The sequence below is a fragment of the Sphingobacterium tenebrionis genome, assembly GCF_037126265.1.
Taxonomy (GTDB): domain Bacteria; phylum Bacteroidota; class Bacteroidia; order Sphingobacteriales; family Sphingobacteriaceae; genus Sphingobacterium; species Sphingobacterium tenebrionis.
Genome location: NZ_JAYLLN010000018.1, coordinates 1 through 57,671 on the forward strand (window position 1 = coordinate 1; position 57,671 = coordinate 57,671).

The 57,671-nt window shown below is 39.2% G+C and carries 49 protein-coding genes (1 of these 49 running past the window's edge); 21 read left to right on the forward strand and 28 right to left on the reverse strand.

Going from position 1 to position 57,671, the window contains the following annotated elements:
* On the reverse strand, positions 1 to 898 hold an 898-nt coding region (locus VJ786_RS08645; protein ID WP_336557628.1), incomplete at its 3' end, for a transposase.
* A gap of 375 nt (positions 899 to 1,273) precedes the next feature.
* Here VJ786_RS08645 and VJ786_RS08650 point away from each other — a divergent pair.
* Entirely contained in the window at positions 1,274 to 1,726 is a 453-nt protein-coding gene (locus VJ786_RS08650; RefSeq protein WP_134776704.1) for a WapI family immunity protein, read from the forward strand.
* A gap of 235 nt (positions 1,727 to 1,961) precedes the next feature.
* Here VJ786_RS08650 and VJ786_RS08655 read toward each other — a convergent pair whose 3' ends face one another.
* The gene (locus tag VJ786_RS08655; RefSeq protein ID WP_134776705.1) at positions 1,962 to 2,501 is read right to left on the reverse strand and encodes a DUF3885 domain-containing protein; all 540 of its coding nucleotides are present in this window, start codon (positions 2,499 to 2,501) and stop codon (positions 1,962 to 1,964) included.
* Between the two features lie 76 nt (positions 2,502 to 2,577).
* Positions 2,578 to 3,708 carry a DUF4932 domain-containing protein gene (locus VJ786_RS08660; protein WP_134776706.1) on the reverse strand — a complete coding sequence of 377 codons (1,131 nt, stop codon included), beginning with the start codon at positions 3,706 to 3,708 and terminating at the stop codon, positions 2,578 to 2,580.
* Between the two features lie 253 nt (positions 3,709 to 3,961).
* Here VJ786_RS08660 and VJ786_RS08665 point away from each other — a divergent pair, with 253 nt between their 5' ends.
* Positions 3,962 to 4,972: a hypothetical protein gene (locus VJ786_RS08665; RefSeq protein WP_134776707.1), complete on the forward strand. Its 1,011-nt coding sequence runs from the start codon at positions 3,962 to 3,964 to the stop codon at positions 4,970 to 4,972.
* A gap of 52 nt (positions 4,973 to 5,024) precedes the next feature.
* Here VJ786_RS08665 and VJ786_RS08670 read toward each other — a convergent pair whose 3' ends face one another.
* From VJ786_RS08670 to VJ786_RS08685, 4 genes are all read right to left on the reverse strand, one after another.
* A complete protein-coding gene (locus VJ786_RS08670; protein ID WP_336557631.1) occupies positions 5,025 to 7,544 on the reverse strand; it encodes a tetratricopeptide repeat protein in 2,520 nt (839 codons plus the stop codon).
* Between the two features lie 97 nt (positions 7,545 to 7,641).
* Positions 7,642 to 8,487 (reverse strand): mechanosensitive ion channel family protein, encoded by an 846-nt coding sequence (locus VJ786_RS08675; protein WP_134776709.1) that lies wholly within the window; start codon positions 8,485 to 8,487, stop codon positions 7,642 to 7,644.
* A gap of 13 nt (positions 8,488 to 8,500) precedes the next feature.
* Positions 8,501 to 10,759, reverse strand: coding sequence for a glucosylglycerol-phosphate synthase (gene ggpS / locus VJ786_RS08680; protein WP_245153290.1), 2,259 nt, complete (start codon positions 10,757 to 10,759; stop codon positions 8,501 to 8,503).
* A 239-nt stretch (positions 10,760 to 10,998) separates the two neighbouring features.
* Positions 10,999 to 12,120 (reverse strand): TlpA disulfide reductase family protein, encoded by a 1,122-nt coding sequence (locus VJ786_RS08685; protein WP_134776710.1) that lies wholly within the window; start codon positions 12,118 to 12,120, stop codon positions 10,999 to 11,001.
* 589 nt (positions 12,121 to 12,709) lie between these two features.
* On the opposite strand from VJ786_RS08685, the gene VJ786_RS08690 reads away from it, so the two are divergent.
* From VJ786_RS08690 to VJ786_RS08710, 5 genes are all read left to right on the forward strand, one after another.
* Positions 12,710 to 13,216, forward strand: coding sequence for a hypothetical protein (locus VJ786_RS08690; protein ID WP_134776711.1), 507 nt, complete (start codon positions 12,710 to 12,712; stop codon positions 13,214 to 13,216).
* A gap of 71 nt (positions 13,217 to 13,287) precedes the next feature.
* Positions 13,288 to 14,259 carry a hypothetical protein gene (locus VJ786_RS08695; protein WP_134776712.1) on the forward strand — a complete coding sequence of 324 codons (972 nt, stop codon included), beginning with the start codon at positions 13,288 to 13,290 and terminating at the stop codon, positions 14,257 to 14,259.
* Between the two features lie 142 nt (positions 14,260 to 14,401).
* Entirely contained in the window at positions 14,402 to 15,964 is a 1,563-nt protein-coding gene (locus VJ786_RS08700) for a calcineurin-like phosphoesterase C-terminal domain-containing protein (protein WP_336557632.1), read from the forward strand.
* Positions 15,965 to 16,078: 114 nt separating this feature from the next.
* Positions 16,079 to 18,253, forward strand: coding sequence for a S9 family peptidase (locus VJ786_RS08705; RefSeq protein ID WP_134776714.1), 2,175 nt, complete (start codon positions 16,079 to 16,081; stop codon positions 18,251 to 18,253).
* 175 nt (positions 18,254 to 18,428) lie between these two features.
* Entirely contained in the window at positions 18,429 to 18,773 is a 345-nt protein-coding gene (locus VJ786_RS08710) for a four-helix bundle copper-binding protein (protein WP_099366365.1), read from the forward strand.
* Between the two features lie 15 nt (positions 18,774 to 18,788).
* Here the strand turns inward: VJ786_RS08710 and VJ786_RS08715 are convergent, their stop codons facing one another.
* The 3 genes from VJ786_RS08715 to VJ786_RS08725 all read right to left on the reverse strand — a co-directional run bounded on the left by VJ786_RS08715 (position 18,789) and on the right by VJ786_RS08725 (position 22,943).
* Complete coding sequence (locus VJ786_RS08715; protein ID WP_134776715.1) at positions 18,789 to 20,135, reverse strand: MutS-related protein; 1,347 nt, start codon at positions 20,133 to 20,135, stop codon at positions 18,789 to 18,791.
* A gap of 285 nt (positions 20,136 to 20,420) precedes the next feature.
* Positions 20,421 to 21,923, reverse strand: coding sequence for an acyl-CoA dehydrogenase family protein (locus tag VJ786_RS08720; protein WP_134776716.1), 1,503 nt, complete (start codon positions 21,921 to 21,923; stop codon positions 20,421 to 20,423).
* A gap of 150 nt (positions 21,924 to 22,073) precedes the next feature.
* Positions 22,074 to 22,943: a helix-turn-helix domain-containing protein gene (locus tag VJ786_RS08725; protein WP_134776717.1), complete on the reverse strand. Its 870-nt coding sequence runs from the start codon at positions 22,941 to 22,943 to the stop codon at positions 22,074 to 22,076.
* A 318-nt stretch (positions 22,944 to 23,261) separates the two neighbouring features.
* On the opposite strand from VJ786_RS08725, the gene VJ786_RS08730 reads away from it, so the two are divergent.
* Entirely contained in the window at positions 23,262 to 23,456 is a 195-nt protein-coding gene (locus tag VJ786_RS08730) for a cold-shock protein (protein ID WP_099366361.1), read from the forward strand.
* A 74-nt stretch (positions 23,457 to 23,530) separates the two neighbouring features.
* Here VJ786_RS08730 and VJ786_RS08735 read toward each other — a convergent pair whose 3' ends face one another.
* Positions 23,531 to 23,959 carry a cold-shock protein gene (locus tag VJ786_RS08735; RefSeq protein ID WP_134776718.1) on the reverse strand — a complete coding sequence of 143 codons (429 nt, stop codon included), beginning with the start codon at positions 23,957 to 23,959 and terminating at the stop codon, positions 23,531 to 23,533.
* A 234-nt stretch (positions 23,960 to 24,193) separates the two neighbouring features.
* Here VJ786_RS08735 and VJ786_RS08740 point away from each other — a divergent pair, with 234 nt between their 5' ends.
* On the forward strand, positions 24,194 to 26,638 hold the full coding sequence (locus VJ786_RS08740) for a TonB-dependent receptor (protein WP_134776719.1): 2,445 nt from the start codon (positions 24,194 to 24,196) through the stop codon (positions 26,636 to 26,638).
* On the opposite strand, the gene VJ786_RS08745 is transcribed toward VJ786_RS08740, so the two are convergent.
* Together VJ786_RS08745 and VJ786_RS08750 are read right to left on the reverse strand one after the other, a co-directional pair.
* Positions 26,635 to 27,444: an AraC family transcriptional regulator gene (locus VJ786_RS08745; protein ID WP_134776720.1), complete on the reverse strand. Its 810-nt coding sequence runs from the start codon at positions 27,442 to 27,444 to the stop codon at positions 26,635 to 26,637. The genes VJ786_RS08740 and VJ786_RS08745 overlap by 4 nt on opposite strands.
* A gap of 114 nt (positions 27,445 to 27,558) precedes the next feature.
* Positions 27,559 to 28,191: a hypothetical protein gene (locus VJ786_RS08750; protein ID WP_134776721.1), complete on the reverse strand. Its 633-nt coding sequence runs from the start codon at positions 28,189 to 28,191 to the stop codon at positions 27,559 to 27,561.
* Positions 28,192 to 28,306: 115 nt separating this feature from the next.
* Here VJ786_RS08750 and VJ786_RS08755 point away from each other — a divergent pair, with 115 nt between their 5' ends.
* From VJ786_RS08755 to VJ786_RS08790, 8 genes are all read left to right on the forward strand, one after another.
* Positions 28,307 to 29,248: a hypothetical protein gene (locus VJ786_RS08755; RefSeq protein ID WP_134776722.1), complete on the forward strand. Its 942-nt coding sequence runs from the start codon at positions 28,307 to 28,309 to the stop codon at positions 29,246 to 29,248.
* A 117-nt stretch (positions 29,249 to 29,365) separates the two neighbouring features.
* On the forward strand, positions 29,366 to 29,986 hold the full coding sequence (locus VJ786_RS08760; RefSeq protein WP_134776723.1) for a hypothetical protein: 621 nt from the start codon (positions 29,366 to 29,368) through the stop codon (positions 29,984 to 29,986).
* A gap of 227 nt (positions 29,987 to 30,213) precedes the next feature.
* Entirely contained in the window at positions 30,214 to 31,245 is a 1,032-nt protein-coding gene (locus VJ786_RS08765) for a pirin family protein (RefSeq protein ID WP_134776724.1), read from the forward strand.
* A 547-nt stretch (positions 31,246 to 31,792) separates the two neighbouring features.
* A complete protein-coding gene (locus VJ786_RS08770) occupies positions 31,793 to 32,530 on the forward strand; it encodes a class I SAM-dependent methyltransferase (RefSeq protein ID WP_099366354.1) in 738 nt (245 codons plus the stop codon).
* Between the two features lie 52 nt (positions 32,531 to 32,582).
* On the forward strand, positions 32,583 to 33,254 hold the full coding sequence (locus VJ786_RS08775) for a response regulator transcription factor (protein WP_099366353.1): 672 nt from the start codon (positions 32,583 to 32,585) through the stop codon (positions 33,252 to 33,254).
* Positions 33,254 to 34,534 carry a sensor histidine kinase gene (locus tag VJ786_RS08780; RefSeq protein ID WP_134776725.1) on the forward strand — a complete coding sequence of 427 codons (1,281 nt, stop codon included), beginning with the start codon at positions 33,254 to 33,256 and terminating at the stop codon, positions 34,532 to 34,534. Before VJ786_RS08775 ends, VJ786_RS08780 begins: the two co-directional genes overlap by 1 nt.
* 82 nt (positions 34,535 to 34,616) lie before the next feature.
* Entirely contained in the window at positions 34,617 to 35,060 is a 444-nt protein-coding gene (locus VJ786_RS08785; protein WP_134776726.1) for a PepSY-like domain-containing protein, read from the forward strand.
* 50 nt (positions 35,061 to 35,110) lie between these two features.
* Complete coding sequence (locus tag VJ786_RS08790) at positions 35,111 to 35,557, forward strand: PepSY-like domain-containing protein (protein ID WP_099366350.1); 447 nt, start codon at positions 35,111 to 35,113, stop codon at positions 35,555 to 35,557.
* A 297-nt stretch (positions 35,558 to 35,854) separates the two neighbouring features.
* On the opposite strand, the gene VJ786_RS08795 is transcribed toward VJ786_RS08790, so the two are convergent.
* Complete coding sequence (locus VJ786_RS08795) at positions 35,855 to 36,751, reverse strand: OmpA/MotB family protein (RefSeq protein WP_099366349.1); 897 nt, start codon at positions 36,749 to 36,751, stop codon at positions 35,855 to 35,857.
* Between the two features lie 282 nt (positions 36,752 to 37,033).
* On the opposite strand from VJ786_RS08795, the gene VJ786_RS08800 reads away from it, so the two are divergent.
* Positions 37,034 to 38,344: a DEAD/DEAH box helicase gene (locus VJ786_RS08800; RefSeq protein WP_099366348.1), complete on the forward strand. Its 1,311-nt coding sequence runs from the start codon at positions 37,034 to 37,036 to the stop codon at positions 38,342 to 38,344.
* 169 nt (positions 38,345 to 38,513) lie between these two features.
* Here the strand turns inward: VJ786_RS08800 and coaD are convergent, their stop codons facing one another.
* Genes coaD through VJ786_RS08815 form a run of 3 tightly spaced genes read right to left on the reverse strand, consistent with a single transcriptional unit; the run spans position 38,514 to position 40,327 of the window.
* Positions 38,514 to 38,987, reverse strand: a complete 474-nt coding sequence (gene coaD / locus VJ786_RS08805; RefSeq protein WP_134776727.1) for a pantetheine-phosphate adenylyltransferase — start codon at positions 38,985 to 38,987, stop codon at positions 38,514 to 38,516.
* Between the two features lie 27 nt (positions 38,988 to 39,014).
* On the reverse strand, positions 39,015 to 39,551 hold the full coding sequence (rsmD, locus tag VJ786_RS08810) for a 16S rRNA (guanine(966)-N(2))-methyltransferase RsmD (RefSeq protein ID WP_134776728.1): 537 nt from the start codon (positions 39,549 to 39,551) through the stop codon (positions 39,015 to 39,017).
* On the reverse strand, positions 39,539 to 40,327 hold the full coding sequence (locus VJ786_RS08815) for a DUF3822 family protein (protein ID WP_134776729.1): 789 nt from the start codon (positions 40,325 to 40,327) through the stop codon (positions 39,539 to 39,541). The genes rsmD and VJ786_RS08815 overlap by 13 nt, the downstream gene beginning before the upstream one ends.
* Positions 40,328 to 40,400: 73 nt before the next feature.
* On the opposite strand from VJ786_RS08815, the gene VJ786_RS08820 reads away from it, so the two are divergent.
* The 3 genes from VJ786_RS08820 to VJ786_RS08830 all read left to right on the forward strand — a co-directional run bounded on the left by VJ786_RS08820 (position 40,401) and on the right by VJ786_RS08830 (position 44,952).
* Entirely contained in the window at positions 40,401 to 41,825 is a 1,425-nt protein-coding gene (locus VJ786_RS08820) for an ATP-dependent DNA helicase (protein WP_134776730.1), read from the forward strand.
* Positions 41,826 to 41,907: 82 nt separating this feature from the next.
* Positions 41,908 to 44,397 carry a S9 family peptidase gene (locus VJ786_RS08825; RefSeq protein WP_134776731.1) on the forward strand — a complete coding sequence of 830 codons (2,490 nt, stop codon included), beginning with the start codon at positions 41,908 to 41,910 and terminating at the stop codon, positions 44,395 to 44,397.
* Positions 44,398 to 44,400: 3 nt separating this feature from the next.
* Entirely contained in the window at positions 44,401 to 44,952 is a 552-nt protein-coding gene (locus VJ786_RS08830; protein ID WP_134776732.1) for a hypothetical protein, read from the forward strand.
* A gap of 15 nt (positions 44,953 to 44,967) precedes the next feature.
* Here VJ786_RS08830 and ruvB read toward each other — a convergent pair whose 3' ends face one another.
* The 11 genes from ruvB to aroB all read right to left on the reverse strand — a co-directional run.
* The gene (ruvB, locus tag VJ786_RS08835; protein ID WP_134776733.1) at positions 44,968 to 45,990 is read right to left on the reverse strand and encodes a Holliday junction branch migration DNA helicase RuvB; all 1,023 of its coding nucleotides are present in this window, start codon (positions 45,988 to 45,990) and stop codon (positions 44,968 to 44,970) included.
* Position 45,991: 1 nt separating this feature from the next.
* Positions 45,992 to 46,726: a polyprenol monophosphomannose synthase gene (locus VJ786_RS08840; protein WP_099367272.1), complete on the reverse strand. Its 735-nt coding sequence runs from the start codon at positions 46,724 to 46,726 to the stop codon at positions 45,992 to 45,994.
* Positions 46,727 to 46,762: 36 nt separating this feature from the next.
* Positions 46,763 to 48,295, reverse strand: a complete 1,533-nt coding sequence (locus VJ786_RS08845) for a peptide MFS transporter (protein WP_134776734.1) — start codon at positions 48,293 to 48,295, stop codon at positions 46,763 to 46,765.
* A 46-nt stretch (positions 48,296 to 48,341) separates the two neighbouring features.
* Entirely contained in the window at positions 48,342 to 50,135 is a 1,794-nt protein-coding gene (locus VJ786_RS08850; RefSeq protein WP_134776735.1) for a peptide MFS transporter, read from the reverse strand.
* Positions 50,136 to 50,233: 98 nt separating this feature from the next.
* A complete protein-coding gene (locus VJ786_RS08855) occupies positions 50,234 to 51,811 on the reverse strand; it encodes a peptide MFS transporter (protein ID WP_134776736.1) in 1,578 nt (525 codons plus the stop codon).
* A gap of 650 nt (positions 51,812 to 52,461) precedes the next feature.
* Entirely contained in the window at positions 52,462 to 53,340 is an 879-nt protein-coding gene (locus VJ786_RS08860) for a sugar phosphate isomerase/epimerase family protein (protein WP_134776737.1), read from the reverse strand.
* 24 nt (positions 53,341 to 53,364) lie between these two features.
* Entirely contained in the window at positions 53,365 to 54,096 is a 732-nt protein-coding gene (locus VJ786_RS08865; RefSeq protein ID WP_099367277.1) for a (Fe-S)-binding protein, read from the reverse strand.
* Positions 54,097 to 55,413, reverse strand: a complete 1,317-nt coding sequence (locus VJ786_RS08870) for an MFS transporter (RefSeq protein WP_134776739.1) — start codon at positions 55,411 to 55,413, stop codon at positions 54,097 to 54,099.
* Between the two features lie 40 nt (positions 55,414 to 55,453).
* Positions 55,454 to 56,749: a D-alanyl-D-alanine carboxypeptidase gene (locus VJ786_RS08875; RefSeq protein ID WP_134776740.1), complete on the reverse strand. Its 1,296-nt coding sequence runs from the start codon at positions 56,747 to 56,749 to the stop codon at positions 55,454 to 55,456.
* Between the two features lie 20 nt (positions 56,750 to 56,769).
* The gene (locus VJ786_RS08880) at positions 56,770 to 57,495 is read right to left on the reverse strand and encodes a ThuA domain-containing protein (protein ID WP_134776741.1); all 726 of its coding nucleotides are present in this window, start codon (positions 57,493 to 57,495) and stop codon (positions 56,770 to 56,772) included.
* A gap of 9 nt (positions 57,496 to 57,504) precedes the next feature.
* Positions 57,505 to 57,671, reverse strand: the end of a protein-coding gene (gene aroB / locus VJ786_RS08885) for a 3-dehydroquinate synthase (protein ID WP_099367285.1). 898 nt of this gene lie beyond the right edge of the window; only the last 167 of its 1,065 coding nucleotides appear in the window; its start codon lies off the right edge, out of view; it ends in the stop codon at positions 57,505 to 57,507.

Consider the following 57,671-nt stretch of genomic DNA (forward strand, 5'->3'; position numbering starts at 1 on the left):
CCATTCCATTCTGCCTACTGATCTCCAATAACCGGGGCAGTTCCGGACCATCACCTTTTTCGCCCGTAGTAACGACCGCTGCTGTGATGATGCGTTCCTCGGTCATCGCCAGATGTGTTTTATAACCAAAGAAACTACTGTCTACAGATTTATATCCAAGCCTGGCTTCATCATCTTTAGAGAGCAGATAGTATTCTTTTATGTCCTCGATGGTTTCCTTCAACAGGTTCAGCTTTTCCTTTACAGCCGGTATTTCACTGATGGATTGATCCTGATCCAGCACTCTCCGTAATTCCCTGCAATAGGTAAGTTCCTGGTCCAGGTCGTTGGACTCGTTCTTTTGTGGCAGACGCCCTTTGTAGTCCTCATCTATCTGATATATCGCTTTCCTTAACAGCTTGGAACGCTCCTTGAGGACTTCTAATGCTGAATAGGGGTTAGATCTGGAATGGGTATGGGTCGCGTCTACGATGATGGACCTTGATTTTATAATACCCTTTTCGAGAGCGATCGTTACGGTCTTGTTGATTAACAGGTTCAATAGATCCATGTCCTTTAATCGTAGTTTACGGAATTTAGTGAGCGAACTTGGATTGATCACATCCTCCTCAGGAGCCATTTCAAGAAAATATTTAAAGGACATATCATATCTGGAACGCTCAACGACATCGACATCTGAAACGGTATAGATAGTCTTTAACAGAAGGTATTTGAACATCTTGATTGGACTTTCAGCGTTGCGTCCATTGGTCCGGCAATACTTCTCCAGAAGCTCGTCATGTATAAAACTGAAATCGATAAGATCGTTGATTTTGCGAAGTAGATTGTCTTTTGGAACAATGATATCGTACAATCCCGAATAGGAACTGAACTGTATTTTTTGTTGGGTAGAAAGCATCCTGATGTCCGTTAAAGCCTACTTTAAGATACGAAAAAAGGAGCAGAAAACTGTTGTTTTCCACTCCTTTTTTTAGCCCAATCTAAAAGAGGACTTTTTCAGTGCCCTACAGAAATGTGGGGATTTTTTGTTTGTAAACCTCTCCTATTCAGATATTTAACCCTAATTAACAAGAAGTGAACCTGTAAACACTCTGTTAATTAATCAAAGCTAATTTTACAAAAAAATAATAAAAAACCCTTTGTTTTGGTTCAATCTTGGTTCACTTTTAGATAAAACATAGAAATATTTGGACTTTATACTTTACATCTATACCCCCTGTAAATTTTCGTGTCCAAATTGTTTATATTTGATTAAGAGCTTTAGTAGTAAATTATGCAATTAGACGAAGACCTAAAATTTGAAATTAATGATGATGGACAGTTCATCAGAATCACTCCAATAGGCAAAATGAATGATGGTTCAGATTGGGATAAAAATTGGATAAAAACTCAAATTGAACTAAAATCAGGAGGTTTTATTGGCTCTTATGAAGCAGATTTAACAACTTTTGACTTTAAAATTCTAAAAGAAGGCTTAAGTCGGTTATATAATAACTTAAATGACAAAATGACTTTTAATGACTTAGAAGGTTATTTGGAACTTATAATTCAGGGTGATAATACAGGAAACTTTACAATTCAAATTACTTGTAATGACAAACCAGGAATATATTCAACACAACTTCAATTTGAAATGCATTTTGACCAGACTTATATAATGCCCCTAGTTAAAAGATTAGAAAATATTACAAATCGATTCCAAATAATTGGGGATTTTAACACTTAAGTTAAATAAGTTCACTCGCCGTCCTGCGAGTTGAGCGAAGGTCGTTGAAGAGAAATGCGCAAGCATGATTCAACATTAACTATGAAATAGATGAAGACTGTTGGCGGTATTTTTGTATCAAAAAAAGTGACAACATTATAGCCTGACCGAGCCGCAGATTAGCCAAACTCTAAAAGCGGTTGGATTTTGATCAGGTATGGTAGTACTTTGTCTAGCTTCAAAAACAACTATTAATTTATTTAAATAGAATATCGGGATTAATCTTCCTAAATAACGATCTACTCGGGGAGTATATATCGCATCCTCTATCATCATAAATATTTACAATTATAGGCTCTACAAAATCAATAAAATAACAGGTTATATTAGCTGATGGAGAATAAGCAAGGTCAAAGTTTATAATTGACAAACATATAGGTAATATCTTTTGAAAAGAGTACTGTTTATAATTAAGGCCTAAAAAATTATTATCATCCTCTTTCCATTCAAGTTTATTATCTGCATAATCAGGATTGATACCTGCAGTTTTTAATGCTATCAAGGCATCATTATCCCACAAAATAATCTGCAACCATATTTCCTTACCTTTAAAACAGAAATCCAAAACCGCTTTGCTCCTTTTTAAAGCTTGGTTTACCCTAGATTTTCCATCCAGATCTTCACCCAGATTAATTCTAATTCTATTTTTCTTGATATTACTCAAAGTTATTTTGCTAATATCCCCGAACCTATCTAGAAACATAGTGTCAAAATCCGATTTATCCTTTATTTCCATTATCCTACCTGCTACAAACTAAAAACCTTTAATACAACTTATTTCACCTATTCTTAGACCTTAAAAGCTATCCTGTCTATTGCTTCGAGGACCACTTAAGCAAATCCGTATAAATGTTCCTTATCTTTGGAAAATCATTCTGATTATAAAGACGAACAAGTTCTTCATTAAATTCTTTTGATTTAGGGAAGCCTTTTAACTTCATCCTGTCATCAATATTTTCTCTGACTTTCGATAGAAGAATTTGATTTTTGGGTTCGGTATCCATGATGTACAAAATGAACAATCCCCAGGTTAAATACTCATCAAAAACTTTAATAGGATTGGGATAATGATTGGTTGATTTGTTCGTTGAATCCACCCAAATTGATCTCCTATCAAAAATAGTATCGATATGGTTCTTAAACGTTGAACTTAGTGGACCTACATAATTATGATCAATTTCTGTAAAAATCACCCTACTGTTCAAAGCCCTATTAAAATCTTGATCTATATCTGCTTGATGTTTGATTACCGGTAAATACAAGAGCATTTCCTTAAAATTATTATCTTCAAAAGTATGTGTTGCATTTATGCCACCTATAAGTCCCGAGGTCAAAACCCGATAACTATTGATTTTATAATCAAATTTACTTTCTAGCCATTTCTTTTGTTTATCTATTGCCGCATATTTGATATAATCATCTATAATAGTTTGATAATAAGGCTTATGAGATTGATAAAATTTCCTAAATCCTGATTTCTTGGCGAAATCCTCAATTTCTTTCCGATATAATACTATTGGATCTTCATGAATCTCCACTGTTCCTACCCCCTTTCCAGGAAATGTATACACATTTGTCCTAATCAAACTGTCGCCATCAAATTGGAATCCATAGGAATTGGAAGATATCAAAATGTAATAAATAAGGCTTTTCTGCAATAATGAATCACATATCTTAATTGCCTTATGGTCTTTGAATTTACTGAAATGACTTAGGACCTCTTGATGGTAACTGTTTTTGTGATTGACCATATTGGAGTCCTTAAGTCCATGATCTGTAATCGCCATCATGATTAAAGTCAACTCCTGTACCTCCGGTATCTCAATATTTACCTTATTATCGTTGAGTTTAATGTAAGCTTCGTTAAACCTGACAGCATTATCTTGTCCATACAAACAAACAAAACTAAAAGTGGATAGGACGATTATTAAAAATATTCTCATGTGTAGACAGAATTATAAAATTAGCTAGTGTTTTTTCTTAAATGAGATATTTCATAGGATATCAAATAATGAAATACCATATTCAAATATACCATGCTCATAAAAATAAACAAGCCAACCTAGGTAATTATATTATTAAATAGAGGTTTTCAATAATTTAAACTAGATACCGCATCATTGTAGCAGAAATAATCCTTTACTCGTTAGCTAAATATTAACGAATTAAAAACCATTTTATTTACAAAGCCCAATTATGTATAATATCCTGTTTAAAAACAAATTCAATCCATTTTTTAAGTTCAGCATTCTGCTTTTACTCGCCATTACCACTTCCCTTTTCCCTAGCTGTAAAAATTCCTTATTCGATACAGATGGAAATGATGCTGAACTGAATTACCATTTACAATTCGGAAGTTCCATTCAAGTAATAAATGGGAACATCCTAATCAGTGGCGTAAAAGCAAAAAACAGAGAAATAAGTTCCAAATTTTGGGTGAATGGAAAATCTACAGAAAAATCAGCTTTCATGAACCAGATTAAAAATCAAAGCGGTTTCCGGGAGGCAATTAATAACCAAAGCAGAATTGTTTATAATTACAAAGATAACCAAGGAAACATACAAGAATTTCAATTTTTCCAATCCGCTTTCAGAGAGAAAGAACTTATGCCCTATTTCCTCAATGGCAAGGAGATAAAACTATCGTCTGATAGTACGGGAACCATTTCAGCAGTAAGCTTTTACCATAATAAACCGATTTTTGCTGGAACCTATGGTAAATTTGTCGGAACAGAAATTGGATCTGCCTTTGCTCCCAAATCGGCTTTCTTTTGGGAAGAAAACAGTGGCTTTACCGAATTGATCATTCCAAAAGAATCCCAAGTATTCAATGGTATCACATCAATATATAGGCATTCTCCAGAAGAGACCTATGTGGCAGGATTGTGTGGAATCCCCATGTACTGGAAAAATACCGAGGCAATTGTATTGAATAAAAACCTACATGGCGAAGTCCATCAAATCATCAAAAACGGCAATGACCTTTATGCTGTGGGGCTGATCAATAAAAGGAATTCAAACAGTACCGGCCATACAGCCTGCTACTGGAAGAACGGAGAAATCCATGAGCTGGAAGATAATGCACAGGCCTATGGAATATTCGTCGATGGTACAGATGTCTATATAACAGGTGCAACTGGCGTTGTTCCAACAGCCTACAAACCCTGCTATTGGAAGAATGGAAAACGAATAGACCTGGAAATGTAATCCCAGGTCTATCCAAATCATCTCAAGAAAGTCTTGATGATTATTTATAAAATTATTTCTTCTTTAATTTCTGTAAACGGTCGGTTGCTGTAGGAATAATATCATCATCACCTTCATAATTTTCGATCACACTTTCCAAGGTACTTCTTGCCTGAACATTATCCCCTTTGCGGGAATAAGTATCTGCAAGGAGGATAAAGCTCTTCGCCACCCAGTAATCATGCGAATCCATATTCTCGATCACATCAAAAGCTGATTTTTGGGCTTTGTCGTATTCCTTGTTATCATATTGCATCAATCCCACACGATACCTCGCCTCAGCACTCACAGCCCCTTGGCTCTTCAATGCCGCCAGATTAAACTCTTTTAAAGCATTTTCTTTGTTTTCCTGCTTTAAACTGGCCTTAGCCGCATACAGATGCGCCGTAGCAATTTCCTCTTCCGTAGCCTTTTCATAGCCCTGAACCAACTTCGCATACTTATTCATCTGTTCGTAATCGCCTAATTCAAAATAACAGATCATCAGATTCGTGACCGCATAACCATAATTTTCCTTATAGTCATTATTCAGCTCCAACTTTTTAAGATGCACAATCGCCTCGTTGTATTCCTTTAGACTCAGGTAAAGTGCCGCAGCAGTCATTAAGGTTTTCTCGGTATAAGGGCTGGTCCAATCGTTCAGAATGATATTCAGATCATGCAGGGCTTCCTGGGGCTTATTGGTATGGTATAAGCTCACTCCACGGATATAACGCGCATGTTTCTCTTGTCTAGGTTTTGGAAACTTATCAAAATAAGCATTGATCGCCTCAACAGCTGGTCCATACTGTCCTCTCGCAAACAAGGTTCTTCCTGCTTGGAATGCCATGTTATCCTGCTCTGCCTCACTCAGGTTACTGATATTGTTATTGATGGCATATTCAATATAACTCGGCGCATCGCCTTGATCCAGATAAATACTTTCAATGGAAGCCATGGCCTGTGCGGCCTCTGAAGTTGTACTGAAATCCTTCACCACTTTTTGGAAGGTAGCCATAGCTGCTTCCGTTTCATCCTTATTGTATTGAACCAAACCAATGGTTACTAAGGCTCTAGGCACATAACTACTTCGAGGATATTGCTTGACCATCTTCTGAAGCCCTTCTATTGCAGCATCATACTCACCCATCGTAAAATACATGTATGGGATCTCAAAGGCCACATCATCTGCATAGTTGGATCCTGGATATTTTTCTACAACAGATAGCAAGGTTTGTAATTTTCCTTCATTATTTCCCTGCAAGCCTTGTATAATTCCCTGTTGAAACAAGGCATAATCTTGGTTCGGTGCCTTCTCGCTGATCAATTGATCATAAAAACCTTTAGCTTTTTCATAATTACGCATGGTGAGGTAGGAATCTCCCAATCGAGCCATCACATCGTATTTCACCTTCTTATCTAAAGAGCTTCCCTCCGATGCTAAAAACCGCTCGAAATAATCGGCAGCCACGCTGTACCTATTGATGCGGAATGCCGCATAGGCCAAAGCGTAATTTGCATAATTATATACAGAGGTATTTTTCGCTGCTGGTAGACGAAGGAATCTGCTGAAGTTGTCGACTGCTTCGCTGAATTTGCGGACTTCGTACATGGCTTCTGCTTTCCAATAGGTTGCCAATGCTGCCATTTCGGGATTTAAGGTAGATTTTTCGGCCCGCATGAACATGGAAATACTGTTTTCGAACGCACGTTCGTTATAGAACTCCAAACCTCGATAATAGGTAATCTTCTGGTAGACCTCTTCTGCTTTCTGATCTCGATTACTGAAGGATTCCAACAGATAAACGGCAGTCTCAAAATTGCTACTTCCGGAGAGGATCTCCGCCATTCGCGATTCCGTGGTTTCCTTTTGGTTGGCGCTTAAATCTACGCCCTCAAATCGCAGGGCAAGATAATCCTTTAAAGGTTGTAAGGATACCTGCACCGAATCCAATTCATTTAGCATCTTCGCATAGTTGTATAAGGCATCGGCTTTCAATTCCTTATCGAAACTCAGTTGGGATGCTTTGTAGAATGCATTCCTGGCATTTACTTTATCGCCATTTTCCTGTGCAATCTTTCCTAGGGCGATGATGGAACTCTGATAAAAAGCATCTCCCGGCTCCACCTTCTTCAGGATGGAACTGGCACGTTCATATTCTTTACCCCGATAGGCCATGATACCTATCCGGTTATTATCAATATTATTTCGGGAAGCATTGGGGTATCTTTCCGGCAAAGGACTATGGAAGGGTTCGCGGAAATCGTAGCGGGAATAGAACATGCCGGCAGCGATCTGCCGCAATTCTACTTCCAATGCTTTCCGATCGATGTCCATATCCGGAGTACGCCTGATTTTGACCACATCCGCTAGCATCGGACGGTAATCCCTTACTATTTCTATGGAATCCAAAGTAGCAGGTTCCTGCTTTTCTTTCTCTTGCGCCTGTCCAGCTAATAATAATATAGAAAAGAAACCAGTAAGGATATGTTTCTGGTATCCGGTAAATATATTTTTCTGATAATTCGTATTGAAACCTAGTTTAAGTGTCATCTCTTCTTTTGCTGAGCTTTTCCAATAATAAATTACCTCCCTACAATTTATAAGCCAAGACGTCAATATCCCTCTTAAAAATGACAATAGAGATGTATTATTTTCGCTTTATATGGATATCTGTTTGTGGAAATGGTATCTCTATGCTTGCTGAATCCAAGGCTTCCTTGCAGCTGATGATGAGTTGTTCCTGCATAGCCCAGAAATGTTCATTGCTGGTCGTTACACGTACGGAAAGATTGATTGCGCTGTCTCCCAAACTGGTAACCACCACATCTGGTGCAGGATCGTTAAAGGCATATTCATTTTTGCGGATACACTCCAATAGAATGGATTTTGCCAAACGTAGGTCTGCATCATAGGATACCCCTATATCAAACCAAGTCCTGCGGGTACCCAATTCCGTAAAGTTGGTGATATTACTGTTTGATAATTCCCCGTTTGGAATAATAACCAATTGATTCTGCGGGGTTACCAATCGGGTGTTGAAGATATCGATCACCCTAACAGTGCCGTCCACACCACTAGAGGAAGAAATATAATCTCCCACACGGAATGGTTTAAAGAGTAGGATAAGTACTCCACCGGCAAAATTTGATAGGGAGCCTTGCAGGGAAAGACCAATAGCCAACCCGGCTGCACCGATTACAGCAATAAATGTAGAGGTCTGTACGCCCAACTGACTTACAACCACAATAAACAACATTACCTTTAATATCCAATTGATCAGGTTGCCAAGAAAGGTACGGATGCTTGGATCGACCTCCCGTTTGATGAAGATCTTATCTACAAGCCTTCTAACCATTCGGATCAACCAAAGTCCCAGAAATAAGACTAATGCAGCCGATAAAATGGAACTGATCAAGATCGGCGCATAGGCTATCGCACTATCTATAAATTTTTCTATTTTCCCTTCAACGTTTTCTAACTGTTCTACTTGCATTTTTATATTTTGTTTATACGCTTAATTCATCTGAACTTTCCAATTCCCTCACAAAATCCTTTCCCCAGTAATGGATATCGTAATGTCTGATTTGCTGGAGCGACCTTCTGATCCTGATCCGGGCTTCCTCCTCTTCCATGGTCAATGCTTGGTGTAAAGACTCGATCATGCTCAACTGATCGTAAGGATTTGTTGGAACGCAATAAGGAAGTTCCACTGATGCGCCGGCAAATTCGGATAAAACCAGAACCCCCGCCTGTTTTAGTACTCCTTGCGTAGCAACAAATTCTTTGGAAACCAGGTTCAATCCATCCCTTAATGGGGTGATCCAAGCAACATCCGACAAAGCATACTGGATAAGAACTTCCTCAAACGGTAATGCCTGGTAGAAATACTGTATAGGGGTCCAATCTAAAGTGGCGTATTTACCATTGATCTCCCCAACGGCCTGGTTTACTTGGTCACGAATCTTATCGTATATCCGCATCCCTTTGGAGGGTGGGGTGCATACATTGATCAATTCCACTTTACCCTGAAATTCAGGATGTTGTTTCAAGAATTCTCCAAAAGCCTGTACCTTTTCCAAAGGCCCTTTGACATAGTCCATCCGTTCGATGGAAACGATACGTTTTATACCCGTTTTTGCTGCTTCTGCTTTATACCCTTCAATTCGCTTCTGTATGGATTCCTGGGATAGGATCCTTTCGATCAACTCGAAATTTACTCCAACTGGCTGCGCCCCTAAGCGAATGGTACGACCTTCTACCGAAATGATTTTGGTCATATGCTCCACCCCTAACGCCATGCTATAGGTCAGAAACTGATTGGAAACATTTACTGTTTTTTCTATTTCGAACGGCGTATGGCTCCTTAAAACATCAATAAAATTCTCTACATACCTCGGTATGTGGAAACTGATGAAATCACACATCAAAAGGCTTCCGATGATTTCCCGTCGCCATGGAATGGTATTGAAGATATCGGCGGCTGGGAATGCTGTATGGTGGAAAAATCCAATCTTCAGGTCGGGGCGCAACATTTTTAGGAAAGAGGGTACCATCCACAGGTTATACTCATGAATCCAGACCAGGGCTTCTCGGTCTGCTTCTCTTGCGATCCTTTCTGCAAACAACCTGTTGATCTTCAAATAATGGTCCCAATCTTTGTGATTGAATTTCGCTTTATCGACGAAGGAAAATATCGTTGGCCAAAAGGCTTCCTTTGAAAATACCCGATAGAACTGATCGATATCTTTTTGGGAAAGTGTTATAGCGGATACATCTAAATGGGGATATTTTTCTACATCTACTTTTTGCTTTTCTGTGCTCTGGTTCTCACCGAGATCGACCTCCTCACCTATCCAGACGCCAGGTCTTCCCTGTTCGAAAAGTCCCAATAACGATGGGATAATGCCATTTGGACTTTGAGGAGCCACCTGTTTGAGTTCACCATCTACCATTTTGCGTTCATAGGGTAATCGATGGTATACCATGATCAGCTGTTTGTTTTCTGAAGAATCCAGGAGCATGGGTTCAGATGGTATATTGGAAACGTAGGCCCGAAATCTTTCATGCCTTTCCATACTTTCCAGGATACCTGCAGCCCCAGCATCTTCCGCTTGGTAGACATTGGAAAGTCCCTTGGTAGCTTCTAATAGGGCCTCTTCGGAATCCCCAACCGCAACACCTTCGAACCCGGTTTGAAATAAAGAAAGGTCATTCAGGGTATCGCCAGCTACGAGCACCTGCTCGTATGGGATTTCCAATAGGTCAACAAGTTTTTTTAGTGTATTACCCTTATTGACTCCTTTGGGCATAATATCTAAATATTTATTCACCGATGTGATCACATCACAACCCATTTCATCCGCAATTTCTTGAACCGTTTCAAGATCGGTTTCCGAATCGTAATAATAGGAACAACGTCGCTGTTGGGGTACATTTTGGTACACCAATCCGGGAATATCGGCATAGGCCTCCTGCAGTTCATAAACAGAAGGCCAATTTATTTCTATTTCATGTTGTATCGGGTCGATTGCCGCCAAGGAGTTACCATCAAAAATTGTAGATCCCACATCTGCAATGACATAATCTGGTGTTGGAATGGTGGGGTCGTTCAATAAGGGAATGACCGATTCCATACCCCTGCCTGTAACAAAGACCAGTTGTATATTCTTATTTTCTTTTATGATCTGATAGAGACGTAATCGTTCTTCCATCTGTCCTCCTAGGAAGGTCCCATCTAAATCAGTTGCTAATAACATGTTTTTCATTTCTCTAATTGTTTTTACTTAGGTTTTAAAGCAATAAATAGCCGATGTATTGGTTGACCAATAACATGTATTTCAATCAAACTTTACGGCTTTAATGCAGAATAAAGGTTTAGATTCTGCTGTTCAATTCAATAATTAATGATTACAAATATAGAGAAAATTAAACTAATAAGCAAATTTTAGTGGGTTTTCTTGCTGTACTTTCAGGAGGAAGGAGATCTACGGGAAAGAATTAGGAATTATAATTTTAAATCAATGTGTATCATTTTGCGCTTTTCATCAATGATGATGCTTCTAGGTATGGATTCAATGTTATAGAGGTTCTGAACGATCGGCCCTTTCCATCCCTGAAGTTCAGAAATATGAATGGCCCAATCGAATTTATGATTTTTTATAGCTTTTAACCAATTATTCCGATCATGGTCCAAAGAAATGGCCAATACGGTAAAATTCTCTCTTTCAGCATATTCTTTTAGTTTAGGAAGATTTTCGATACAGGGAACACACCAACTTGCCCAAAAATCCAAGAGTACTTTTTTACCCCTAAAATCACTTAATTTTATGGTCTTTCCATGCATATCTTTCATGGAAAAATCTGGAGCCATCATGCCTACATTTATATGCTTTTTGGCGTTGATAATCTTTTGAAGTCGTTTGCCTTCTTCGCTTTGCCTCAAGCTTTCATCCAACCCATTGAAGAGTTGTTCCAATTTTCCAACATCTTTGTTCAATAGGTTTGGCCGATAATAACTTAATAGATATAGGGAAGTATAATTTGAAGGGTTCTCTTCTATCAATGTGATTAGGTAAGGGTTTTTTTTGTCCAGATAATGAAAGGAAGAATCCATCAATTGATCCTGAATTGTCTCTTCCTTGCTGGAATTGGAAAGCTCCCTAAATTTATCGATCTCCTCCACATACAGATCATATAACTTATCGGTGATCTCCATTAATCGGAACCTTTCGTCTCCTGGGATAGTGAATGAACTGCTTATTCCTAAGGGCTTCCCGCTTTTTGGATTGAAATTTGGCTTGGATAAAACGGCATGGCTGGTACCAGAACTTAACATAAACCATTTCTCAGAGCCATCCTTTTTACTGATCAAACGGGTGTATACCGCTGGCGTATTCATTGTTCCTTGGAAAACAAATTGATGATTCATAACCTGTACCGAGTCATGGACCATAGGATTTATATCACCATTGTTGATATGCTTTAAATAAAAAATTTCATTTTCAAGGTGAAGGGAACTATCGACCTTACAGATTAAAGTATATGCTGATTGAGCATATAACTTTGAAATGCTGAATAAAAAAACAATAAGGAGGAATTGTTTAAACATTTGAATAAATATAAGCATTTATTTAATTATGGTTTAAAAATTTCTATCAACTATACTGTTTTTTGATTGTTCTTAAGGAATGAAACGCCCTAAATTTTTTGATTCTTGGACCGATAGGCAGTATGCTGCTTTTAAATGGTTCTTTTTATATCCAATGGGAATCATCTTACTGGGAAGATTGATTATTTATTTGGTGCTTATTTTGGATAAAAATCAATAGGTTTTTACTTAATTTATAAAGACCGTTTTTAACCAATTTAATGAAAAAATATTTTCACCTTTTCCTATAAATCTTACTGATTGTCTTAATCTTATATTAGAAACATAGCTACAGAAGTTGGAGTTAATAAAGCTATAGCACAGAGATAAAAAAATCTTTTTGATTTGGTCAGGATTGGTTGGGTAGCACCAGCCGATGGTCGGAAACTTTTACCCTTTTATGGAAGTATAGCTTTCACGCATAAATTTTAAGAATTCTACCATTGAAAAACATAATTTTTAATTTCCCTTGTATAACAACAAGGGAAATTTTATATTTCCACTGATTTTCAAACACATACCACATATTTCTATAAAATAAACTACACATACCACATTTTCCCAAACCATGAAAAAAACGGAGCTCTTTATTTTTGCGATCAAAATCATTGGAATCATCCTCTTCTTATGGAGTATCAATTCCCTCAAGGAATTAAGCATGTTCTTTTTTACCATACAAATGGCAAGAGAAACAGTAGTCATTTTGCCTTCATTAATAATTTTCCTGCTTATTCAATGGATCCTGGCTTATTTTCTACTTTTCAGAACAGAAATAATCATTAATCTATTAAAATTAAAGGATGAAAATCAACAAGAAATCCTTCAAAACAGCCAATTCAATTATGAAAAGATATTTCAGATCGCTTTGCTTATTCTTGGACTTGCCATCATCATCCTAAATATTCCAGATTTTATTTTGTCTGTAATAAAAAACATGCTTCTCCTTCGGAAGGATGAACCTTATCAAAAATTCCTATGGAATAATTTCGATATACATGGGCTTAAAATAATCCTGGGTGTCCTTTTAATCTTTAATAGTAAAAAAATTAGTAATTATTCAAAGCTTAATACATAGTTTAAATAAAAGAGCAGGTAAATTTAAAAGATTATATTATTTTTAAATCAATATCAAATTTACCTGATCAAATGAAAAAACTTAAAATTAGCGCTATTCTACTTTTTACCATCCTTTTAAATACCCAAATGGCTTCTGCCCAATTCGGGGATTTATTGAATAAAGCAGGAAAAGCTGTTACCTCCAAAGGTGCACAGGCATTAGGGCTTGATAAAATTTTAAAGGAACCCGAAGCCATTAGCACCAGCTTTGACGATGTGGATCAAGAAGGCAAAGAAATGCCAGAGTTTGAAAGTAGTGCCAAATACTTGCCATTTTCAACATTGGCAAAAAATGGCGATGATGGCTATGTCCTGCAATCTGGACATTTTGAAATGATCAACAAAAGCTATTGCCTAAAAGCAGGAACCTACGCTCCGTCTGCTGGGGATGGATATATGTATGCGCCTATACTTGGTAAGAAAAAGGATATTGTAACCGCTATCCTCAAAAGTGCAGAGAAACATCCTGAAGTGCAACAAACGGATATTCAAATGCTTCTTTGGACCATTATTGCCAAAACAAAGTTCATTGATTACAGTGGACCGGTAAAAGAAACTGCATTACGTCTATTGACTGCAAAACAGATCCTGCAATTGGAAGGCGGTGCCTTGGGCATCCTCCCAATTGACGTCATGGCGAAAGCCAAATCGAGCATGCCACCTGCTATCCAAAAGATTTTCGAAGCTGAAAACAACATCCGCCAATTGGTTTCCTCCGGAAATTACACCTATGCCGAGTTCGAAAAATATGCGATCATGGCAGGAATGGCGCCAGTAAGAGCAGATATTCCGAGTGGAATCTGGACCTTACATCCCGATGGATATTATATCCGATATTACCCTTCAGGATATTCGCAAACCAAAGTGCAAATCTATGTTCCGGAAACATTAATTAAAGATAGAGGATCAAAAAAATTGATCTATGATGCAACGGATGATATTGCTTGCCCTGCAAATACAGGCTCCCAAAGACTAGCCCAAACCAATGAACCGATTAAATAATCGGTTCATTAGTTCCATTTCCATACCGAAGAACTTAAAAATAAGATAATTAAACCCATAAACACTTCCTTAATCATTTGTTAATCTTATTTTAAAGCTGTTTCTTTACTTTTGAAAGAAATAAAAATATAATATAAGATAAATGAAAAATTTATATTGGTCATTAATCGCCTGTATGATGACCGGATCGGTCTTCGCACAAGACCTAGCCAAAGGAACCGTATTTAACGACTTAAATGGAAATGGAAAACAAGACCGTAGAGAAAATGGGATTGAAGGTGTTGCCATCAGTAATGGAAAAGATGTTGTACTAACCAACAACAAAGGGAAATATGAAATCCCTTTCCAAAACGACAACATCATTTTTGTCATCAAACCTACCGGTTATGAATTGCCTGTTGATCAGGACAACCACCCAAAATTCTATTACATCCACAAGCCTAATGGATCACCACAATTGAAATATCAAGGTGTTGCTCCAACTGGTCCATTACCCAAATCGATCGACTTCGCCTTAAAAGCTAAACCGGAATCCAATCAATTTTCGGCATTCGTATTCGGAGACCCTCAAGCGTATACTGAAGAAGAAATCCAATACTTCAGCAAAGGCTTGATCGATGAGGCAAAAGAAAGAAAAGGTCCTTTGTTTGGTATCAGTTTAGGGGATTTAGTAGGTGATAATCTAACCTTACACTCTTCTTATAAAACAGCAGTTGGCAAAATGGGACTTCCATGGTTCAATGTGATGGGAAACCATGACATGAATTATGATGTGACTCAAGATTCCTTAGCTGATGAAGGTTTCGAACGTACTTTCGGTCCTAATAATTATTCATTCAATGTTGGAAATGCACACTTCATCATTTTGGATAATATCATTTATCCACATCCGGAGACAGGAAAGAGCTACCAAGGTGGTTTGAGAGCCGATCAGTTGGAATTCATTGCAAACGATTTGAAATTTGTTCCGAAGGATAAGTTGATCGTACTTGCTTTCCATATCCCATTGAACCCTGAAAACAACAAATCCTTCCGTAAAAAAGACAGAAAAAGATTGTTTGAGCTATTGAAAGATTACCCAAACACCCTTTCTCTTTCGGCACATACCCATTATCAGCAGCAGAACTTCTACACCCAGGAACACGATTGGTTGGGTGCAAAACCTCATCATGAATATAATGTGGGAACAACTTCTGGCGACTGGTACTCTGGTCAGATGAATGAAAAAGGTGTCCCTGCGTCTACGATGCGTGATGGTACGCCTAAAGGTTATGCCATCTTGAATATCGATGGAAACCAATATAACTTCGATTATAAAGTAGCTGGAAAAGCAGATGATTATACCATTGGTCTATTTGGCCCTTCGGTAGTCAAAGAGAAATATGCTGGCCGTTATCATGTCTATGCCAACTTCTTCCTAGGGTCGGCAACAGATAAGGTTACTTACCGTATCGATCAAGGAGAATGGAAAAACATGGAAAAAACAGAAGGTTTCGATCCTGCCTACATGAAGGAATTATTAGCCTATGATGGTGCAAATTCATTGATCCAAGGCCGCAGACCTAGCGATCCTTCCAATTCAGCACACGTGTGGCGATTGAAACTTCCAAAATTAAAAGCCGGTAAACATTCTATTGAAATCCAAGCCGTAGATATGTTCGGAAGAACGCATAATGCAACAAAAGAAATTGATGTAATCAACTAAACAACCGAACCTCAAGGTAAAGCCCGACAACTCTTTGTCGGGCTTTACCTTTTTTAATATATGGGTATTTCATTATAAAAACTTAATTTCGTCTGCATAAAATTTTCAAAAAGAATGAAAAAACTCTTGTTATTGCTCCTTTTGAGTTCAAGCTACGCTTATGGACAAAGGAATTTAACTATTGACGAAACAGTATTTGGCCCTGGAAAATTCGCTGCAAAAAGCCTTCCTGCCGCAAAATGGATCAAAAATACGGATGCCTTTTCCAGCTTGGACAGCACCTACCAGAACTTGGTTTCTTTCGATGTAAAGAACAATTGGAAACCGCAGCAGATCGCTAGCCTATCCGATCTACAATCGGCCATTAAAACCGTACTCCCTAATGAAAAAATAAACCTTCGTAATTTCCCAACCAGCTACCAATGGGAAGACAACAAAAGGATCTCCTTCCAAGTTGCTGGGGAAAACAACACCTATGGTTTGGTTTACGATCTAGCTACCAAAACCGCGCAGGTCAAAAACACCTTGCCTAAGGAACGTGAAGGAGAAGAAATCGGATCATTAAATACACAATCAGCTTATTTGGTTGGTAATAACATCGAAATCAACCAAGCTGATGGCCAGAAGTTGCAGGTAACCCAAGATACCATCGATGGCATTGTCAATGGAACTTCGGTGATCCATAGAAATGAATTTGGGATCGATAAGGGTATGTGGTGGTCTGCGGATAATAAAAAGTTATTGTATTATCGCAAAGACGAAACCATGGTGAGCAATTATCCATTGCCACAATGGGATACCCGGGTAGCTAGCATCAAAGATATCCGTTATCCAATGGCAGGTATGAAAAGTGAGGAAGTTGTCCTAAAAATCTATGACACCGAGACGAAACAGACCATCACTTTACAGACTGGGGAACCGAAGGAACAATACCTGACGATAGTAACCTGGGATCCTACCGGGGAATTCGTGTTTGTTGGTGTCCTCAACCGTGGTCAGGACCATTTAAAACTGAATAAATACAAAGCCTCTACAGGCGAGTTCGTTCAAACTTTGTTTGAAGAAAAATCAGACTCTTGGGTTGAACCTCAACATGCATTGGCATTCTTACCGAATAATCCTAAACAATTCATCTATCAAACGGATAAGGATGGATATAACCAACTTTATCTATATGATACTTCCGGAAAATTGATCCGCCAATTAGGCTATAAGGATGTATTGGTGACCAATTTCCAAGGCTTTGATGAGAAAGGTTCGAAAGCCTATTATATTGGTGCTACCAACAATGGTATGGAGCGTCATCTTTTTGAAGTTGAATTAAAGAATGGAAAAACTACCCAACTGACCAAAACCAATGGGGTACACAATTCCAGCATTAGTAACAGTGGTAAATATGTATTGGATCAGTACAGCAATCTGAACACTCCAAACATCGTTCAGGTCATTGCAACGAAAGACGGCAAAGCAACGCCTATATTGCATGCTACGAATCCTTTTACGGGCAAAATCAACCTTCCTAAAATCGAATTTAAATCATTCGTATCGGCAGATGGTAAAACACCTTTGAATGCCCGCATAACTTATCCGACCAATTTTGATCCAAACAAAAAATACCCGGTCATGGTGTACCTATATGGTGGGTCACACGCTCAAATGGTAACCGATAGATGGTTAGGAGGATTAGGCTACTTCGATATGTACATGGCACAAAATGGTTACATCGTATTCACCTTAGACAACCGTGGCTCGGATGCTCGTGGCCGTGATTTCACACGAGTAACCCACCGCAACCTGGGTGAAGCCGAAATGGCCGATCAATTAGTGGGCATTGACTACCTAAAATCGCAACCATATGTTGATGCAGCTAATATGGGAATCTTTGGCTGGAGTTATGGCGGATTCATGACAAGCTCCTTAATGACGAAGCATAATGATATTTTCAAGGCTGCTGTGGCCGGTGGGCCGGTTATGGACTGGAAATTCTATGAAGTGATGTATGGTGAACGTTATATGGATACCCCAGAAGAAAATCCGGAAGGCTATGAAAAGACCTCTCTATTGAACAAAGCCGATAAACTGAAAGGGAACCTACTGATCATCCATGGAGCGCAGGATCCGGTGGTGGTACAACAACACAGTATGGAGTTTATCCAAAAATGTATTGAAGCCGGTAAACAAGTAGATTATTTCTTATACCCTACCCATGAACACAATGTTTCAGGCAAGGATAGGATTCATATGTACGATAAAATCGCTAAATACTTTGATAATTACCTAAAAAAATAGGGCTAAGGAGTCAATTGAGTCAATAAACCTATTAACGCATAACCAGATGGTTATGCGTTATTTTTTTACCATGATAAAAGAACAATTCCAAGTATAAACTGTTCATTCTATAGAGATAGGTCATTAAATTACTGGCGGACTCTTAGAATTCTATAGAGGATTTAAACAAAATATTATGATACAGACAAAATACCAGGAATGCATAGAAGCATGCAACGAATGCGTGGTGATGTGTAATCAATGTGCAATGGCATGTTTGAATGAGGAAAATGTGGAGCATTTAAGAAAATGTATTCAATTGAATTTGGAATGTGTAGCTATTTGTGAAGCATCCGTAACGAGCATGAGTTTGGATGGCAAGTTCAGCAAAGATATTTGTACACTATGTGCTGAAATATGTGATGCATGTGCGGAGGAATGTGAGAAACATGCTTCCATGGGAATGGACCATTGTAAGGAATGTGCGGAAGCATGTAGGAAATGTGCAGATGCATGTAGACAAATGATGAATGCAGCCTAATCAGGCTGCATTTCTTTATGAAATTTCTGGTGCTTTTGGATCCTTCAATTTATCGATGGATTCGAAAGCACCACTTTTTTTGAGCAACCACATGCCTAACTTTTCTTCCGCAATACCAGGAACGATCTTATAGGTGAAAATAGGCAAGCCCTCAGGGTCACTTTCGATATTCATCTTAAAGAAATCCACCGTATTTATTTTCTTCAATTCTTCCGATAGTTCAGTGATGTGGGAAGATACAATCACAAATGGCCCATCCACTTCTGCCAGGTTCTTCATGACCTTCAGAATCGCATTGGAAGCATCGCTATGATTGGTTCCCTTGAAAAGCTCATCCAATATCATCAACGCATTGGAATGTGGTTCCAATTGATCCACGATATCCTTCAAACGCATGGCTTCCACATAAAAATGGCTATAGCCCATTTCCAGGTTATCCTGCAGATTGATACTGGTAAATAAACCGTCAATAAGATCGGTCTTTATCTGATCTGCGGGGACTGGAAAACCAATATGGGTGAGGTATAAGGCAGAGGATATAGTTTTGATGATAGAGGATTTCCCGGCCATATTTGCCCCAGTCAGGAACCATAACTTTTTATCCTTCGAAATTTTTAGATCGTTTTTTACAGGCGATTTATGGAAAATGTGATAAACACCTTCCATATAAATCTCTCCCGTTTGGTTTTTGGGATATACTTCGGGATAGCAGAATGATCTTGCTTCCGAAACTTTAGCGACAGCGAAATAGGCATCTATTTCATAGAAAAAACTGATAGCTCTCTTTATTCTGCTGGAAAGTTCGAAACGGATCAATCGATCGAATTTATCGATATTGAAAATATTGATTTTGATCTTTTCGGGATCTCTGGGTTTACCATCAAAAATCCTCGCTAAACAGGAATCAATGGTATCGATCATTTCTTTCAGATCCTCATCGGGGGTATGGTCATAGATCTTTTGATAGAACTTCTGGGAGTCCATCAGGAAATCACAGACCTCAAAAATATTTCGTTTTTTATAGTAATATGCGGGTGTCCGGATGCCAAAGATATCCATGAGACCGTTGGAGGTGCTCCCGCCGGAATGCCTGGTTTTAATAAACTTTTCAATGTCTTTGAGGATGACACGGTAGAATGGGAAAACCTCATGGGCTACCGCTTCTAAACGACGTATTTTGGATTGCCTGTTTTTTATGATGTCGATATCCAATACGGGATCGTAGAATACGGAAAGGAAGAATTCTTGGCCGCCTTCGGTTATGACAGCCTCTTCGTAAAAACTGAAAATGGTACGATTGCTAAAATCACGTAGTTGGAGATCCCGGAGGGTCTGTTCATCAATTAAAAACTTCTCGGCCATAGTGTTAAATATACTAATTTGTATGTTGGTATAATGGATTTAATCTTAGGTATATGAATAAAGATTATTTTTTGAGAAATTTCCATAAAAAAATGTCATGTTGAGGGGAGTTGAAGGATCTGTGGGATGGTGATCGTACAGATGCTTCGACTGCGCTCAGCATGACATTTTTGAAGATTGCTTCGTCGTACCTCCTCGCAATGACAGGGAAACCTCCTCGCAATGACGTTTAATCGCAATGACGCTTAATCGCAAGGACGCTTAATCGCAAGGGCGGGATGAATACTAACCTAGGAAGTTAACCCAGTCGGCGTTGTCGGTATAATCCACCAGAGGATCAGCTTCATTCTTAGCATTCAATTGCCCTAAGAACATGGTTAGATCCATAAGCATATGCTTTCTGGTGATTTCCACCAAAGCAGGGTTAAACCCTTGCATTTTCAATACAAATTGGAAACTGATCACCCTTGCAATCATTCTACCGATCGTCACCAAGTCTCTTTGCTTCAAATTACCCTCTACCGAGAAATCCAATTGCGATTTAAAATAATCCGCACTGATATCCGCGGATTTATAAGTTTTTAAGAAATTATAAAGATTAGTCTCCTTGCTCTTACGCATCAATTTCAAAATACCTTCTGCAATCTGGCTATACAGCATCTCATTCGATCCTTCAAAAATCATGAATGGTCTGCTATCCACCACTGCCCTACCGGCAATATGATCCAAACGATATCCATTTGCCCCGGCCAATTGCAAGCTGATCTGAGCAGATTCCTGCATCAAATCGGTAACCAATGCTTTCAAGGTATTAGCTTCTACACTTAAAGTCGCCAAATCATGCTCTATCCCACTCTGTCCAACACTATATGCACACATTCCAGAACAAATCGTATATGCCGCTTGAATTCTTGCCACCTGATACTTAACCGCATCAATCTGCAACAATGGGGCGCCGCCTACGATCCTTTCTTGACAATGCTGTAAGGTCTCGTCCAATAGACGCTTAATGAAACCCATTCCCATCCCTGGGAATTGCAACCTACTGCGGTGCAACATATCTAACATCAATTTGATACCGGTACTTTCAGGAGTCAATTTCTGCTCCTCAGGAACCACCACATCAATTTCATTGATTCCATAAGGAATTGCATATAAACCCAGGTTATTATAACGATGAACCATTGGAATATGCTCTTCCGGTTTATTATTATCTGTTACAAAGAAATCAATATCCCTTGCCAATTCACCATTCGCGCCAAATTTTCGTGCTGTAACCAACCAAAAATCAGCTGCACCACTTAATCCCTGCCAATGTTTCTGCCCTTTGATATGGTATGATCCTTCAACCTGCTGATAAGCTGTCTTCATATTCAAGGCATCACTACCATACGCTTTCTCGGTAATCATTAATCCACCCATCGCATTTTTTTCCAAAAACTGGCTAAAAATCCGCTCCTGTACAGGAAACTGTCCATATTTCGCTAAAGGCTCCAAGAATAAAGCAATATTGATCCCGAACATCAAGGATAAAGGAAGAGATTCATAAGAAGCAGCAGCAAGAACACTTAAACATTCTTTTACGGAAACTCCTCTTCCTCCATGAATTTTTGGAATGGCCACCGCCAAAGGCTTATGCGCCATGATCTTGTTCAAAAACTCCTTCGGAAGATCACGATTCAAACTTAGTTGATTGATATCGTTATCCTCACGGAATAATTGTTTCAGCTCTTTACTGAAGGTATTGATATAAGTATTAAAATCTATTTGTGCTACTACTTCGCTCATTTCCTTTTTCTTTCTTGGTTATTTTCAATGTTGTTAATGCCTGTTTACTAAAAATTTGACAGAAACAAGCAATACAAAATTAATTAATAAGGAAATGCTATACTATGAGAAATAAGATAATAATTAGGACAAATCGTGCATAACCCAAATTTACTTTACACCCTTCCGATATTCACTCGGAGAGATACCTACAATCTTTTTAAAGAGCCTTGTAAAATAAGATGGATCCGCAAAATCAAGTTCATAGGCTATGCTAGCCACACTTTTGTTGGTTTCTAGCAGCAATAATTGACTATGGATAATCGCTACTTCCAGGATTAATTCTTTGGATGATTTATTGAAAACAGAAGATACGCACCTGTTTAAATAATTGATGGAAACCGCCAGTTTATCTGCATAAAAATCCACGGTCTTGTGCTTATTGAAATGTAAATGAACCAATTGCTTAAATGCTAGCGCAATTTCCTGCTTCCTTTCCAAAGACTTATTAGCATTGGAAAGTTTAATGATTTTTAAGGCTACGGTTTTGAAAATACTCTCATACAGTTCCTTATAGGGTTTATCCGTATAGATCTCCCGGTATAACAAATCGAGCATATTGTTCAATTCCTGACTATCTTCCTTACTTAGGTTTAATAAGGGGGCAATATTAAAGATATGGAGGATCTCCTGTTCTCTAAACATAGAGGTCATCGCCTGTTCTTTAATTAGTACACAATAACCCTGGGCTGATTTATCCACCGAATGGATAGCCGAAATATGCCCATAATTACAGATCACCACTGCCGGAGCATTCACCATAAAGGTGGTAGATTCAATCTGTTGGTTAAAATATCCTTCAGTTATATGGATCAACAGATTGTAGCCAAAGAAGATGGGTGGAACTGGAGTTTTAAGGTAGGGCGCAATATCCCTTAATGGAAAAATTTTAATCGGCGTTTGGATATAGGTCAGATGCTTTAAACTCCCATCCATAAATTTGGACACAAACTCATCGGCGTTGATCTGATTTTTTTCCATAGCTTACTGTTTATATCAAAGATAAGAATTGCGGTTTGAAACAGAATTAGAAATAATATATTGCTATTATTTTGTCATTAAACCTATTTTTCCAAGAATAAAAAATTAATATTCTTTCTTTTACAATTAAATATCTTACCTTCGTAATGTTACTTGACAAGTCTATAGGCAATAGGTATGTTCATTTGACCTATTGAAGTTATCACAATATTTTCGGCATAGTTTTTTCTATTCAATACATTGTAAAGCTTTAATTGAAAGCAAGGCGCTTTTTGGCCTTAAAAAAACAAAATAATTTATCAATAAAATAATAATACAATGCAAGAAGGAACTATTAAATTCTTTAACGAGACTAAAGGATTCGGATTTATCACTCCATCTAACGGTGGTGCTGATGTTTTTGTTCACACTACAGGTCTTAAAGGTCCAGTGCGTGAGAACGACAGAGTATCTTATGAAGTAGAAAATGGAAAAAAAGGATTAAACGCAGTAAACGTTCGCGTTATCGGTTAATTCCTCACTTTATTAAAAAAGAAAAGCAGCAATCATTCGATTGCTGCTTTTTCATTATTAAAAAAGAGTAGTATTTATAGGACTTCGACCTCCGTAATCTGATTCCCTTGTTTCGTACGTGTGTACTTGTATTTCACAGCCTGATTCAATGAAAGTGATTTACCCGCCAATTTATCATTGAAATAAACGGTCTCACGGCTTTCATTATCACGGATAAATCCATAATTACCGGTTTCATTGTAATAAGACACTTTCCCGAACAAGAATTCATCTTCCTGATCCTGCGGACGCAATAGATCCTCTTCCTTGAATTTGTACTGTTGGGTCGGTGGCGTGCTGGAAATATTTCCAAATTCATCTACATAAGCAAACATCTCTTCCAATGACTTTCCTTTGTCATTGTTCATTTTGTTCTGCTCACGTCTTTCTTGTTTTTCTAATTTCTTTAATTGTTTCTTTTTTGCAGTTTCTTTTTTCTTGAATGTAAGTTGAGTTTTTGACATTAAATACCTTTATGATTAAATAATAATGAGAGATTTGATTTTCTTTTGCAGAATGCAGAATGGAAAAAAATGGAGGTCTCTTTTGAATGTGTACAAATATACAAAAATAAACCATATTTCCGAGAGTTCTTTAGTGTAGACCAAAATAGTCTATTTGAAAATAAAATGGTATAAAACAATGCTTATACCGTAATCTATTCAAGCTTTCTTATTTTTACGCAAAATCTAAACAACGTGAAAAAATACTACCTCCTATTCTGCCTGTTCTTTACCCTTTTTAATCTTCAAGCACAGCAAAATATCCTGTCTGGGCGGGTGGTCGATTCCTTAAGCAACCAAGGAATTCCATACGCCTCTATTTCCATTTTGGATGCGCAACAAAAAGTGTTGGACGGAATGATTTCTGATAGTGTGGGGAAATTTGAATTTAATAAATTGAAGCAGGGCAATTATCAACTACAGATAAAGTCCATCGGCTATAAACAATACGCCAGCAAAATCAACATGACACGAAATGGTCGTATGGATTTGGGCGAAATCCTATTGACTCCAGCAGTCAACCAGATCGGACAGATAAGCATATCTGCCGGACAAACGCCACAAAAACACAGTGCAGATAGGCAAACTTACCAAGCCAGCCAATATAAGAATGCCGTCGGTGGTACTGCTTTAGACATCGTAAAGAATCTTCCTGCGGTAGCTTTAGATGGCCAAGGAAATTTAAGTGTTCGTGGAAATGCTGGCTTAATGGTATTGATCAATGGAAAACCGAGCTTAGTAGATCCTACGAGTATATTGAACCAGATAGCGGCCAACGATGTTTCGGAAGTGGAATTCATCAGCAGCCCATCTGCACAATTCGACCCAGATGGTAAGGCAGGGATCATTAATATCAAAACGAAAAAGAACATCACAAGTGGCTTTTCATGGATCATGAACCTTCAAGGCGGTTTACCAAGCATAGATGACTATGACAATGTTAAGAAACAGCAGCGTTATGGAGCCGACATCGCTTTTCAATTCAAACAGGAAAAGCTAGAGCTCAATGGTTCTGCCAATTACCTCCGAAACGATAATGCAGGATTCAGGGATGGCGATGTCAACACCATCATTGGAGATAGACAGACTTTTTTCCCATCCAAAGGCGAAAGAAGCTTCGATAAATACAATTATGGATTACGACTAAATGGTTCCTATGAATTTAATGACCAAAACAACATCAGCATCGGTTTGTTGGCGTCTAAAAAATACCAAGACCGAATTGCCGACATTCATTATACCAATAGAACCGTAAAACCTTCTACCGGAGAGTTATTGGGCACTTCTAACTATTTCAATCCCAACCTACAGAATAAACAAGGGGAATTCTATTTGGTCGATCTAACCTATCTGTTCAAAGTCAATCCACAACATGCTTTTACTTTAGGTGCTATTTATGAACATGCCAATATCCATGGTTCCACCAAAAACGCCAATATTGAAAACGGAATGGATACCGTTCAATATACCGATAACCGATATACGAATCCGCTGAATGGGCTAAGGCTGCAATTTAACCACCAATGGAAAATGAAGGCTGGTGAATTGTTATCGGGTTATCAATTGCGATCAGACAAGCAGCGAGGAAACTTTGAATATTGGGAATCGAGCAGTGGCAACAATAATTTGCAGTTGATCCCTGAATTTACAGGAAAATTAAAAGCAACTAATCTGGTGCATGCCTTTTATTCCCAATTCGATAGAAAACTGGAAAGAACGCAATATTCCTTAGGGCTTCGTTATGAATATTACCAAAGAGATGTCCTTTTGCTGGATAGAAATGAGGAATTCCCCTACTCCATCCATCAATTGTATCCATCCTTTAACCTGATGCATGATCTAGGAAACAATCTATCCTGGAAAATTGCAGCAGCCAGAAGGGTACAACGAAATAATAATTTTGAATTGAACCCTATTCCAGAAAGGGAACATTCCGAAACTTTGGAGCAGGGAGATCCCGAACTCCTACCCGAATTCATTACTAATGCGGAGACCGGATTGGTCAAAAAACTCAAAAACGGAACCGTATTCTTGAATGCTTATTTCCAACATAGTAAAAACCCGATTCAACGGGTCAATTCAGTCTATGCGGATACCATCCTACACCGGGTATTTACCAATGCAGATTATTCAAAACGTTTTGGTGCAGAACTTGGCGCCAATGGAAAGGTTTTTCCTTGGCTGACCCTGAACTTGGGTATCAATGCATACCATTATTCCATTTCCGGAAAAGTATTGGATTACGAGGATACGAAAACGAATAGTGATTGGGTATACAACATCAATTCAGGCCTACAGGCTTCTCTTGGTAAGAACTGGAGCACGGGTTTACAGGTAAACTATCTTTCTGAAAGACCAACGGTTCAAGGCGTTGATTCCCGCTTTTTAACACCGCATTTTAACCTGAGCAAATCATTCTTAAAAGGTGCAATGACTGCCCAATTGCAATGGCAAAATATAGAATTGGGAGATTGGGGCGTCAATGAGCAACGAATCAGCACTTGGGATAAAGATTTCTATACCACCACCAATTACATCTATGAGAAGAATATCCTCTTGTTGAACCTCAACATCAATCTTCAGCGGTTGAATCAACTGATAAAACTTCCAAAAAGTGAATTTGGCGAAAAAGAATTCTAAGCTTGCTGCATGCGGAAATCCTTCGCACGGATGCCAAGGTTCCGCTTAAAGTATTTGGAAAAATGAGATTTATCGGAAAATCCCAATGCATAAGCAATTTCCGAAATGCTCTTTCCGGTATATAATAAGAGCCTTTGCGCTTCCTTAAGAATATGTTCCGAAAGCACTTCCGAAGCTGTTTTCCCAGACCTTTTCTTACAGGAAGCATTTAGATTCTGAGGGCTGGTATTCAGTAATTCCGCATAATGGGCAACATGGTTCACAATAGGTCGACTTTGCCCAATGAGCTCCACAAATCGATCAAAAAGATTATTATTTCTCGGAAGGCTTAATTCTGGTTTGGGTAGATTTTCCAATGTTTTAAGCAGAACCGCTTTAAAAAGTGCTTCCTGAATCATTGGACTTTCTTCTTCGGCTAATAGGGCCAATAGTTGGTAAATGGATGCATCGTCCTTTAAATGAATTTGATCAAAGTCACTGATCTGTTCGATCAATTTTAGAAATCCCTGATCTAAGCTACTTTCCACAAACGCACTTTTTAATAGAACCACATAACCTTCCACAGGGCGTTCCAATTCCCAGAAATGCACATTGTCCTGTCGGATTACCAATAAACAAGGTGCCTTGACCAAAATTTCCCGCGTATCGATGGTATGTTTACCAGCAGTACGCGACAAGTACACCAATTCCAGATAACCATTATGCTTATGGGGTTTTGTGTTTGTTTTCTCTTGGTCAAATAAGGCTACCTTGAGAAGGCGTTTAGGCTCAAGTTTATCCTTGATAATGATTTCCTTCTTATCCATTGGCTAAATATACTAAAAAGTAAAACCCCCAGCAATTGCCAGAGGTTTAGCATTATTCACTATTAACTATAAAAAATTAAATTGATTTGATGGTCTTATTTAAAATCTGAGGATTTAGAATCTGAAGGATAAAAACACCCTTGGTCCAGAAAGTTTGTATTTATGCGAGACTTTTTCTTCCTGCTCCTCTTCCATATCCTCCACATCCAAGCTAAAATTATGTTTGGCGGTTCCCCAACGCTGTTCTACTCCTATTCCAAAAGCGGAATAATTTATACTTATACCAGCGACATTTAAGCCTGCATATCCACCAGAAAATTCCGAATCCGCAAACATCATGGAATAACTTGGCGCATAACGGTAATAGGTGGAGAAAGTCAATCCATCGATTGGAGCAATATGTACCGAAGGTCCTACCTGCATGCCTGCTTCTGCTTTATGCGTTACGAAGCTTTCTTCCTCATCAACCACCTCTTCCTTATATTGCACATAATTTAGATCAATATAAGTCCAATCAATCCCGAAATAGATCATCTTGGCCACAGGTCTGTTCAGGATATAGAATGTTCTTCCGCTGTTGAACGTTCCTCCTATTTTACTTTTTAATTCGAATGCATCGTTATCATCTGCAAAACTTAAGGTTTGTGAGGAATAACCTACATTGATGTACTTTCCTCCGGGTCTGTTCTGTGCCAGTAAGGCAATTGAAAAGAACATGGGCACTAGCATTAATAGAAACTTTTTCATTTTGATTAATTATGTTGGTTTTATATTACCAGCAAAATTATCACCTACATCAATAGAAATAAATACCCCATATAGGGTAATTTTATTATTATTGCTAATAAATTCATAAAGTATTATGCAAAAGCCAACCAATTACCTTCTCACTATCATAAGCTTACTTTTTTTATTCCAAATCGCATATGGCCAAGAAGAACTTGATATCCAAATAATTCCTAAATGGGAAAAAGGCGATTCATTAAACTATATCATTCATAAAGAAAAAACTGAAACAGTTAATGGAGAATTGGTCAAGTCCAATAAAGGTAGCCTAATGGCAAAATTTAAAGTTTTGGATGTTGCTGAGAATGGTTATAAAATTCAGTGGCTATATCAAACTGATTTTGAATCTTTAGGAATCCCAGAAAAATACCATGATGCATTAAAGGATTTTTCGCAGATCAATGTTGTTTATCGTACCGATCAAAATGGAGTCTTTCAGGAAGTCCTCAATACAGCGGAATTGATGACTAACTTGGAACAATCTCTTAAAAAATTCTTTTCCATACTTAAAAAAGAAGAACCTGAAATGGCAGACGATATGGATTTCGCCATGAGCCAAACAATCGAGTTGTTCAAGGACAAGCAATTAATAGAATCCATTGCATTTAAAGAAATCAAACTATTGCATGGCCTTTACGGGAACTATTTTACCTCTAAGGAGAAGGAAACATATCAGGAAGATGCACCGAATATTCTTGGCAGTATTCCATTATCTATTAAAAGCAGCATTTGGTTAGACAATATTCAAGCCGATCAGGTTGCCATCATCAAAAAAGAATCGGAAATAGATGAAGAAGAACTCAAGCAATTAATAGGAAAAATTCAAAGTCAATTTGACTTGAAGAACAAGGAAGATTTGAATTCCGTTAATATAAAATTGAAGGATCGATATGAAATGCATTTTGATCTAAAAACAGGAAACATATTAAAAGCGGCCTCAGAAAGGATTGTTGATGGTCAAGATGTTAAAGGCAAAACTTTAGTAAAAGAGCTGGTAAGCATTGAGCTTGTTAAATAGACTTAGACTTTATTAATTTTTTTCTAAAATATAGGATTTTTAGAAATAAATTAACTAATTTTATGCTAAGCGATAAGGATATAACCAACCGTATCGAACGTATCATTAACCTTTTTTATGAATACCTTCAGCATCATTACTATACTTGTTGTATTGTTTGTGATCTTCATGCTATTAAAAACCGTAAATAGCAAAGGAGATGTATCTCCTATTCAACAGTTCAATGAAGAGGATTTTATCAAAAAAAACAATGATAAAGTGATTCGTGTTAAAGGTCCAATCTTCAACGACGTTAAAAACCACTGCAAAGCGTTCTGTGATCAATTCAATGAGCAGAAATTCCAGGTCATCATCAACCTGACCCGCTTAGATGCCCAAACGAATCTATTGACTTTTCCTTACGATATCGATATGAAGCATTTCTGCTACCTGATCAATTACCTGCATCATGTAAAGGAATGGAATCCCAATGTCCAGGTGACCGGTTGGCACAGTTGCAAAGAAAAAGATTCCTGGGCAATTGATCCGTTATTTCATAAACAGTTAATGATTTCTCTGCCGCAAAATGAAACGCATACAGATTATGTGTATGCTGTTAGTGAAGATAAATTAGGTTACAAACTCCTTTTTAACTTTGATAAAGAGACTATCCCTTTGGACCGCCCGCCATTTGAATTTGAAAAATGTTGCGAAAACCTAGAAGATTATAGCTTCGGAAAAGGAATTATTGTCAGTTAATTTTTGTTTTCCCCTTATTTTAAATGACAAACAGGCAGTATTGTCAGATTTCATTCCATAACAACACCCTATCCCCTTCCAATAACCCATCAAAATGCACTTATTTAGCTTAAAACAAGTTGGGTTACTCCTTGTTAACTAGTTACCTACAAGTAAGTCCAACACTTTTTTTGGCCTTATGGACTACTGTTTGATGATATCAAGGAAAACAAAAAAAAGGAAATATCATGAAAGTAAAAAACATAAGCAAAGTAGAAGGAAGATTACCATTACGCGATCCGTTTATTATGGGAGCTTACCATTATGAACTTTATCCGGAAGGAAATGGAAAATTAGGTCCGAAGGCATCATTGGCAGGAAGAAACATCGGTAACGACTTTGATCGTAGCAATCCTTGGCGGATGTACCATGGACAGCAAATCCCAGGTTTCCCTCATCACCCACACCGGGGCTTTGAGATCATCACCATTGTTTCTGAAGGATACGCAGACCACTTTGATTCCAAAGGTTCCAAAGGAAGATATGGGGATGGCGATGTACAGTTGATGAGTGCAGGCGAAGGTGTTCTTCATGCGGAGATGTTCCCATTGATCCATGAAGATAAGCCAAATCCATTACGTTTATTCCAAATCTGGGTAAATATGGCCGGAAAGGATAAATTGACGGAACCAGATTATAAGATGTTATGGAAAGAGATCATTCCGGAAGCAGTTTTGGATCAAGAAGGAAAGAAAGTAAGCATTAAAGTTATCCATGGCGAATATTATGGTGTGAAATCCTTGGGTGCATTGAAACACTCTTGGGCTCGCGACCCTGAGCATCATATGGGTGCGGCGTTAATAGAGATGGAACCAGGAACAGCAATCAACCTAGATGCAGTTTCCAAAACCATGAACCGTTTTGTGCTATATTATGATGGGCAGGATCCTGTGGAAATGGCGGATTATAAGGTTCAGCCAAACCACATGGCTGATTTGGGAGGTGATGAAGAAATCTGGATCAAAAATACAGGATCTGGCATTGCGAAGTTGTTGATCTTAGAAGGTGAACCTATTGGTGAGCCGGTTGCAGCCTATGGGCCATTTGTTATGAATACTGAAAAAGAATTGCAGGAAGCTTTTAATCAATACCGCAGAACAGAATTTGGCGGTTGGCCATGGGGCGGTGAAGAGCAAGATTTAGTACACGCGAAAGATACAGGACGCTTTGCAAGTTATGATTTTGATAAGGTGATTGATAAGCCTGAGGAGGTTAAATAAAGCTTTTTAATGGTGGATTGCCATGAAATTGTCAGTAAAGAGGATTTTTTATTAAAATTTTAGTTAAGTATGTTTTTCGGCACAGAACTTGAAATATACTTATCAAATTTCATAATTTAGGTTAATAATTGGTTAGTTAAGACTCCTGGAGCTCCCCGCTTCAGGAGTTTTTTTATGGTTTGCTTCGTGGTGAAAGCATAGTGAAAGTATACTTAAAGTATGTAAAATGTATGCTTCATATAGTTTCTTGTTACTTTACCCTTGCTTTAAACATGCTTAAAGGGCGATTCTAACCCAAATTCAAACTTATTTTGAAGGGTCAGGTGGGATACGAGGTCGAGGAAATGGTTAATTTATGTTAAGATTGGATGGTTAGTGGGCTGATTTTGAATTGTATGTGTAATTATAAATACTTTGGCACGAAGATTGAAATATGTTTTGCTCATAATTTAGGTTAATAATTGGTTAGTTAAAAACTCCTGGAGCTCCCCGCTTCAGGAGTTTTTTTTATATTCATGGCCAGAATCAATTACCATATCTAAAAAAAATGAATATATACGATCCAGCATTTGTCAAAAAGCTTTTCAATCAAATGTCTTCTTCCTATGAAAGAATGAATTATATTACTTCATTCGGATTTAGTATTCGTTGGAGAAAACAATTTATAAATGTGTTAGCTGAAAACAATGACCCTATCCAAGTAATTGATATCTTATCTGGTTTAGGTGAAAACTGGAACTTATTGTTGAAAAAATATCCTAACGCCACTTTTTATGCATTGGATTTTTCAGAAGAAATGCAAAGGAAAGCAAAAGCTAAGGGAGATAAACTTTTCTCCGGAAAATTAAAGACATTTACGGAAGATGTACTTAACAATTCGCTGCCCGCAAACAGTTTTGATATTCTTACCTGTGCATATGGCCTAAAAACATTCAATAAAGATCAACTGAACCAATTGGCCTTAGAGGTCTCCCGAATCTTAAAGCCAGGAGGAAAATTTAGTTTTGTGGAAGTTTCCAAACCATCTAACCCTGTTTTGAACTTTTTCTATGGATTTTATTTGGGAAAATTAATTCCAATCCTTGGTAAATTATTCCTCGGCAATCCCAGTGATTACCGTATGCTGTGGATTTACAGTAAGAACTTCGGCGATTGTAAATTTGTTCAAGAAATATTCCTACACCATGGATTAGAGGTAAACCTCAATAACTATTTTTACGGTTGTGCTTCAGGCATCTCAGGTACTAAAAAATATTCCCAAATCTTTCCAGAATTAAGCGCTTAACTTGCCAAAGTATTCACCTTGGTTTTAAAAAAGAATAACATACCTTTAAAAAATGAAGATCCTGATCATAGAAGATGAAATAGACCTACTTCAAAACAGTAAAGAGTTTTTGGAAGCGGAGAATTTTTTGGTAGAAACGGCCATGGATTATCCATCTGGCCTTGAGAAAGTAATGAACTACCAATACGATTGTATCTTACTGGACATCATGATCCCTGGCGGATCAGGATTGGATATCCTTAAACAAATGAAAGCGGCAAATCGCAAACAGGCCGTACTCATACTATCTGCAAAAGACTCCGTAGCAGATAAAGTGCTGGGATTAGAGATCGGGGCGGATGATTACCTGGCAAAACCCTTCCATTTTGCAGAGCTACTGGCAAGGATCAAATCCATTATCCGCAGAAATGCGCAGGAAGGTTCTTCCCTACTTACCTATAAGAACATTACGGTGGATCCTGAAAACCGGATTGTTCGTATTGCCGACAAGACACTATCATTCAACAGAAAAGAATTTGATATGTTATATTACTTTCTGTTGAGGCCAAATAAATTATTAGAAAAAACCACCTTGGCAGAAGCCGTCTGGGGTGATCATGCAGATCAGGCAGATAATTTGGATTTCATCTATTCCCAGATAAAAAATATTAGAAAAAAATTAAAGGATGCCGATGCCGAAGCTGATATCCAAGCGGTCTACGGTGTAGGTTATAAACTCGTATAATGGCAATATCCGTTAAAAATTACACGAATCGATACCTGGTTCTAGCCATTTTGGTCATTATGGCCATTTGGGCTTTATTGTTCTATGCCCTCCTCATGGATGAGGTATATGACAATGTAGATGATGGACTGAAGAATCAAAAAATCGAGATCATTCGGGAAGCTTTTAAAGATCCTTCGGTAATAACGGATAATAAAACCTATGGCATCAATCAATTTATCATCCGGGAGGTAGCGCCAAGGGAAGATTTGGACAAAAATCATTTTTCCAGAAAATTGATCTACATGCCCTATGATGAAGAAGATGAACCTTATCGCATCCTAAGTACCGGATTTTTCAGCAAAGATGGGAAAGCTTATGAGCTGGAAATACGCACATCTACTGTAGAAGAAGACGATTTCCTGATCAATTTAGCGATTTCTTTATCCGTATTATATATAGTGATTGTCTTAAGCATAATCATCATCAACCATTTTGTCCTGCGGAATGCCTGGAAACCGTTTAAAGAAACGCTCCGCAACCTGAGTCAATACCGTTTTGGGGAATCAAAAAGTTTTCAACCGGTAAAAAGCCAGGTTAAGGAATTCGAAGAGCTCAATCTGCAGATCGCCAAAATGATCGATCGGAATGAAATGGTCTTTGAAGATCAGAAAAGGTTTCTGGAAAATGCCTCCCATGAGCTACAGACCCCTTTGGCAGTGAGTATTGGTAAAATGGAGCTTTTATTGCAGGATGAAGCATTCAACGAATCCCAATTGAAAAAATTAGCTGAAGCGAAGCAATCCCTTCATCGGATGGTAGGTTTGAACAAATCCTTATTAATGCTTTCCAGAATTGAAAACCACCAATATAATCAAACCGAAAAAATAGATTTCAATGCATTAACGAAGAATCTGCTGGAAGAACTGGAAGATATTTATACGTACAAGGAAGTCCAGGTTTCCTTGGAAGATAAGGGTATATTTTTAGCGGATTGTAACCCGGAACTAGCACAAATATTGATCGGCAATCTGCTCAGAAATGCGATCAAATACAATAAACCCCAGGGACAAATTCAGGTTGTTTTTTCGGAAAGGACTATCCGTATTGCTAATGATAGCCTGGGAGAAGCACTAAATCCGAAATACATTTTCGAACGATTCCATAAAGGCACACAGGATAGTACCTCCAATGGATTAGGTTTATCCATCGTGCAATCCATCTTGGAGAAATATCCATATTTAACGATTCAATATCAGTTTATTCACAATCAACATGTTTTTGATTTAATAAAAAATTAAAAATTATTTCATTTTACTTCCGTATTCCCAATTCTTTCCCAAATTGATATAGACCTTTGATTCAAATCATAAGAACAAAGACATGAAATCAATAACAAAAATCAGTATGATCGCAGCAATGCTTGTTGCATCATTTAGTGCATCGGCACAGAAAAAAGTATTGGAATTTAATCAACTACCAAAAACGGCTCAATCATTTGTGAATACACATTATAATAAGGGTCAAATTTCCTTGGTGAGTTCTGAAAAAGAAATGCTTTCGGGTATGGAATACAAAGTTGTCCTACAAAATGGGACAGAGATTGAGTTTGATCAAAAAGGAAACTGGACAGAAGTGGATGCAAAACAAAAATCAGTTCCGCAGGCTATTATTCCAGCTTCTATAATGAATTATGTTCGCAAAAGTTTTCCAAATAATGAGGTTGTTCAATTGAAAAAGGAAAGGAATGGATTTGAGGTGGAATTGACCAGCGGATTGGACCTGGAGTTCAATAAAAAAGGAGAATTTGTAAGAATCGATGACTAATAATTCATCGTTAGAAATTAAAAAATTGATAATAAAAAATTAAACATAACATGAAAAAATTACTATTTACATTAACTGCTATATTGAGTTTTGGGATTTTGTTTATTTCCTGTGATAAGGAGGAAGTTATTCAAGCGGACCAATTACCGAAAGAGGCCAATACCTTTTTAAATACGCACTTTAATGGGGTGAAAATCCTTCAAGTGGAGAAAGAAAAAGAAGCTTTATCAGGAACAGAGTATAAAGCAATTTTGGCAACTGGTGTTCAGGTGAAGTTTGATAAGAATGGAGATTGGACAGAAGTGGAATCCAATAATAACACGGCAATCAGTACAGGTTTTATCCTTGCGCCGATTGTAAGTTATATTAATGAGAATTATGCGAATTCTGGAATCAAGAGCATTGAAAAGGAAAAGCATGGATTTGATGTGGAATTGGTGAATGATATCGATTTGGTATTCGATAAAGAAGGTAAGTTTTTAAGAGTAGATTTATAAGAGCCTCTGCGTCATTGCGAGGAGGTACGACGAAGCAATCTGTCCGCATGTCATGCTGAGCGTAGTCGAAGCATCTGTTCGTAAGTAGTATTGCAGATCCTTCGACGCTGCTCAGGATGACAATGTTCAAAGATCGCTTCGTTCCTCGCAATGACGTTTGGATTGCTTCGTCGTACCTCCTCGCAATGACGTATGGATCGCAATGACGTATGTATCACAATGACATAACCCATAAAAAAGGCTGTATCAGATATTCTGATACAGCCTTTTAAATATTAAGATTTTAAATAAAAATTCTTACAATCCAGAGGTATCTGCTGCAGATGCATCCGCATCAGAGGTTTCTGGTGCCTGATCAATCAGCTCCATAAATTGATCCAATTTAGGCGTAATTATGATCTGCGTTCTACGGTTTCTCGCTTTACCATCAGCCGAATCATTGCTTGCAATCGGGTTATATTCTCCACGACCACCAGCAGTCAGACGCTTAGGATCTACACCATAGGTATTCTGTAATGCCTGTACAACAGAAGATGCACGTAAAGTACTTAGATCCCAGTTATTTCTAATATTGGTTTTCGAAATAGGATCTGTATCGGTATTACCTTCGATCAACACATCATACTCTCTGTAATCCTGGATGATCTTAGCAATTTTGGATAAGGTCTCCCCTGCACGATCAGAAATTTCATAACTTCCTGATTTGTACAACATATTATCCGACAAGGAAATATAAACCACACCTTTCAATACTTTCACATCCACATCGCGTAATTCTTCACGGCTTAATGAACGGGTCAAATTATTCGTCAACACCAGATTAAGGGAATCACTTTTGTTTTTGGTGTTCACCAAATGCTGGATATATTTATTGGAAGCGTTGATTTCATCCACCAATTTGGAAATATTGACATTTCCCTGAGTGTTTTGGTTGATACTATTATCCAAAGTGGATTGCAGTTTTGCCAATGCCTCCCGAAGACCTGCATTGGTTTTACGCTCCTGTTCCAACTGTTCTTCTAAACTGGTAACACGGGCTCTACTTTCGGCAAGCTCCACTTGACTTTTTTGATATTGCGCACTCAAGTCATTATACTGAGCATCCAATGCCTGGTATGTTTTTTTACTTACCCCACAGGAGGAAATAAAAATAAGCGACATGAGGAATAAGGGGATACTGATTCTTTTTATCATAACACGTAATTTAATTATAAAATTCAATAGCTCCTACAAGATAAGCAAAAGCGGTGCCTTTATCTGTTAAGTTAATTTTAAAAATAAAAATTAAGCCAATTCTATTAATAAAAAAACTCCTGAAGCGGGGAGCTCCAGGAGTTTTAACTAACCAATTATTAACCTAAATTATGAGCTAAATAGTATTCAATCTCCGTGCCGAAAATGAAATGACCTCTCCTTTGTTAACATTATTTAACGAATATCCCCTGCCTATCCAATAAATTATGATAATTTTGCAGCATGCAACAGGAAAAATCATATATCGATAGATTAGGAATAGAGGCGCTGAACCCCATGCAGGAGGCTGTAGTGAGTCAATTTGACGACACACGAGATTTTATTCTGCTCTCCCCTACAGGTTCTGGAAAAACGTTGGCCTTCTCCTTAATCCTGATGCAATTGCTGAAAAAATACCCTATCCAGGCTTCTTCGGCGCTGATTGTAGTACCTACCAGAGAACTGGCACTTCAGATCGAATCGGTTATCCGAAAGATGGATAATACTCTTTCCTTGGTTTGTTTATACGGTGGAAATGATAACCGTATGGAGAAAAACAAGCTTAAGGAAGGTCCTTCCCTGATCATAGCTACTCCTGGTCGATTGATCTACCACTTGGAAAGAAGACCTGATCTGTTAGAAAACTGCCATACCCTGATCCTGGATGAGTTTGATAAATCCTTGGAATTAGGATTTTCTGAGCAGATTTCTTACATCATCAACAGCTGTAGGAACATCAAGCACCAAGTGATGACATCGGCGACCGATGTAACCGACAAGCCTAATTTCATCCAGCTTAATGATCCCATTAAATTGGATTTCTTGAACAAGGAGGCATTAATCCCGAGTTTGGATTACCATAAGGTGGAGGTGTCCAGCAAAATGAAATTGGAAGGTCTCTTTAAATTGATCTGTAAGATTGGTGCTGAGCGGATCTTGGTTTTCTGTAACCATCGCGAAGCCGCAGAACATATTTCTGAACTATTGGAAAGCAAAGGAATCGATAGCATCCCTTATCATGGTGGATTAGATCAATTTTTCCGTGAGCTAGCTATATTAAAAATTAAGAATGGTAGCCAATTGATATTGGTAACTACGGATTTGGCCTCTAGAGGTCTTGATATTCCGGATATGAACCATGTGGTGCATTATCAGTTCCCACCTAAGGAAGAGGATTTTATCCATAGAAATGGTCGCGCTGGGAGAAACCAACAGGAAGGACATGTTTATGGGGTATTAACGACGGAGGAAAGAGTACCGGTTTATTTTCAGGATGTTCCGGTGATGGAGTTGAATGAGTTCTACCCAATCCCAGAACCTCCGAAATACCAAACTATTCGTATAACGGCCGGAAAACGCCAAAAAGTAAATAAGATTGATATCGTTGGTTTTATTCTGAACCTGGGAGATTTTAAAAAGGAAGACCTTGGAATGATCGATGTAAAACCCAATGAATCTTATGTAGCTGTTAGTAGAGCTATTGCAAGAGAGGTTATTAAGCTAGGATCTAATGGTAGGATCAAAGGCCAGAAGGTAAGGTTGAATTTAATTTAAGGAGTTTATTTCCGCGTCATTGCGAGGTCTCCGTCATTGCGAGGTCTCCGTCATTGCGAGGCCTTCGTCATTGCGAGGAACGAAGCAATCTTTCGATAAGTGTAAAGATTGCTTCGTCGTACCTCCTCGCAATGACGCCAAAAATCTATCATCTATCATCTATAATCTATCATCTATCATCTAAAATAAACCCAAACACCTCCTCCGGAACCAACCCTCTAATATCCCCTTTATTCTTCCAGATATCCCTAACAATCGTAGACGATATATGCGCTTTCCCTGATCTACTCACCAAAAAATAAGTCTCCACCTCCGGTGCCAAAATCAAATTGTTCTGCGCAATGATATTCTCATAATCCAGATCCGTATTATTACGTACTCCCCTTAAAATAACAGTCGCTCCAACCTCCCTACAAAAATCTACAGTCAATCCCTGATAAAAACCCACCACAATTTTCTCATTTCCAGCATAAAGCTTAGAAATGGCTGCTTTGCGGGTTTCCACATCCATCATGCCCACTTTGGAACTATTGATCCCAATGGCTACATAAATCTTATCAAATAACGGTAATGCACGTTCGATCAGATCGTGGTGTGCAATAGTATAAGGATCAAAAGACCCTGGAAAAACTGCGATTCTCATTATGCTAGGCTATTTATAATAAGTTTTTTATACTAGGCTATAAAAACTAAATGACGAGTTTCCGTATTGCCGTTGCTCCACAAAATTGGGATGGGCGGCCATTTTTCTACTCGTTGGGTGTTCAACAATCAATAATCCCCCTGAATTTAACAAATTGTTTTCAAAAACATAAGTAGGGAGCATCGGCAACTGACCAATATCATAAGGTGGATCCGCAAAAATCAGATCATAAGTACCCTTCGCTGATTTGATGAATTTAAATACATCTGCTTTCCGAGCTTTGATCTGTGTTAGATCCAATTTCTTCGCCGTATCCGTTATGTACATCACACATTTACCATGCAGATCAATCGCATCAACCGACTTTACCCCTCTCGACGCTAATTCAAAAGAAATATTTCCAGTTCCAGCAAAAAGATCGAGACAATCCAAGTCGTCAAAATCCAGTTTATTGTTCAGGATATTGAATAAGGCTTCCTTGGCTAGATCTGTAGTCGGACGAACCGGTAAATTCTGTGGTGGATTTAAACGTAATCCTGCAGCCTTTCCTCCTATAATGCGCATTTTGGTAATTCTAAAAGGTAACTATCTGCCAACCCGGAAGGTAATTCATCCAATAAAGATAATGCCTGCTGCGAACTAATACCCTTTACCTGATGGCCATATTCTGCCAATTTTCCAATATATGGGCTTTCAGCGTTCATACTGCTGTACAGAACCTTGCTCACCTTTCCATCGATGCCAAATACTTGGAAAAGATGAAGCACATAATAACTGAGATCTTCTTCAGAATATACTTCAAAACTATTATATAGCTTGAACTGCCCATTGATGAACAAAAACAAATCCACCACTTGTTCATGGAATACAACACCCAATACCTCGCCTTGTAGCGGAATATGAGGTCTTGCCTGCATCAGGTTCAATTTAAATTCCGGGATAAATTGGGCTTGCGGGAACAAGGATCTCCAACGTTGCTCCAACAACACATCATATTGATAAAAAGCCTGTGCTTGAAGGAAATCCAAGGAAACCGATTCAGCTTTTCTTCCTGGATGTTCCATAAAATCCTGGTATTTCTCTACATCCTCCATATCATAGAGATCATTCGGAATGAATGTCAGGTTATTATGCGGGATACTCACATAGACCTTCTGAAAAGGAAGACTCAAAATCTTTAAAGCCTCTTCGCTGGGACTATTGCTTTCATACTTCATGTAAACCAACAATTGTCCTTCGTAATCAACCACATATAATATGTCATGGTTAAAATTCGCCTGAACGATTAATTGATATTTAGCAATATATTGTAAGTGAAATTGTGACGACGTATAAATCATGCTTTTGCAGATGCTTTAATCACAAAAATAGTTTTTAAAATTGGTTTGACCAACCTTTTGAATAACTTTGGATGTGCAAGTGAAAAATCACCTCTTACAGCAATTCCATCATCAACCGACAAAACAACAGGAAGAAGTTTTCGGCTTGTTGGCTGATTTTTTGCATACCTTTTCCTCCGACGCCTGCTTTATTCTAAAAGGATATGCCGGTACGGGAAAAACATCCATCATCTCGGCATTGGTCAAAATATTGCCAAAAATACAGAAGCGATCGGTATTGCTGGCTCCTACAGGTCGGGCGGCAAAAGTAATGAGTGCTTATTCCGGCAGAACAGCCTTGACCATCCATAAAAAAATCTACCGCAAGAAAAACGCAGCAAGTATTGACCTTAATTTCGGCTTAGGTGATAATACACATGAAAACACATTATTCATTGTGGACGAAGCATCTATGATCAGCAATGAAGGAGCAAGTATGTTCTCTTCCGGACTGCTTCATGACCTCATACAATATGTGCAATCGGGGGAAAACTGCAGTTTGATGTTGGTTGGAGATACCGCTCAGCTCCCTCCCGTTGGATTGGAAGAAAGCCCTGCACTAAATCCCGAATACATGAATGGGGAATTTGGATTGGGTATTTTCACCTACGAACTAACTGATGTCGTTAGACAGGATAAAAATTCGGGAATCCTTTTCAATGCTACCCGGATCCGGAATGAAATCCGCTTGGACGAGGAGTTTGTGGAGTACAGTTACCCACAATTTGTGACCAAATCTTTTAAGGACATTTACAGGATGAATGGTGAAAGGCTGATCGAAGGCCTACATTATGCCTATGATAAATATGGCATTGAGCAATGCATGGTCATCTGCCGATCCAACAAATCCGCCAATCTATATAATCAACACATACGCAACCAGATCCTTTTTCGGGATGAGGAGATCACGGGTGGGGATCAGATCATGGTGGTTCGCAACAATTATTATTGGCTGCAGGAGAATGATGAAAAGAGCCAAGGATTCATCGCCAATGGCGATATGGCGATCATCAAAAAAGTAAGTAATGTACATGAAATGCATGGTTTTAGGTTTGCTGACCTCTACTTGGAGTTCATGGACAACAATGAAGGCGACGCCATCCGATGCAGGGTCCTGCTGGATAGTCTCTATGTGGATTCCCCTAATCTTCCCTACGATCAGCAGCAAAAACTTTACGAAAGCATCTCCAAAGATTACGAAGATATACCAGTCAAAAAATACCGGATGGAGGCGATCAAAAAAGACCCCTACTACAATGCCTTACAGATTAAATTTGCCTATGCCATTACCTGTCATAAAGCCCAAGGGGGGCAATGGCCTTTGGTATTCGTGGATCAAGGCTATATGACCGATGAAATGTTGACAACCGAGTTTATGCGCTGGCTGTACACGGCTTTGACCCGGGCAACGAAAGAATTGTTCCTCGTGAATTTCAACGAAAAATTCTACGAAGAATAGCAAAAATAATACAGAATATACTTCCTTATCCCCTTAGAAAGCAATATTTTCGCTGAAACCAAATAATTTCCATTAATATAAAATGAAAAAATCATTATTAGGCTTTTTGATGCTCTGTTCCGTATGGACTTTCGCTCAGGAAAAAAGCACCTTGGCCAAACCAAATTACCAATTGGCGGCAAAATACTCTCCTTCCCGATTGAGTACCATGATCTACTCCACAGAAGTAAATCCTAACTGGATTAATTTCGGTGAAAAATTCTGGTACGAATACCGTACTTCCGCTGGAAAAAAATGGTACTTGGTGGAACCTGCCTCCAGACGCAAACAGGAACTATTTGATGGATCTGAAATGGCTGCTAAGATCACTTCTATCGTTAGAAACCCTTTCGATGCACAACACTTAGATATTAGAAACCTGCGCTTTATGGAAAAGGACGAGAACCTGATCCGTTTTGAGGTACAGAGCACATTAGATACCGTAAAATCCAAAGAGGAAATCAAGAAACTGACCAATAAAAGCGATACCATAAAGAAAAAGCTTTTCCACTTTGAATATAACATCAACACCAAAAACCTGAAGGAAATCAGTGATACGACCAAAGAAAAAGGACGTGTTTTCTGGGCGAATTTCAATCCGGATACCACCAAGGTTTTCTATGCCAAGAACTTCAACCTATACTGGATGGATTATGCGAACTACCTAAAAGCCCAAAAGGATGAAAAAGATAGTACCATAGTAGAGCATCAGATCACCACGGATGGTGTACAATACTATGCTTGGGGTGGAGATGAATATTCCGTAACCAGCGGCGATAAGAAATCCGAAGACGAGGAAAAGAAAAAAAGAAAACCAGTTTGGATCAATTGGTCCCCTGATGGCCGTTATTTTACTTTAACCCGTAAGGATAATAGAGAATACAACGCATTGTGGGTGATCAATAATGTAGGTGGCAAACGCCCTACCCTGGAGACCTATAAATACCTGATGCCAGGAGAAACGGATTCTACCGAAGTAGAACTTTACCTTTTTGATGCAGCTAGCTTGAAACCTAGACAGATCAATGTGGCTAAATTCAAGAACCAGACGATCAGCACCTGGAGCAAGGACCGTTCGAAAGCAAACTATAAAGGAAAGCATTACATCAACTACTGGTTGGGAACGAATGAGGAATTCTACATTGCACGTTCTAGCCGCGACTTAAAACGTATTGATCTGGTGGCTGTCAACGTGAATGGTTCGACAAGAACCTTGGTGGAAGAACGCTCTAATGTGTATTTGGACATCAAAAAACCACAGTTCATCAATAATTACAGCCAGTTTATCCATTGGTCTCAACGCGATGGATGGGGTCACTTCTACCTATACGACAATCAGGGGAAATTGATCAATCAGATCACCAAAGGAGATTTCCATTGTGATGAATTGACCAGCTATAATGAAAATACAGGAACCCTATTCTTCAAAGCGAACGGTGTGGATAAGAAATTAGATCCTTATTATACCCATTACTATTCGGTGAACAAAAACGGGTCTGCATTCAAATTATTGACTCCTGGAGATTTTGACCATCAAGTATTAGCTTCCGAAAGCGGAAATTACTTTGTAGACAACTTTTCGAGAGTCAATACGGCTCCTGTTTCCAACCTATACAGTGCATCGGGTCAATTTATCATGAAATTAGAGGACGCTGACCTTTCCCAATTGATGGCATCGGGCTACAAATTCCCGGAACCCTTCAAGGTAAAGGCTGGGGATGGCATCACAGACCTATATGGGGTGATGTACAAGCCTTTTGATTTCGATTCGACCAAGACCTACCCGATCATTGAATATGTGTACCCAGGGCCTCAAACAGAGGCTGTGAACAAAAGCTTCGGCAGAAGTATGGACCGTGTAGACCGTTTGGCGCAGATGGGATTCATCGTGATCTCCGTTGGAAACCGTGGAGGACACCCTTCCCGCTCAAAATGGTACCACACCTATGGCTACGGAAACCTTCGTGATTATGGATTGGAGGATAAAAAAGTGGTGGCGGAGCAATTGGCCAATAAATATTCCTTCATCGATATAGACCGTGTTGGAATTACCGGTCACTCTGGTGGTGGATTTATGTCTACGGCAGCCATGTTGGTTTACCCGGATTTCTTCAAGGTAGCCGTTTCTGGAGCTGGAAACCATGAGAACAACATCTACAACCGTTGGTGGAGCGAAAGACACCATGGAATCACTGAAAAAGTGAACAGTAAAGGTGATACGTCTTTCAATTACCAGATCGATCGCAACTCGGATCTAGCGAAAAACCTAAAAGGTAAATTATTGATCGTTACGGGTGATATCGATAACAACGTGCATCCGGCAAACTCCATTCGCATGGTTGATGCCTTGATCAAAGCCAATAAGCGTTTCGATTTCTTATTGTTACCTGGACAGCGCCATGGTTTTGGGGATATGACGGAATACTTCTTCTGGAGGATGGCAGATTATTTCAGCCAACACCTATTGGGTGAGTCCAAAATGAATGAAGTGGATATGACCGAAATGAATCGAGATAAACCCATCAAAAGATAATTGATGTTTACCCAAAAACATCAACGGCAATCGGAGGCACTATTACAGTATGGTGCCTCTGATTTCTCTTTAGCCTTATTGAAAGAGATTCCCTTTCTGGATCTTGCCCAGCTCAGTGTAAATTTGGATCATCCTAAAGTAGCCTTTCGCGCGGCTTGGGCGTTGGAACATATCGTATTGAAGAACACTTACCTGATCGAGGAGCACCAGGGATTACTTATTCAAAATTATTGCTTTTCTAACAACTGGAGTGTGTTAAGGAGTTATTCCAAGATCATGATGTGGATGACCTCCAAGGCCAACCAATCCTTTGATTTAACGGAAGTAGAAGAGGAAAGTATCATTGAAAAGACCTTTCAGATCGTAGAAGATGCCTCCTGCCCTGTAGCTGTCCTGGTCAACGCCTTTGATATCCTATTCCAATGCATCCCCAATCATCCCTGGCTAGCGCAGGAACTTAAGCTGCAAATAGAACTACAATTGGAAAAAGAAGCATCAGCTGCCTTGAAAAGCCGAGGAAATAAGCTTTTGAAAGCATTGAGCAAAATAAAGTAGTAGTTTTCTAAGCGATTAAAAAAGAGTATTTCCTTTTGGGTAATTGGTTTTTCCCAAATGACGGAAAGCCAGTTCCGTACATTCCCTTCCCCGCGAAGTACGCATCAGGTATCCTTCCTGGATCAAGAAAGGTTCATAAACCTCCTCAATAGTACCTTCATCTTCCCCAACAGCAGTTGCAATGGTCTTCAAGCCTACCGGACCTCCTTTGAATTTATCAATGATGGTCATCAGGATCCGATTATCCATTTCATCCAAACCATGCTCATCCACATTTAGGGCATTCAAGGCAAACTGGGCAATGGCTTTATCAATGGAACCATTTCCTTTGATCTGGGCAAAATCCCGGGTTCTTCGCAGCAGTGCATTGGCAATACGAGGGGTACCCCTACTCCTACGTGCAATTTCATAAGCTCCTTCTTCGGAGATTGGAACTTTAAGGATGATGGCTGATCGCATCACGATATCCGTCAATAATTTGGAATCATAGTATTGTAAGCGGGAATTGATACCGAAACGCGCGCGTAATGGGGCGGTAAGCAATCCCGAACGGGTGGTTGCACCGACTAAAGTAAATGGATTCAAGGAAATCTGCACGGAACGCGCATTGGGCCCTGTTTCCAGCATGATATCGATTTTGAAGTCCTCCATGGCAGAATATAAATATTCTTCCACCAAGGGGCTTAAACGGTGTATCTCGTCGATGAATAGAATGTCTCCCTCATCCAAACCGGTTAATAGTCCGGCAAGATCCCCGGGTTTATCCAATACCGGACCGGAAGTTATCTTGATGCCCACCCCCATTTCATTGGCGATGATATGGGATAAGGTGGTTTTTCCAAGTCCTGGAGGGCCATGTAGCAATACATGGTCCAATGCCTCCCCACGAAGCTTGGCTGCCTTCACAAAGATCGACAGATTTTCCAATATCTTAGCCTGACCAGTGAAATCATCAAAGGTTTGGGGGCGCAGTACGCGCTCCAGATCTTTGTCGGTCGTTGATAGACGCTCCGGATTTGGGTCAAGATTCTCGTTCATGCTATTGTTTATAATCTTTAAAAAATGAATTGACCTTCATTTGAATCACGCCGAAGAATGCTTCTTTAAAGATCTTAGTACTCATTTTTGAGGTGCCTAAGGTACGGTCTGTAAAGATGATCGGAATTTCGACCACATTAAAACCATACTTGATCGCCGTAAATTTCATCTCGATCTGGAAGGCATAGCCTACAAATTTCACTTTGTCCAGCGGGATGGTCTCCAACACTTTCCTGCGGAAACAAACAAACCCTGCGGTCGCATCCTGGATGTTGATGCGGGTAATGAGACGCACATAGGCTGATGCAAAATAGGACATCAAGACCCTGTTCATGGGCCAGTTGACTACATTTACGCCTTTGATATAACGCGAACCTATCGCCATGTCGGCTCCCCCATGCATGCAGGCTTCCCGCAAGCGGATCAGATCATCAGGATTATGGCTGAAGTCGGCATCCATCTCAAAAATGAATTCATAGCTTCGCTGTAGAGACCATTTGAAACCATGTATATAGGCTGTACCTAATCCTAATTTACCTTTTCGCTCTTCCATGAAGAGCTTACCGGCAAATTCGGATTCTTGTAATTTCCTGACGATGTCGGCTGTTCCATCCGGCGAACCATCATCTACGATCAATACATGGAAGTCTACCTCTAGCGAGAATACTTTTCGAATAATACGTTCAATATTTTCCTTCTCGTTATAGGTAGGAATGATTACTATGCTATCTGACACAAGCTAATTTTTGATGGTGTAAAGTTAAGCAAAATATTAATTAACCCCGTGCATCAATTTCTTGATCATAGGCGACAATAAGATCAATATGACCCCTGCAATTAACGCATATAATCCCAATTGTTTATAGCCATCTGTATAAGTAATCAATTTATCCATTAAGGAATCTCCTTCTCTAGCTTCTGCCATGTTCGCTCCGATCAAACCGGCCACATACTGTCCATAGGCACTCGCCAAGAACCACATCCCCATCATGATTCCCTGTAATTTTGCAGGCGATAATTTCGTCATGATGGATAGTCCGATTGGCGATAGACATAATTCCCCTATGGTAATCACCAATAAGGCTAAAGTAAAGATATCCAAGGAAGTCATTCCTTCTACCGCAAAGAACCTGGTTGCATACAGCACATAAAAGCCTAAACCAAGGAATACAAATCCCAATCCGAATTTGATGATGGTATTGGGTTCAATCTTGCGGGCAGCCAAATAAAGCCATAGCATCCCAAATAAAGGTGCCAGGAAGATGATAAATAGTGCTCCTCCGGAGTTATTTACCCCATTTGGATCTAAGGTCACTGTTCCGCCAAGGATGGTATCGTTCAGATTATGAGCCGCAAAAATACTTAGGGAACCCCCACTCTGCTCATAGATTCCCCAGAAAATTACCGAGAATAGGATAAAGATCAAGGCAGCGATCAACTTGTGTCGCTCGATCTTATCCACTTTCGACATTTCGTAGAACAGGTAGATCAAAGTCAATGGACCAATGATGTACATGAAATAATCGGTGTATTCCGTTTTGGAGACCATGATCTGGATCAATGGCACAAAGATCAAGGTACTTGCATAGACCGCATATTCCACCCATTTTGGTAATGGTTTAGATTTCACGATGGCATCGGGATGTCCAGGTTGAAGACCGATCGGCCCCAATTGTTTTTTGGTGAAGTGGAAATTGATCAAACTGATCAACATCCCTACCGCTGCCAATCCGAAAGCTACATTCCAACGGTGGGCCACATCGATGACCGAACTAAGCATATAGCCTTTCCCGATTGCGACACAGATATAGCCGCCCAAGAAAGCGCCTAAATTGATTCCCGCATAGAATAAAGAAAAACCACCATCGCGCCTATTATCACCGTCTTTGTACAGTTCACCCACCATGGTAGAAATATTCGGTTTGAAGAAGCCGGTTCCGATGATGATGAAAGCCAATCCGAAAAAGAAGAACTGATGCGTATCGATCGATAAAAGAACGGATCCGATGATCATCAAGATCCCGCCAAACACCAGCGATTTACGGAATCCTAGGATCTTATCGGCAAACAAACCACCGATAAAGGTAAAAGCGTAGACGAAAGCCTGGGTAGCCCCATATTGTAGATTGGCCTCTTTTTCCGCAAAATTCAGTTGGGTGATCATAAAGAAAACCAACATACCGCGCATCCCATAAAAACAAAATCTTTCCCACATCTCGGAAAAGAATAAGCTCCAGATCTGTTTTGGATACTTGCCTTCGAAGTTCTGGATTTCCTCCAGTGTTTTTTGTCCTTCTGTATTCATTGTATGATATTAAAATGGGGCTTATTGCTAAGCCCCTTATTATTTTTTATTTCACTCCGTGCATCAGTTTTTTCAGGACTGGATTCAGTGAGATCACGATTAATCCGGCCACGATAGGCACGATGGTAAAGATCAAGAAAAATGTACTCAAAGAGTATTGTTTGGTAATCACCTCAATTTGTCCACCAAGGATGGCTGCCAATTTATTACCAATGGCAATGGCCAGGTACCACATACCGAACATAAATCCGATCATGCGCGCTGGTGCTAATTTGGACACATAGGATAATCCTACCGGCGATAAACAAAGCTCGCCCAGGGTATGGAACATATACGCCAATACCAACCAGATCATGGATACTTTAACACCTTCTTGGATTCCATTGGCACCGAATGCCAATAGACCAAAACCGATTGCCATGATGATCAATCCCAAACCATATTTCACCGCTGCCGGTGGATTGTATTTGGAATCCCACACTTTAGAAACAAAGTTGGCAAAAGTAATGATGAAGAAAGAGTTCAGAATAGAGAACCAAGAAACGGTAATTTCTGAAGCTTCCGCAGTATATTCACGGTACAACATCCAGATCGCAATACCCCAAACTCCTGCGAAACAGATAAACTGAACCACATTGGATAGCAGTGCTTTTCCGAAGGTTTGTTTCGTCAATTTAGCGACCACATAGGTGATCAGGATTAATGGAACAACGGTCAATAAAGTATTTACGGTATTGAAGATGGTCAATGAATTACCTGATAATGCCCTATCTACATTATCTCTGGCGAAAATCACCAAAGAAGAAGCACCTTGTTCAAAGGACATCCAGAAGAAGATGACGAAGAAAGCAAAGATGATTACAGCAATCAATCGATCACGAACTACTCGTGTATAGCGCGATAAACGGGAAATCACCACAAATAAGAATAACACCAACGCCGAGATGATGGCAACGTTCTGTCCGGCAAAATCACCGATCTGAAGGCTGGAGAACACATCGAATCCTGCGATTTTGGAAAGCGGGTCATTGATGGCATATCCTAAACCTAAAATGGTCATAACAACGATCAGAATGGTATCCAGTTTGGTGAATGGATTAGGTTTATCATCAGGATTGGTACTTTCAGCAGTTAATTTTTTAGCAGCTTCTTTTTGTTCTGCTGTAGGCGGATCTCCTACTTTACCAAAGATGGGTTTGGCGAACCAGAACTGTAAAGTTCCTAGGAACATAAAGATTCCTGCAAGACCAAAACCCCAGTGCCAACCTATTTTTTCTGCCAAATAACCACAAAGCATCATTCCGAAAAAGGCTCCTGAGTTTACCCCCATGTAAAAAATGGTATAGGCACCATCTTTTTTCTGCGGGAACTTCTTGTACATTTCCGAAAGAATGGAAGTCATGTTCGGTTTAAAGAAGCCTGTACCCAATACCAAGGCCCCAAGACCTAAATAAAGGAATAAAGGGGTATCAAAAGCCATGAACAAGTGTCCAAGGGTCATGATGGCGGCACCAATAACCACAGCCATCCGATAGCCTAAATATTTATCGGCCAAGATACCTCCAAAAATTGGAGAGATATACAATAACATGGCGTAGGTACCATAAAGTGCACCCGCTTGAACTGGATCCCAACCCCATCCTGAGAATGGACTTCCGGATATAATGGCACTTGTTAAGAAGTTGATCAATAAGACGCGCATTCCATAAAAGGAAAAACGCTCCCACATCTCCGTGAAGAATAGAACAAATAATCCTGATGGATGGCCTAAAACCAGGCTCCCATCAATGCCTTCTTTTTCTAACTCTTCCGAAAATGAAGCTTCTGAAATATTACTCATATTTGGTTATTATTTTTTTAAGACCCGTAAAATTAAAATAAAAAGCCGAATAGTAAAACTATTCGGCTTTGTATAATTGTTTATACAATTAAATCTATTTAATTGATGCCATGCATCATTTTCTTCAGTTTACCATTGAAAATCAATAATAATAAGGCTACTGCAACTGGAAGAGCCGCAATAATCAGGAAGAAGGTAGACATGGAATATTTTTCTACGATATGGTCGATGTACGATCCGGTTTTACCAGCGATAAAGTTGGCAATTGCCGAAGCGGTGAACCAAAGACCGAATAATAGACCTGCAAATTTCTTAGGAGAAAGCTTACTTACATAAGATAAACCTACTGGAGAAACACATAATTCACCGGTAGTATGGAAGAAATAGGCTAAGATCAACCAGATCATGCTCACAGAAGCTGTTTTTGCTCCTTGTGGGATGGACATCGATCCGTATGCCAAGGCCACGAAACCAACGGCTACCAAAATCAATCCGAAGGCAAATTTAACGGGTCCTGATGGATTCCAAACCTTTTCCCATAGTTTAGAGAAGGATGATGCCAACGTAATGATGAAGAAGGAATTCAGGATCTGGAACCAGGAAACAGTTACTTCTGTTTGCGCTAGGTTAAATTCTCTATATACTTTCCAGAAACCTAATGCCCAGATAATGGCAAAGGAAATTGCTGTAGCAATTACGGTCATCGGATACCGATCATAGATCTTTTGCGAAAGCTTGAACAATACCCAAGTAACGATCAGGATTGGGAAAATGGTTAATGCCGCATCTACCCATTTGAATATTTCGCCTGCATTACCATCCAATAAACGTTGGGTATAGTCTTTCGCGAAGATGGTCATGGAACCACCAGCTTGCTCAAAAGCAAAGAAAAAGAATACCGAAGCAAGCATTAAAACTGCAACAACCACCAAGCGGTCACGAACGATGTTCTTAGGCGTCTCTTCTTCCTCGATAGCTTCCAATTTCTCTTCTACATGTACTGTACCTGGTTTTTCGCCGATCTTACCGAAGATCTTCTGCGCAAAATAGAACTGAACCATACCAAAGAACATGAAAACACCCGCTAATCCAAAGCCATAGTGCCATCCTACTTTTTCTCCGATATAACCACATAATAACATCCCTAAGAAGGCTCCACAGTTGATTCCCATGTAGAAAATGGTATAACCAGCATCTTTTTTCATACTGGTATCTGGATATAATTGCCCTACCATGGAAGAGATATTTGGTTTGAACATACCATTACCTAGTATCATTAATACCAGACCCAGGTAAAAGAAATTGGCAGAGATATGTTCAAAGGCCATTGCGGCATGACCTAAGGTCATGATCAATGCACCTATAAGGATCGCTTTGCGATATCCTGTTAATTTATCGGCGATCATACCACCGACTAACGGTGTAAGATAAACAAGACCTGTGTACCATCCGTAAAGCTCCATGGCTTCTTGGTTAGTCCATCCCCATCCTTGTTTGGCGACTTCGGTAATTAAAAAGACAGTTAATAATGCCCGCATTCCGTAATAACTGAAACGCTCCCACATTTCGGTGAAGAAAAGGACAAATAAACTGGCTGGGTGTCCCATAACCATCTTATCGTCAACCCCTTGCTTGGAAAGGTGCTGGACCAATGCTACATCGTTCTCTTGATTCATTTGTTCAAACTAATTTGTGTAAATATTAGATTATTAAAAGATTATTATTTTTAAATACTTGATTATGTTTTTACTGTATTCTTGAATATGATTTTATGTTATTCTCGAATATGTTCATTGTATTCTTGAATCTGTTATTGATTAAATTCTTGAATATTAAAACAAAATAATTTGTTGGTAATAGCTTATTAAAAGAATATAATCGGAATATTATTTTATTCAATAAGCAAATAAACAAATTTTTATTCAAAATTTGAAGACTAGCTAAAAAAGAAAAGGTCCAATTTTAGCATTGGTAATCGCATTTTTACGTAGGACGCTGGAGGATTGGGAAAGTTTAAACGGGATGGTTGATTAGGTGGTAATTTGCTAAGGGAATGAGGGTTAAAATAGGAATTTGGAAATTCGTCATTGCGAGGATTTCCGTCATTGCGAGGAACGAAGCAATCTCTTTAACGTCATTGCGAATCTTTAATCGTCATTGCGAGGAACGAAGCAATCTTTCTTTTTAGCGATGCTATCTTTCTTCCTGTCATCCTGAGCGTAGTCGAAGGATCGTTACGGTTGTATACGAACAGATGGTTCGACTGCGCTCACCATGACATGGGTAAAGATTGCTTCGTCGTACCTCCTCGCAATGACGGGGGTTCCTATTTAAACCGCTCTAATAAAGCTTTAGTCTTCTTAATCCCTTCATCTTCCGAAATCTTATCTCCTTCAAACTCAATACCTACCCAGCCTTTAAATCCTGATTTCTTCACGATATCCATCATTCTTTTATAATCAATACCTGTATCATTACCCTGCTCATCAAAGAAATGCGATTTCGCACTCACTCCTTTTGCATACGGCATCAAATCCGCCACACCCTGATAACGATCATATTCATAGAAATTACCAAAATCAGGTAAACTTCCACAGTTCTTCTTACCAACGGTCTTCAACACATCCGATAACCAATCACCATGCGATGAAATCCCGCCATGGTTTTCCACAATAACCGAAATCTTACCTTTTTTACCATAATCCGCCAAAGAAGACAAACTTTTCACCACCTGCGCTTTCACCTCTTCTTTTGTACCCTGACCCGCCGCATTAACACGAACTGCATGGCATCCCAAGAAATGCGCAGCATCGATCCACTTATGGTGATTCTCAACAGCCGCTAAACGCTTCGTTTCATCACGGTCTCCCAAGTTTCCTTCGCCATCGATCATAATCAACACATTCTTCACACCATTATCTTTTGCACGGTTATTCAAATCCTTTAAGTAAGTCATATCCTTTGCTTTATCCTTAAAGAACTGATTTACATATTCAACTCCGTAGATACCAAAATTCTTCGCTGTATACTCTGGAAAATCAATATTTTTCAAATCACCTTTATTGATCTTACGGTGAAGTGACCACTCTGCTAATGAAATGTTGAACCAATCTTTTTTGGCTGCAAATAAATCCAAACTTGGCGCCATGGTAATACCTGCTGCTGCCAGTCCTAGATTTCTTAAAAACTCTCTTCTTGAATTCATAGTCATAATATAATAATGTTTCTTTTAAATATTTGCCCAGCCTGATGTGAGCACATCCACCAAATGCATGGTCTTTATGGGCAAATTATGTTTTTCGATATAGGCTTGAAGTTGTAATAAACAAGATGAATCTGTAGATATGATATACTCGGCTTTTACGGCCATCGCATTCTGCACCTTCTGCTCTGCCATCGCGGAAGAAATACCATCAAACTTCACTGCAAAAGTACCTCCAAATCCGCAACATGTTTCCTGATCGCGCATTTCCACGATCTCCAACCCGCCAACATGGCTTAATAAGCGACGAGGTTCCTCCTTGATCTTGCACTCCCGCAAGGCCGAACAAGAATCATGGTAAACGGCTGTCCCAATCAGTTCAGCACCGAAATACTCCTTCTTCAACACATTGACCAAGAAATCCGATATCTCAAAGATATTACGTTGGATGGACCGGCAACGGTTATGTTCCATGGAATTGGTGAATAGGTCATCATATCCTCCCCTTACCATTCCCGTACAGGAGGCAGATGGGGATACAATGGGATATTCGTCCTGGAAATCCTTCAGAAACTTCTGACCGATAATCTTCGCATCGTCCCAAAAACCTGCATTATAAGCAGGTTGACCACAACAGGTCTGTTCAGCGTTGTACATCACCTCGCAGCCTGCTTTTTCCAATAATTTAACGGTATTAAATGCTGTTTCTGGGTATAGTTGATCGATGAAACAGGGTATAAACAATTCTACCTTATTCATTTATTTTTTTATAATCTGTAATTTATTAAATTTTAGAACAGGAAACAACAAGAAAAACCCGATTAAGAAGAAAACCCCTAATGAAAGGGCAGAATAACGGATATTATTGGTGATCTGTTCAATTATGCCAAAGCTCAATAGACCGATGACGATAGCAAATTTCTCCGCCACATCATAAAAACTGAAGAAGGAAGTGGTATCCTCGATATCTGTTGGGATAAGCTTCGAATATGTGGACCTGGAGAGCGACTGTATCCCACCCATCAGCAATCCGACCATAAAGGCCATCATATAGAAATGGTATTCATTGGCCATGAAATAGGAAGCACCACAGATCAGGATCCATAAGAATACGACCACCATCAGTACCTTGATGTTTCCAAATTTCTTTGCAAAAACCGACATGATATAGGCGCCACCAATGGCAACGATCTGGATCAAAAGAATCGAAGCGATCAATTTATCAGCTCCCAGGTTCAGTTCCTTTTGGCCAAAGGCTGCCGCCACAATAACCAAGGTCTGAATACCCATGGCATAGAAAAAATAAGCCGGCAAAAACTTCTTGATGGCAGGGATTTGTTTGATCTGCGCTAATACACCTGTAAATTCTGTCTTGACCTTTTGGAAAAACGGCATTCTCTCCTTTCCGACCGAAGGCCGATTTCTTGGCAAGAACCGAAATGGAATCTGCGAGAAAAGTACCCACCACAATCCAACCAACAGGAAGGATAATCGTGCAGGAAGCGATGGATCGGTAATTCCGAACCATTCAGGTTTAAAAATAAAGACAAAACAGATGATCTGCAGGGTTACACAGCCCACATAGCCATAAGCAAAACCTTGTGCGCTGACCCTATCTTGTTGATCTGGCGTGGCAATGATCGGTAAATAGGAGTTATTGAAAGCTACTCCGCCAATATAGCCCATTGCGGCCAAGGAAAAGCAGATGATCCCCCATTCCAGGGTATCGATCTTGAAAAAGAATAGCCCCATACAGGCAAATGCGCCCAGATAGGTAAACAGCTTCATGAAGAACTTACGTTTTCCGGCAGCATCCGAATAAGCTGAAATAAAAGGTAAACTCAAGGCCATGATCAGATAGGAAACCGATAAGGCAAAATTGGATAAAGCGGTATTCACGAATTCAAAGCCAAAAAAAGAAACGGTTGTACTACCCGTTTCTGCATTTTTAGTTATCGTGGTGTAATAGACTGGAAAGATGGTGGAATTGATCACCAAATTATATGCTGAGTTTGCCCAATCAAACATGGACCAGGAGCGGATCAGCCTTTTGTCGTTCTTTTTAAAGATCTTCATATTTTTTCCATCGCTAATATACCAAATAGATTTTTAGGGATTAATAATTTTCATAGATATAGCTGATCACACGTACCATCTCCTTACGAACCGGAGAAGCCGAACCCATATAATTATTGTTCAGGAAAGAATAGGCCAAACGCTTACCCTTCTTGGTTTTAATAAATCCACTCTGGCAATGTACGCTGTTGATGGTTCCTGTTTTTGCCCAAACGAAAGGCACACCTCCCGGAGTCGGATACACGCCTTTTAAAGTCCCTTCCACACCACCGGCCGGAAACAGGAACAATTTGGCAGCATCGTCCTTTACCGCATCGGTTACCAATAAAAGTAACTCCACCATACTTCTCGGTGTTACTTTATTATAGGTAGAAAGCCCGCTCCCATCCCTTAGTTCAATCTGATCCTGAAATAAGGAGTAATAGGTAGTCTGCATATATTTCCGGAGTTCCTCCGTTTGGAATTTGCGATATTTTACAAAAGAAGCCACCATGTTCAATTGTTCCGCCAGGAAATTGTCACTTGGCAGCATCATTTCTCGCAACACCTCTCTTGTTCCGATGGAATAAACGATTTTGGCATCACTAGGCATCGCCAGATTGACATAACCTACCTCTCTTTTCAGCGTATCCTGCAAAAGGTTTAGGAAAAGGGAATCGCTGGTCTTAAATGGTTTTTCGTTTACATATTTAGCAGGCAACGGAAAATTGTTGACCTCGAATTTATTGTTTTCCAATGGGCGATGTATCCTATACCTTGTCACAGTATCCGACAGATGCTGGACATGCTGTTCAAAATAGCTCGGAAACAATCTCAATTGCTTGCCCACCTCCCGAAACTGCACCACATTTCCATAGATCGGAAACACCGTAAGTTCTGGTTGATAATAAAACTCGTAATCTTCTATGCTCCAACCATTTCTATAAGTAGGCTCTTGTACTGGAGATTGACTATAAAACAATTTCTTAGCACTGTTTTTCAGGAATTCGAGAACCTTGCCCCGATCCAATTTACTATGCAGGAAAGTAGGATCTCCCGTACCCCAGAAAACCAAGGAATCTCCACGCTCCACATAGGCTAAACCAGGAATGGAATCCCCGATCAGTTTCAGCGACGTGAACAAGGTAAATACTTTGGTATTGCTGGCAGGTGTAAAATGACGATCCTCCTGATGGCCAAACACAAACTTATGCTCATCCAGATCATACAGGGATACCCCATAATAATGTTTGTTGAGGACTGGCGATAATTGCAATTGGGTGCTAATCGGGGAATAATCTTGGGCTTTGAGGCCAAAACTGATCAGTAGACCAAAAAGGAACAGCAGCTTTCTCATAATCGATTCTTTAGGGTTTTCTATTTACCCATCACATATTTCAACCCACCAATGAGTTGCTTTTGGAAATTCAGGTCGTCAAAAGATTCCTCGGTATGCCCCAATCCGGTATAAAACATACGATAGCCTTTGAATTCCTGAAACCAGGCAATGGGATGGAATTTTCCCATTTTGCCACCTTTATAGGAGGTTTCATCGAGCATCATCAAAATATTGATACCAGGCTTCACATCCTTAAAATCGTACCATTCATCTTTATGCATCCAGATCTTCTGTAAATGTCTGGTGGCTAAATGTTTTCTATTGACCACATCAATCTTTGCTTCCTGAACTGCAGGATGACTGGCAAAGTAGGCCCCTACCAGGTTCGCATACCATGGCCATTCGTATTCCGTATCGGCAGCCGCATGAATTCCCATGAACCCTCTGCCAGATTCAATAAACTTTTGAAAAGCTATTTTTTGTTCAGCATTCAGGATCGTACCGGTCGTGCTGAAAAAAATCACGGCCTGAAAGGATTGCAGGGAGTCTGCTAAGAAAACATTCGCATCCTCGGTATGGGATACTGCAATACCTTCCTTCGAAAATATGTTTTTTAATACGGTTACTCCCTTTTCAATATTGGCATGCCTAAAACCGGTAGTTTTTGTAAACACCAGCACCTTCTTTGGTGAAGCATCTGCCCAAGCTTGACTACATGACAACAGCATTGCCATGAATAAAAGTAGAATAACCGAATTTTTCATGTTGTTGGTTTATTTGATTACCTGATTGTAATAATCCAAACTTTCCACGATCATATCCTCTTCTGCATATTTGTTGAAATCACAATCGCCAATGCTTCTTAAAAGGGCAAATCCCAATTGATTGCTCTCATTCTTTTTATCGTTGCGCATCAGTTCGATCAAAGTCGGATAGATCG

Bases quoted from the DNA above. Each gene is read 5' to 3' on its own strand.
- VJ786_RS08650 (WP_134776704.1), top strand. From the start codon at position 1,274: ATGCAATTAGACGAAGACCTAAAATTTGAAATTAATGATGATGGACAG.
- VJ786_RS08655 (WP_134776705.1), bottom strand. From the start codon at position 2,501: ATGGAAATAAAGGATAAATCGGATTTTGACACTATGTTTCTAGATAGG.
- VJ786_RS08660 (WP_134776706.1), bottom strand. From the start codon at position 3,708: ATGAGAATATTTTTAATAATCGTCCTATCCACTTTTAGTTTTGTTTGT.
- VJ786_RS08665 (WP_134776707.1), top strand. From the start codon at position 3,962: ATGTATAATATCCTGTTTAAAAACAAATTCAATCCATTTTTTAAGTTC.
- VJ786_RS08670 (WP_336557631.1), bottom strand. From the start codon at position 7,544: ATGACACTTAAACTAGGTTTCAATACGAATTATCAGAAAAATATATTT.
- VJ786_RS08675 (WP_134776709.1), bottom strand. From the start codon at position 8,487: ATGCAAGTAGAACAGTTAGAAAACGTTGAAGGGAAAATAGAAAAATTT.
- ggpS (WP_245153290.1), bottom strand. From the start codon at position 10,759: ATGAAAAACATGTTATTAGCAACTGATTTAGATGGGACCTTCCTAGGA.
- VJ786_RS08685 (WP_134776710.1), bottom strand. From the start codon at position 12,120: ATGCTTATATTTATTCAAATGTTTAAACAATTCCTCCTTATTGTTTTT.
- VJ786_RS08690 (WP_134776711.1), top strand. From the start codon at position 12,710: ATGAAAAAAACGGAGCTCTTTATTTTTGCGATCAAAATCATTGGAATC.
- VJ786_RS08695 (WP_134776712.1), top strand. From the start codon at position 13,288: ATGAAAAAACTTAAAATTAGCGCTATTCTACTTTTTACCATCCTTTTA.
- VJ786_RS08700 (WP_336557632.1), top strand. From the start codon at position 14,402: ATGAAAAATTTATATTGGTCATTAATCGCCTGTATGATGACCGGATCG.
- VJ786_RS08705 (WP_134776714.1), top strand. From the start codon at position 16,079: ATGAAAAAACTCTTGTTATTGCTCCTTTTGAGTTCAAGCTACGCTTAT.
- VJ786_RS08710 (WP_099366365.1), top strand. From the start codon at position 18,429: ATGATACAGACAAAATACCAGGAATGCATAGAAGCATGCAACGAATGC.
- VJ786_RS08715 (WP_134776715.1), bottom strand. From the start codon at position 20,135: ATGGCCGAGAAGTTTTTAATTGATGAACAGACCCTCCGGGATCTCCAA.
- VJ786_RS08720 (WP_134776716.1), bottom strand. From the start codon at position 21,923: ATGAGCGAAGTAGTAGCACAAATAGATTTTAATACTTATATCAATACC.
- VJ786_RS08725 (WP_134776717.1), bottom strand. From the start codon at position 22,943: ATGGAAAAAAATCAGATCAACGCCGATGAGTTTGTGTCCAAATTTATG.
- VJ786_RS08730 (WP_099366361.1), top strand. From the start codon at position 23,262: ATGCAAGAAGGAACTATTAAATTCTTTAACGAGACTAAAGGATTCGGA.
- VJ786_RS08735 (WP_134776718.1), bottom strand. From the start codon at position 23,959: ATGTCAAAAACTCAACTTACATTCAAGAAAAAAGAAACTGCAAAAAAG.
- VJ786_RS08745 (WP_134776720.1), bottom strand. From the start codon at position 27,444: ATGGATAAGAAGGAAATCATTATCAAGGATAAACTTGAGCCTAAACGC.
- VJ786_RS08750 (WP_134776721.1), bottom strand. From the start codon at position 28,191: ATGAAAAAGTTTCTATTAATGCTAGTGCCCATGTTCTTTTCAATTGCC.
- VJ786_RS08755 (WP_134776722.1), top strand. From the start codon at position 28,307: ATGCAAAAGCCAACCAATTACCTTCTCACTATCATAAGCTTACTTTTT.
- VJ786_RS08760 (WP_134776723.1), top strand. From the start codon at position 29,366: ATGAATACCTTCAGCATCATTACTATACTTGTTGTATTGTTTGTGATC.
- VJ786_RS08765 (WP_134776724.1), top strand. From the start codon at position 30,214: ATGAAAGTAAAAAACATAAGCAAAGTAGAAGGAAGATTACCATTACGC.
- VJ786_RS08770 (WP_099366354.1), top strand. From the start codon at position 31,793: ATGAATATATACGATCCAGCATTTGTCAAAAAGCTTTTCAATCAAATG.
- VJ786_RS08775 (WP_099366353.1), top strand. From the start codon at position 32,583: ATGAAGATCCTGATCATAGAAGATGAAATAGACCTACTTCAAAACAGT.
- VJ786_RS08780 (WP_134776725.1), top strand. From the start codon at position 33,254: ATGGCAATATCCGTTAAAAATTACACGAATCGATACCTGGTTCTAGCC.
- VJ786_RS08785 (WP_134776726.1), top strand. From the start codon at position 34,617: ATGAAATCAATAACAAAAATCAGTATGATCGCAGCAATGCTTGTTGCA.
- VJ786_RS08790 (WP_099366350.1), top strand. From the start codon at position 35,111: ATGAAAAAATTACTATTTACATTAACTGCTATATTGAGTTTTGGGATT.
- VJ786_RS08795 (WP_099366349.1), bottom strand. From the start codon at position 36,751: ATGATAAAAAGAATCAGTATCCCCTTATTCCTCATGTCGCTTATTTTT.
- VJ786_RS08800 (WP_099366348.1), top strand. From the start codon at position 37,034: ATGCAACAGGAAAAATCATATATCGATAGATTAGGAATAGAGGCGCTG.
- coaD (WP_134776727.1), bottom strand. From the start codon at position 38,987: ATGAGAATCGCAGTTTTTCCAGGGTCTTTTGATCCTTATACTATTGCA.
- rsmD (WP_134776728.1), bottom strand. From the start codon at position 39,551: ATGCGCATTATAGGAGGAAAGGCTGCAGGATTACGTTTAAATCCACCA.
- VJ786_RS08815 (WP_134776729.1), bottom strand. From the start codon at position 40,327: ATGATTTATACGTCGTCACAATTTCACTTACAATATATTGCTAAATAT.
- VJ786_RS08825 (WP_134776731.1), top strand. From the start codon at position 41,908: ATGAAAAAATCATTATTAGGCTTTTTGATGCTCTGTTCCGTATGGACT.
- VJ786_RS08830 (WP_134776732.1), top strand. From the start codon at position 44,401: ATGTTTACCCAAAAACATCAACGGCAATCGGAGGCACTATTACAGTAT.
- ruvB (WP_134776733.1), bottom strand. From the start codon at position 45,990: ATGAACGAGAATCTTGACCCAAATCCGGAGCGTCTATCAACGACCGAC.
- VJ786_RS08845 (WP_134776734.1), bottom strand. From the start codon at position 48,295: ATGAATACAGAAGGACAAAAAACACTGGAGGAAATCCAGAACTTCGAA.
- VJ786_RS08850 (WP_134776735.1), bottom strand. From the start codon at position 50,135: ATGAGTAATATTTCAGAAGCTTCATTTTCGGAAGAGTTAGAAAAAGAA.
- VJ786_RS08855 (WP_134776736.1), bottom strand. From the start codon at position 51,811: ATGAATCAAGAGAACGATGTAGCATTGGTCCAGCACCTTTCCAAGCAA.
- VJ786_RS08860 (WP_134776737.1), bottom strand. From the start codon at position 53,340: ATGAATTCAAGAAGAGAGTTTTTAAGAAATCTAGGACTGGCAGCAGCA.
- VJ786_RS08865 (WP_099367277.1), bottom strand. From the start codon at position 54,096: ATGAATAAGGTAGAATTGTTTATACCCTGTTTCATCGATCAACTATAC.
- VJ786_RS08870 (WP_134776739.1), bottom strand. From the start codon at position 55,413: ATGAAGATCTTTAAAAAGAACGACAAAAGGCTGATCCGCTCCTGGTCC.
- VJ786_RS08875 (WP_134776740.1), bottom strand. From the start codon at position 56,749: ATGAGAAAGCTGCTGTTCCTTTTTGGTCTACTGATCAGTTTTGGCCTC.
- VJ786_RS08880 (WP_134776741.1), bottom strand. From the start codon at position 57,495: ATGAAAAATTCGGTTATTCTACTTTTATTCATGGCAATGCTGTTGTCA.